The sequence below is a fragment of the Bacteroidota bacterium genome, assembly GCA_018698135.1.
In the GTDB taxonomy this organism is placed as follows: Bacteria; Bacteroidota; Bacteroidia; order CAILMK01; family JAAYUY01; genus JABINZ01.
Genome location: JABINZ010000098.1, coordinates 1 through 52,898, shown reverse-complemented (window position 1 = coordinate 52,898; position 52,898 = coordinate 1). Strand labels below are relative to the sequence as shown.

Genomic DNA, 52,898 nt, shown 5'->3' with positions numbered 1-52,898 from the left:
TGTGAATTTCCAAAGTTCAGTCTTGGACAGATCTCTTTTTTATTATACCTTTACTTAACATATATTTTTTTACACCAATGATATTAATCTTTATTTTGGTATCATTGGTGTTTTATCAACATTCGACTTTGAACAACTTCAATATTTATTAAGGTTCAATAATACTAAAATAATTTCATTTTTATACCTAAATATATCTTACGGCCAATTACTGGACCCCATGTTCGGGTGGCATCAAAATTCAAACTAAAAGGTTCGTCATAAAACTCAATAGGTTCTGCTTGCGTAAAATTGGTCGCATTTTCAACTCCCAAGTAAACTTCCCAACTCTTGAATCGTCTGGTTACTTGCCCATTCATAATAAAAAATGAAGGACTGTATTCCTGAGGCATGATTATTTCAGCAGTATCCGTAAAAATTATCTTTATGGGTAATCTACTTTTATCGTTGTATTGTAAGGTGTAATCGAATTGCCATTTTTCCCATTTAGTGGAATAAGATAAACTCAATAATGCTTTTGACTTTTTACTCATCAACTTATCTTTTAACTCTCCTAAATAAGTTGTTTTAACATCATTGAAACGATAAGCCACAAGCACATCCAATCCTTCAAGTGGTTCAAATGAAAACTCTGCCTGTGCGCTATTGGCATAGGATTTACCATCGTAAAAGTTTAACATGCCATTCAACTCATAAATATGGATCAATTCGCCACAAACATCCATATCTACTATCATTTGCCTGATAAAATTGGTACGATAGAAATCAATATTCAATAAAGCTTTACGACCAAAAACCATTAAATCTCTGGAGAGAAATAAACCATAATTCCATGCTTCCTCCATGGTTTGTTCATCCTCAAAAATAATTTGCTTATTGGTTAATAGCAAACCCGTGTTTTCAGTTAAAATACTTGGAAAACGATAGCCCTTTCCTCCAGATGCCCGAATTGTTGTATTTTCATTTAATTTATAACGAACATGCAATCTGGGTGTGAAAATATTGCCAAAATGATTATGATAATCATCTCTTATACCTGCTATTAATGCGAATTTATCATTTGGCTTAAAAGTATATTCCAGAAAAACACCCGGAATAATATCCTCGCGTTGGAAGACCTGAGGATTGAGTGTATCCTGAGTCAATTTCTGATCATAATTATCATAAACAACAGAAGCACCAAGGGTATAATTATGAACACTGCTTCCAATGTAGGATTGATACAGAAAATTGCTATACCAACTACTTTGCTTGGCATCAAAATTATTTAAACCATAATAGGAGTTTTGCTCATGCAACTGAAATGAATGAATCATTGCCAAACTGGTATTTGCTTTCTTTTTTGACACATGACCAGCTTTCCAAAAAGCACTTAGCCTACGGGTATCGATTCCAATTCCGTATGCATTTCGTGTTCCCAAATCAGTTGATTCATTAAATCCAAGCTGACCTCCACCCTTTTGTTCGCTGATGTAATTAACACCAAATTGTGTCATTAATTTTTCACTTTTGTATTTCCAGCGGTTGAACACATTATATTGTCTGGAAGTTGGAATGTCTAAGAAACCATCTCCATTAAGATCAATCTTATTTTGAAATTCATTGGCATGGACGAATACCATCGTACTCCATTTCTTATTCAGTTTCCAGGCAGAATATAAATTACCTTCTACACGTTTAAAATTATTTCCAAATAAGTTTAAATAAAAGCGTTCTGCCGTATCTGGTTTTTTATATTCATAATTAATCTGCCCAGTTATTGATTCAAAACCATTTCGAACAGATGCTGTTCCCTTGCTAATGGATATTGATGACAACCAAGGTCCAGGTACAAAAGTTAATCCATAAACTCCAGCAATACCGCGCATTTCAGGAATATTCTCAAACTGCATTTGTGTGTAAACACCCGACAAACCCAACAGTTGAATTTGCTTGGCACCGGTTACTGCATCTGAATAACTTACATCCACAGAAGCATTTGTCTCAAAACTTTCAGCCAAATTGCAGCAAGCAGCTTTGGTCAGCTCGGAACTGGTAATTATTTGAGTTGCTATTGGATTTGTATTGGCATAAAATGAACTTCCTCGTTTTTCTTTTACTTCATATTCATCCAGATTAATGATCGCTTTTAGAACAATTTCCAAATTGTTTTGTCCATTCTTAATCTTTAAAGTATCAGATTGATAGCCTATAAAACTGACAACTAATGTCGTTGTTTTATTCTCTAAAAATCGAATCGAAAATGCTCCATTGTTTGTGGTAGCAGTTCCTTTGTTTGTTCCCATCCAATAGACACTAGCGCCAACCAGAGCTTCTTTTTTCCCTTCCAATTCACCATAGACATAACCTTTCAGATATTCTTCTGATTTTGAAGGATTCTGAGCTGCTAAGTCATGGGCTATAAAGCTTATTATTATAAGTAGTAATATTTGTTTCATTAATACATAATTATCTAATGATTACAAGATTTGTTTCGATCAGTATCACATCCACAATCTGCACCTCCACAGGAATGCTTCATCTCAGCATTTTTGTCAAGAAGCAATCTTATTCCCATAGCAGCCATCACAATAGCCACCAAAACTATGGAAACAAGTATTAATTTTACTAACATTCAATTTTTTTTGTTGTGAATAAAGATCTGAATTACCTAAAGCATCTATGCTAAATAGGCAAGAAGCTTATCTTTTCAAATTAGAAATACCTGATTTATGACACATTTATCCTGCTTAACTAGTGCTAACTTGTTATTATTCTTTATAAATGAAGAATTAATGTATCCTTGATACTCTTCAAATATCAGATAATCAGGCTTATGAAGAGTAGGATTATTTATAACTTGCTTGAAATCGACAATAGTTTTAAGGAAATCATGATCAAATTTCAGGTAAAGAATAGCATCACTACAACACGCTTTCTTTTCACCACTATATGAATTAGCATTCCAATTCATAGAAACGTCTACAACTTCACCATGACAATAGTGCAGGTCGATAGTAAAACCAGTGGTGATTACGAGAATCAATAAGGCTAATGTTATGTATGCAATTTTTTTTAGAATCATGAGACTTACTTACCTCAATTATATTGCCAAACATGTAGTTTTTTTAATGTTTGTAAAACAGCCTTAATCGGTCAGTTCATTATCCACTTTTTTCATCCATTCCGGTAGTTGTCTAGCTGCCGCCATTTCTTTATAGACAACACTTACCTCACGAGCAGGATTCCCATAATAAGTTGCATTTCCTTTTAAAGATTTTGTGACCAAAGAGGAAGACAATATGGTTGATTTGGCTCCAATTCGAATGGATTTAATAATGCCAACCTGACCCCAAACAGTTACATCATCTTCAATAATTGTTTTACCGGCTATACCTGTTTTGGCTGCGAACAAACAACGCTCACCAATTTCTACACCATGAGCAATATGAATCTGATTATCAATTTTAGTATGTTTTCCGATGATCGTATCACCCGAAACGCCTTTATCTACCGTACATCCTGATCCAATATGAACATCATCATGTATAATAACCCGCCCACAGGAAGGCCACTTTTCAAATTGAACTCCATCGCCTTTATAGTAAAAAGCATCACCTCCAATAACCGTATTTGATTTGATTTCCACCCTATCGCCTAAAATACTTCCATTATGAATACTAACGAATGGATGAATTATGCAGTTTTGGCCAATTTTTACATCAGGCGCAATATAAACGCCCGGAAAAATTTTCGTTCCAGCTCCTATTTCAGCTTGCTTATGTATAAGTTCACCATTTTGTGGAACGTCTTCTTCCACCCAAAATTTATTCACCAGCTTTTTATAATCATTAAACGGATTATCACTAATCAACAAAGATTTTCCTTCCGGGCAGTCAACCTCTTTATTGATTAAAATAATGGTGGCCGCTGAAGTCAGTGATTTTGTATAGTATTTTTCAATATCAACAAAGGTTAAATCGCCTGCTTCAACTTTATGAATTTCATTAATACCATGAATCAATCGTTGGCCATCACCCACAAAAGATATGTCAAGAATATCACTTGCCTCTTGAACAGTAATAGGTTTATTCAGCTTCATTGCTCTATAAATATCATTTATTTAAAGCTCAAACCTACATGAATTTTAAGAAGATTGAAACAGAATCTGATTACAAAAATGTATTCTTTCTATTGCTTAATAAATTTGGTATAAATGGGTTTATTCAGTTCACCACTCAATTTCAAAATATAAACACCCCTTGATAATGTTTCGATATTAAGGCGATCGTTTACTTGACTATTTAAAACAATCTCACCCTGTGTATTTATAAATGCTATATTTTCATAACCATTCAATAATTCTGGCTTTAAATAAATGAAATGACTGGCAGGATTGGGATATACAAGCATAAAATCATTCTCTTCATTTTCAAAAATAGTTGCTGGCAGATCCTCTAATAAATTTGACTCTTCAGCTTGTAAAATAACTTTTGTTGCCTGATCCTGAATGAAGGAAATTGCTATCATTTCATCCTTTTCCCAGTCGGGGTGATAAGCATATTTTCTGTTAATAGTTAGCGAATCACCCATGTTCATTAATGAAATACTACCGAAGTAAAGTGAAGCTCTAAAAACATCATGATGAACACTTTCTCCATTTGGAGATGCATAATTGATTTTCTTTTCAGCCAATTGTACATATAAATCCAACATATTTGAAGGATTGGTATCAATTTTAGAAATAGTGGTTTTAACATTAATTGAATCTATGCCATCTCTTTCCTGCATCACATTGATGCGAAATGCCGAATAAAGACCCAAGTGTGCATCCAAGTCAGTTGGTTTTATTGTAGGACTTTGAATTGGGATGACACTACCATTGACAACAACTCTTGGCGTGCTTCCATAAATGCCATAAAAGTTTGTTCTTGCATCATTTTCAGCCATATTATGCATCGAAAAAATGCATCCAGGATAAGGTCTGCTCGGATGATAAGCAATGTGTATCACATCCTGATGTTGATCAAGAAGTGAATATAAGGCTGGGTTTTTACTGGCACATACACTACACCAGCTATTGGTAAAATGCTCTACAATTGATCTTTGATTTGTTTGAGCATGCAAACGCATACTCATGAGTGCAAGCAAAATTAGATATACTGTCTTTTTCATCTGTTTATAATTGTTTTTTTAAGGTCAGATGGAACTCACATGATAATCATCCCTTTATGTGAGGAATATTTCACTCATGTTCGTTTCATATCCTATTTTCCCTCTTAGACGATGGAGGATTTATAACCTTACAAATTAATTCATTATTAAAAATCCATCCATGAGAATTGCAGTGTCAATTATATAAATGAAATAGTCATAATAAATTCAAATAGACGCCATATGGTTTATGATTTCGCCCGTATATTGTATTCAATTATAAAACAGTTTAACATGAGAAATTGGATTTTCAGCGGTATTTTCACACTCTTTCTAGTCGGCTATTTGTGTATTTACATCTACACAGATAAACAAGAAGTACCCACTCCCACTGAAATTGTCGAGGAAAAAGAAGGAAATTACAAAGATCGCTTAAGCTGGTTTGATGAAATGCATCGGGCAGAAGCAGGTTTGAACTGGCAAATGCAAGATATTAATTATAGATTAAATCGAAGTAGACATTATGCATCCTCCTTTAGAAGATCATCAAATTCGATTAGTCTGGCTGATGGTTTGGTAAAAGGATCGTGGTTTGAGAAAGGCAGTAAAAATCAATCAGGACGAATTCATTTAGCTGAATACGACACTTTCACAAATGAAATTATTTCAGCTTCATCCGGGGGTAACATTTGGATAGGAAATTTGGATGGTAGTAATTGGAAAAATATCAATGATCAATTCAAAATTCCAGATATTATTTCTGTCAGGGTTTTGTATGTGAATAATAACCGTAGAATATTGGTTTCTTCCGGTAAATTTGGTATCGAAGGAGTTTATTATACCGATAATGATGGGAAAAACTGGCAAATGGCAAATGGTCTGGCAAACATTGCAAATTGGGGAAATATCCACCGCATGGTCATTCCTTCAGAAAAACCGAACCACATTTATTTACTTGCTCAGGAGTGGGATGCAACAAACTGGGAAGCAATCACATCCATTTACAAATCAACAAGCAGTGGTGATAGTTTCACCCAAATATTAAGTTTTTCATCTGCAACTTATGGAAGTGTTTCCAAATTTGATTTGTGGTGCAACTACTATAATTCCTCCAATCCATACTTGCTCATTAATAATGAAATCAATATAATTCAAGCAGATAATCAGTTATCAACTGTTGGAAGTGCAAGCTATAATGAAAATGGCAATGTTTACTTATGCGGCTATCAAGATGCATCAGCTACTGTATTATATATCGCTGTCAAACAATCAAGTGGAACCGCTATTTACAAATCCGCTGATGGAGGTTCTGTATGGACCTACCAATCAGATGTATCTGAAAGTCCATTTAGAAGAAGTAGTTTTTGTTGTTCAAGCACCAACCCGAATAATTTATATTTCGGAGGTGTAAATTGTTACCGCAGTTACAATGGAGGTGCTGGCTGGACACAAGTTAATCTGTGGTCTCAATATTATGGAGATCCTGAAAATCTTTTGCATGCCGACATTCCCGGCATTAACTCTTTCGTTATACTCGATAAAGAAAAAGTGTTTATAAGCACCGATGGCGGTTTATATGTTTCAAATGATTCGCTGAAAAGCGTTAAGAACCTTTCTTTGCTAAATCATAATGTCAGTCAATATTACTCTACCTATACATGCCGCTTTGATCCCAATGTAGTACATGCTGGAAGTCAGGATCAGGGTTATCAGCGAAGTCTGGATCCAGGTAATATACTTTCATTCAAACAAATCATCAGTGGCGATTATGGACATATTGTATCAGGAGATTTAGGATCCAGCATATGGATGGTCTACCCGGGATTTGCCATTTATTATCCCAATATTAATTTGAGCACCAGTAGTAAACGTTGGGATTTTGCCATGTCAGGCAATTTCTGGATTCCTCCACTTTTAGAAGATACCAATGATCCTACAAAAGTATATTTAGCAGGTGGTAGCTCAGGTTCAGGATCTCACATATTTCATTTGAGTTACAATGGTGTTTCTGTTAGTGCTATAGAAGGAAGCTTTAATTTTAGCCGTAACAATTCGAAAATTTCAGCAATGGAATATTCGCCCTTGAATACAGATATTCGTTATGTTGTAAGCAGTAAGGGTGATTTTTACCTGTCGACTGATGCTGGCATAAACTGGACACTTCAATCATTTACACCTGATTTTGGTGCACATTATTTTTATGGAGCAGATATCTTGGCTTCAACTAAAGATACTGCAACTGTTTATATTGCTGGAAGCGGTTATTCTAATCCTGGGGTTTATGTGTCACACGATTATGGAAAAACTTTCACAGCTCTTGATTCTAACCTTCCATCTACCTTATTTTATAAAATTGTTACGGATAAAGAAGAAAAATATCTTTTTGCAGCTACTGAAGTCGGACCTTTTGTTTTTGCCTTGGAAACGAATACATGGTATGATTTAGCTGAAGGAATAGCTCCTGATCAAAACTATTGGTCAGTCGACTATATTCCGGCTATCAATACAGTGAGATTTGGAACTTACGGACGGGGAATATGGGATTTTGTGCTTTGTGATTCGAGTGAAGCTTGGGTTACTGCATCCTTTAGTAAGCATATTAACTTCCTGGATGTGCAGTTTCAAAACACCAGTATTAATGCAGATTCTTTCTATTGGGATTTTGGAGATGGAAACTTTTCAAACAGTGAAAATCCATCACATAGTTTCCCAACAGGCGGGAATTATGAAGTAAAGTTATTTGCCATCAACTCCTGTTTTACAGATAGCATAGTAATAGATTTATCCGTTTACAGTATTGGAATAAAGGAACAAAAAACAAATGCAGCTATTCAGGTTTACCCCAATCCATCAAATGGAAAATTTAGTCTTTCCTATCATACTAAATCAGCTGAAATCAGAGATATTTCCATCCAAATAGTGGATTTAAAAGGACAGCAGATTTATACTGAGAATTGTGAGGTCAATAACTCGAACTTCTTTAAAGAGTTTAATTTCGCCAAACTTAGTAGTGGAATTTACCTGATTCGAATTGAAGATGCAGGCGTTCTAAGCTATCAAACTGTGCTTATTCAATGATAAACAATTTTGCTTGAGTAAGAGATTAGTATTGACTTATTCACATAAACACGAGTTTTATTAACTTCGACTTATTATTTCAAGCATGCTATAAACGAAAATATCTACAACAAATAATTAAAACTGATGAAAACATATAAAATATCCTTACTCTTTCTCATTTCAATTTTTATTTTGTCGAGCATTTCCTGTGAAAAAGAAAGCACACCCGGCATACTTGAAGTTTTTGTCAAAGCAGATGGACAAAGGACAGCGAATGTGACAGTAAAATTGTATCGTAGCGAAGCAGGTAGAACAGCAGATAGCTTATTTATGTCAGAGGTAACACCTTCTGCAAATTTTGAAACCATTGGAGCAAAATTTCCAAATCTGACTTCACAAACATACTATATGAAGGTTAATTTTTCTAATGGATTGAGTTCATTCGAAGGTAGCGGACAGTATTACGTACCTCTAAATGAAACGACTACCTATGAAATTGTATGTACTAAAAAGCCAACCGGCAACCTGAAGGTTTTTATACGAAAAGATCTTCCTAGCGGAGTTTATATGGGTGGAATAACTGTAGACCTCTACACAAGCAAAGCAGATCAGGATGCTGCTACAAATCCTTTGCAGTCGAGTAATACATCCAGCATTAATCCAAATATAGATGGTGCTGTTTTCGACTACTTACCTTTTGCACGCTATTACCTGCGCTCCAATTTTGTTTCGGGTAGTAACGATTATGAAGGAAAAGGCGACTTGTTGGTTCCTATCAATACAACTACTTCCTTTCACTTGGTTTGTACTCAAATATAATCGATCGTTTTAATACTACATGAGATCGATAATATTGTATTTACATTAATTGAATTACTGTCTTAAACTGAAATAAGTCTTGTGATTCTTTGAGTTTTTGTGTCTTAGTGACTATTTTTATTATGTTTTATGCCACAATGACTCTAAGACTCGATTCCTTCTTGCTACAGGCAGGAATTTACCAAGCATATCAGGAAAAAGTGGAAAAGCAGTATTTCATTTTTCGAACTCACGTTTAATTATGCTGATAAGATAAACTTCAGATGTACTTTTTGTAGATGAAATCATTGTACATAAATAGCGCTCTTTCCATCCAAAAAGCTTTGCTAAATTTGTAGCAACAAAAAAATCATTTTCATGGACCAACAAATCAATTGGAGTACAATTAAAAAGTATCAGGAAATCCTTTTCACATTTCATGAAGGTATTGCTAAAATCAGTATCAACAGACCTGAAAAACACAATGCATTTACGCCACTTACCGTTAGTGAAATGATTGATGCCATGCACATTTGCCGAACTGATCCCAAAATAGATGTAATCATTTTAACGGGTGAAGGAGGCAAAGCATTTTGTAGTGGAGGCGATCAATCAATTCGTGGACATGGAGGTTATATATCAGACGAAGGAACACCTCATTTGAATGTGCTCGATCTTCAGAAAATGATTCGTTCTATTCCAAAAGCTGTGATTGCCATGGTAGCTGGCTGGTCAATTGGAGGAGGCCATGTGTTGCATATTATGTGCGACTTAACCATTGCCGCTGAAAATGCTAAATTTGGACAAACAGGACCGAAGGTTGGAAGTTTTGATGGAGGTTTTGGCGCCTCTTATTTAGCGCGTATTGTAGGCCAGAAAAAAGCACGTGAAATTTGGTTTTTATGTGATCAATATGATGCACATGAAGCTAAAGATATGGGATTGGTCAATAAAGTTGTTCCACTAGTTTCGCTTGAAGAAACAACTGTTCAATGGTGTAAAAAGATTCAACAGAAAAGTCCTTTGGCTATTCGGGCATTAAAATCAGCTTTTAATGCAGACCTCGATGGACAAGCTGGCATACAGGAATTAGCAGGAAACGCGACTTTGCTTTACTATTTATCAGATGAAGCCAAAGAAGGGAAAAATGCTTTTCTTGAAAAAAGAGATCCTGATTTTAGTAAGTTTCCAAAGTTTCCTTAGTGTGTATTTTAGTCGTAGGCTGACTATAAGTCTTGCTACAACCGAATTTTACTAACACTTACTGTCTGAAGTCTGTTGCAAGACATTGCAGCTTAGGAACTACATACTTGATTGCAAAAATAATTTTCTTTCGTTTCTCACTCTATCTGTAGTCTGTTGTGAGGCATTGCAGCTTGGGGACTACAGACTTGAATGCATAAAAGTTTCCTTTAGTTTCATTTTCACTCAATACCTCAGCTTACTTCACTAATTTTCTTCATTTTTACATAACTTTGAGAGGACTAATGCCTCTTGATTATGCTTGAAAATATTTCAAATGAGAAGGTTTTCTTTTTAGATATTGAAACCGTGCCTCAATACAATGGATATGAAAATCTTCCTGAAAATTCTAAAAAATTTTGGGATCATAAAGCTGAATTCATCAAAACAAAAGATCTGGATCAAAGTCCGGAAGAAATATATCAACGGGCTGGAATTTATGCTGAATTTGGTAAAATTATTTGCATTTCAGTTGGATTGTTTTCTTTCAAAAATGGCAAGCTTCAATTTAGGGTTAAATCCTTTTATGGTGATGATGAAAAAGAAATTCTTCAAAGCTTTAATCAGTTAATGTCGACCTATTTTAATATCAAAAGCAACTATTTATGTGCGCACAATGGAAAAGAATTTGACTTTCCATATATTTCAAGGCGATTAATTATTAATGGCTTAACACTTCCAGAAGCATTGGATATACAGGGGAAAAAACCTTGGGAAACTGAGCATTTACTAGACACAATGCATTTGTGGCGATTTGGCGATTATAAAAGCTATACCGGGCTCAATCTGTTGTGCAATATCATGGATATTCCTACGCCCAAAGACGACATTGAAGGCAAGGATGTGTGGCAAGTATATTGGAAAGAAAAGAATATCAAAAGAATTGTAAACTATTGCGAAAAAGATGTAGTCGCTATCGCTCGTCTGTTTCAACGATTTAAAGGGATAGCCTTACTGAAAGAGGAAGATATTGAAATAATTGATTCATAGCAGGTGAATTTTAATACAATGAAGAAAGTTGTTATACTAAGTGGAGCCGGAATAAGTGCCGAAAGCGGTATTCAAACATATCGCGACAGTGATGGTTTGTGGAACCAATATGATTTCATGGAATTAGCCTCCCCACAAGGGTGGGCAAAACACCCAGAAGTAGTGCTTGATTTTTATACAGCACAAAGAAAAATAGTTCGTATAGCAAAACCAAACGATGCACACACTTATCTAAAAAAACTGGAAGAAAAATTCGATGTTACCGTAATTACTCAAAATGTAGATGATTTACACGAAAAGGCTGGTTCATCGAATATCGTGCATTTGCATGGTGAAATAATGAAGGCAAAAAGTGTACATGACGATAACTTGGTTTATGATTTAGGAGATAAAGACATAAAAATGGGCGATTTATGTGAACAAGGATACCAACTTCGTCCACATGTTGTGTGGTATGGCGAAATGGTTCCTATGATTTCCGAAGCTGCCCGAATTGCTTCTTCAGCAGACATTTTTATAATCATAGGCACTGCATTAACAGTTTACCCCGCAGCCAGTTTAATTGGCAGTGTTCCACAAGAAGCTCAAAAATATATTATCGATAAAGACATCCCAAAAATATCCTCATATCCCAATCTGCATTTTATTGAGAAACCTGCAACTGAAGGTGTGAAAGAATTAGTTTTAGAATTATTAAACGAAGTATAATGCAGCAAGCTCCCCAAAAGAGATGGATTCCAAAAGAAATTCCAAATCGGGAAATCATACAAAAATTATCTACCGACCTACATGTGAATGAAGTATTATCCACGCTGATAGCTCAAAGAGGAATCGATTCTTTTGAAGAGGCAAAGAAATATTTTAACCCAACAGTCGAAAATTTACATGATCCTTTTTTAATGAAGGACATGGATAATGCCATTGAAAGAATCCACAAAGCTATTGTTGATCAGGAAAATATAATGATCTACGGAGATTATGATGTAGACGGAACCACATCGGTGGCTTTGCTTTATCGCTATTTTTCAAATTTTTCAGATCATTTGCAATATTATGTTCCAAACCGTTTTTCTGAAGGATATGGGGTATCACACCTAGGTGTTGAAAAGGCTATTGAAACAAAAGCAAGTTTGATAATTGCTATTGACTGTGGTATTAAGGATAATAGGGAAATACAATTTGCGAAAGACAATGGCATTGATTTTATTGTTTGCGATCATCATACGCCCGGTGTTGATATTCCCAATGCATTAGCCATTTTAAATCCCAAACAAATCGATTGCAGTTATCCATACAAAGAATTGTCGGGTTGTGGAATTGGCTATAAACTTATTCAAGCCTATTCAAGCCAATCGGCCTCAAGTGTTGATCCACTTGATTTAATAGATTTAGTAGCAGTGAGCATCGCTTCAGATATCGTACCTATAGTTGATGAAAACAGAGTTCTGGCTTATTTGGGACTTCGTAAATTCAACAAAAATCCCTTGCCAGTTTTTAAAATTATGTTGGAAAATCTCGATCTAAAAAAAGAGTTAAATATTACCGATTTAGTTTTTATAATTGGCCCACGACTAAATGCATCAGGTCGTTTATCTCATGCCTCCAATACTGTGGACCTTCTTATTAAAGATGATGCTGATGAGATTAGAAAAATTGCTGGTGAAATAAATGAAATAAATTTACAAAGAAGGGAACTTGATCAGGAAATAGTTGAAAATGCGCTCAAAATAATTGACAATGATGAGGAACTCAAAAAGCGCAAAACTACTGTATTATGGGACGCTGGATGGCATAAAGGAGTCATTGGCATTGTTGCTTCCCGATTGATTGAAACCTATTACAGACCTACTATTCTGTTAACTGAATCGGAAGGTGTTTTGGTGGGTTCAGCACGATCTGTGTTTGGATTCGATCTTTATCAGGCAATTAGTCAATGTTCTGAATATTTAGACCGTTTTGGAGGACATCAATTTGCAGCAGGATTAAGCATGAAAAAAGAAAACTTTGAAGCTTTTAGCAAAAAATTCGAAGAAGTTGTTTCTTCCACCATACTGGAAGAATGCTTAACACCTTCCATCCTTTATGATATTGAAATGCCCTTGGAATTTGTTAATATGAAAATTATTAATACTATTGACCGTTTAGGTCCTTTTGGCCCTTCCAACATGAAACCTCGTTTTGTAAGCAAAGGATTGAAGTTAGCTGAAACAGCCAGAGTAGTTGGCAAAGATCATCTTAAACTAGCCATTCAATCCGATAAAAAACTAACGTTCAATGCCATTGCATTTAAGCAAGCTTATCAGCTAGAAGCACTGAATAACGGCAAAGCATTTGATATATGCTACACGCTAGAGATTAATGAATGGAATTCATATAAAAATGTTCAACTCAACATCAAGGATATTAAAGTCTCCAGTTAATTTTATTATCTTTAATTTCATTAAAAGAACCCATTATGCAGCTTCAAGCCGAAGGACTTGTTAAAATATATAGAAGACGAAAGGTTGTTAACCATGTCAATATTGAAATCAACAGAGGTGAAATTGTAGGATTACTTGGGCCGAATGGTGCCGGAAAAACAACTACTTTTTATATGATGGTCGGATTGGTTAGCCCATATGCTGGAAATGTATATCTAAACAATGAAAACATCACCAAGCTCCCTATGTATAAGCGTGGGCAAATGGGAATCAGTTATTTGGCTCAGGAAGCATCCATTTTCAGAAAATTAAGCGTTGAGGATAATATCAAAGCTGTGTTGGAAATGTCGAAAATGACAAAAAAAGAGCAGAACTATAAACTGGATAGTTTGTTGGAAGAATTTGGCTTACAAAAAGTACGTAAATCCAGAGGCGATTTGCTTTCGGGAGGTGAACGAAGAAGAACAGAAATAGCCAGAGCTCTAGCCATTGAACCAAACTTTTTTTTGCTGGATGAACCCTTTGCCGGAGTAGATCCCAAAGCGGTTGAAGATATCCAATCAATTGTAGCGCATCTTAAACATAAAAATATTGGCATTTTAATTACCGATCACAATGTACAAGAAACGCTTTCAATCATCGACCGTGCATACCTTATGTTTGAAGGAAAAATTCTTAAATCAGGAACTGCCGAAGAATTAGCCAGAGATGAACAGGTCAGAATGGTTTATCTAGGCCAAAATTTTGAACTTAAAAGGAAAGTATTTGATTGATAAAACAAGTTAAACCTAATTCAAACAATGATAAGAACAGAAAAACTAATCGCATTTTTGTTAGGAATCTTCATTCCCTTTTTACTAACGGCATATACTGGAGAGGTGCATTCAAGCTTTAAAACACCTGGTAATTTCCCAACAGGACTTACGTTTGATGGAACCAATATTTGGATTGCAGATCGTGGAACGGATCAACTCTATCAACTAAACAGAGAAACAGGACAAATTATCCGTAAAATATCAAGTCCCGGATACTGGCCTGAAGGACTCGCATGGGATGGTCAATATTTATGGAATGTTGATATCAAAGGAGGATTGCCATTGGCTGAAAATTACGATGGGAGTATTTATAAAATAAATCCAGATGATGGAATGATATTGCATACGATAAAGTCTCCAACTAATTCTCCTCGCGGACTTTGCTGGGATGGTAAGTTTTTGTGGTGTGTTGATAGTCAAAAAGATCAGATAATACAGTTTGATCCAAACGATGGAACGACTATAAAGTCATTCAAATCTCCTGCCTCTGATCCGAGAGGAATTACTTTTGATGGCAAGTATCTTTGGGTAAGCGATCGTGTTTCCAACCAACTATATATGGTAGATCCAAAAACCGGATGGGTATTAATTGTTGCCGATGCTCCGGGTGAATTCACTGTTGATTTGTGTTTCGATGGAAAATTTATATGGGCGGCAGATCATGAGAAAAAAGAAATATTTAAACTAAAAATCAATGATGGGGTAAATTTCAGTCGCACAAAACCCGTGAGAGCTAAAATTACCTACACCCATCAAACAACTAATTTTGGGCCCGGAAAAGTAAAGGAGCTAAACATTCATTTGGCTTTGCCTAAAAACAGAGACAATCAAATTATTGAGCAGGACTTTGAATATACAAGCTCACCCACCACCATAGTCACTGATAAGTGGGGACAAAACACCGCAAGGTTTTTATACATGAATTTGGCCGCAGGTCAAAACAGAACAATATCCTTGATCACTCGAGCCTCTATTTTTGATGTCAGGTATTATATTTATCCGGAAAATGTTGGTTCAATGAGCAGCATTCCAAAAGAGATAAAGAGCCTTTATTTAAAAGATGATATCAAATACCAGATTAATCATCCCCTCATTAAGTCGGCATTAAATGAGGCAATTGGAGATGAAAAAAATCCCTATTGGATTACACGTAAAATCTATCAATATTTGATGACAAAGCTATATTATGAGATGGTTGGTGGCTGGAATACAGCTCCTACTGTTCTAGAACGAGGCAATGGAAGTTGTTCCGAATATACTTTTGTTTACATTTCTATGTGCCGCGCAGCAGGAATACCTGCCCGCTATGTGGGTTCTGTTGTTATTCGAGGAGATATGAATGCCATGGATGATGTTTTTCATCGTTGGGTAGAAGTGTATTTACCAAATTATGGTTGGATACCTGTTGACCCTAGTGGCGGAGATAGTGATTCACCACAACATCAGGCAAACTATTTTGGCCATTTAAACAATCGCTATTTGGTAACCACCGAAAGTGGTGGTGGATCGGAGACTTTGGACTGGACTTATAATTCTCACCAATTTTGGTCGACTTTGCCAAAAACATTGGTTGTTTTCGAAAATTATGCAGATTGGGAAGCCATCTTAACAAAATAAATTTTTCTATTTATCCAGATCATTCAATTGCTATTCATATCAGAGTGCTGAGTATCTGATATTGCATTACCATCATTTTATTTATTATGAGAAAAATAAGTACGCATAACTTGAAATTTTTGTTGTTAATTCCATTATCAATCATCATTATGAGTTGTTCAAAGCAGGAAACAGTTACCATTAAGATTTTTGAAACCAGCGATGTTCATGGGGCAATTTTCCCTTATGACTTCAATACAGACAAAGAAGTTGATCATTCGCTAGCTCAATTAATGACCTATATAAAGCAAGAAAGAGCTAATAAAGAACAGGAAGTAATCCTGCTTGATAATGGTGATATTCTTCAAGGTCAGCCCATCGTTTATTACTCCAATTTTGTAAAAACAAAACAAGAGCATATTTGTGCTAAAGTAATGAATTACATGGGCTATGATGCGGCTACGGTTGGCAATCACGATATTGAAGCCGGACATGATGTATATGACAAACTAGTTCATGAATTTGATTTTCCATGGATGGCAGCCAATGCCATGAAAGAAGATGGGACAACTTACTTTCAGCCCTATCACATAATCAAACGCAAAGGATTTAAAATTGCCATTTTAAGTTTAATAACACCAGCTATTCCAAATTGGTTGCCCGAGCAAATATGGTCTGGGATGGAGTATTCAGATATGTTGGAATCTGCTAGCGATTGGATGGAAATACTTCAAAAAAATGAGAAACCGGATTTGATTATTGGACTGTTTCATTCAGGATTGGATTACACCAATAATAATCAAGATGAGCACACCTATAAAAATGAAAATGCAGTTGAACTGGTGGCTCAGAAAGTAGCTGGTTTTGATATCATATTTGCAGGACATGATCATCAAGCAGTAAATAAGTTTATTGAAGGACCAAATAAAAAGAGCGTTTTGATACTTGATCCAGATAATTCAGCAAAATTCATGGCAGAAGCAACTATTGTTTTCACGTATAATGAAGATTCAAAAGAATATGAAAAAGAAATATCGGGTAATTTAATTGCCAGCAATAACTTTATAGCCGACTCGGCTTTCATGGCCACATTTCAATCGGATTTCGAGGAAGTTAAATCTTTTGTTTCGACTAAAATTGGGATATTTAGCAAAAGCATTGACAGCAAAGAATCCTTTTTTGGTCCAGCTGCCTTTACCGATCTGATTCATAAAATTCAACTTGAAATAACAAATGCGGATATTTCATTTACAGCACCATTGTCTTACAATAGTGTTATTGATTCAGGAGAAATTTACATCAGAGACATGTTCAGGCTATACAAATACGAAAACTTGCTTTATACCATGTCGCTTAGTGGACAGGAAATTAAAGATGCTTTAGAATATGCTTATGGTTTGCGATTCGATGTAATGAAAAAAAGGAAAGATCATTTGATGCTTTTTGAAGATAAAGAGAATGAAAAACTACGACTGAAAAATGCATTCTACAATTTTGAAAGTGCAGCTGGAATTCAATATACTGTAGATGTAACCAAAGAAATTGGTCATCGCGTTCAAATTCTTTCACTTACAGATAAGCGAATATTTGATCCCACTGAAACCTATCAAGTAGCAATCAACTCCTACAGAGGACAAGGTGGTGGTGGGCACTTGACTATTGGATCTGGAATACAAAAAGATTCGCTGGCTGATCGAATTCTTACATCTACCGAAGTAGATTTACGCTATTTGGTCATGAAATGGATTGAAGAAAATAGTCCGGTAAATCCAGAAACCTTAAACAATTGGAAAGTTATTCCTGAAAAATATGGGGAAGCTGGAAAAAAATTAGACTGGGATATTTTATTCTAATTCTATAATGTGGAATTGGTTTTAATTCTTTTTTAAAGTTCATGCCCACAACCCTTGCAGAATTCCGCATTGTCATCATGCTTGTTTTCGTTGCAATTTTGACAAACATGCGTATTAACTTCAAGTTTCTTTTTCGTCATTTCGGCAGTTACGATACCTGTCGGAACAGCAATTATGGAATAACCCATTATCATAATAATGGAAGCAAGTGTTTGCCCCAGAACTGTAACTGGTGCAATATCTCCATAACCAACTGTTGTTAGTGTTACTATTGCCCAATAAATGCTTCTTGGAATACTGGTAAATCCACTTTCACTCCCTTCAATAATATACATCAAAGAGCCAAAAATGATAACCATTATTAATACAGCAGCCAAAAAAACAGCAATTTTATACAAACTACCTCTAAGAGAAATGATGAGGTATTTGGATGCTCCTAAAAAATGAACCAGCTTAAGTACTCTGAATATTCGCAAAAGTCTCAATACCCTGATAACGAGTAAATACTTATAACCAATTAAAAATAAGGAAATGTATGTTGGAAGAATGGCTAATAAATCAATAATTCCAAAAAAACTAAGGACATATTTAATTGGTTTTTTAACAGTTATAATACGCAGGATGTATTCGATAGTAAAAAGAATAGTCACTGCCCATTCAATAGCAGTTAGAAAAGGACCAATCTTAATTCGAATGCTGGGAACACTATCCAACATGACAATAAAAACACTAATAATGATAAGAATGAAAAGTGATATGTCAAAAAACTTTCCTGTTTTTGTATCTGCTTCAAAAATGATTGTGTGAAGTTTACACCTCCAGCTATCGTCTGCAAACTTTTGCGAGTTCTTCATGTATAATTTACCCTCTACTTATTTAAGAGCAATTTAAGCATAAAAATTAATTGTGACTCATTAATTAGCTAACAGCAAACAATCTGCTTGTGTTGATTGTTGTGGAATAATAATAAAACATGAAAATACAAATGGAGTAATTCTGCTTACTGAAGTTACATTTCTCCTATAAAAAACATAAAATTTGTTTAAAGTAAAATACAACATCTATATTCTCAGTCGGAATCGTTTCGCTTTTACATGATTTTTTTTCATTTGTCTGTAGGTAATTTCAAACGAAAAAAATTCATGTATATTTGATTTGTACAATGGAAAATCAACATAGCATTTTTGGCAAAATCTTGATTCAGGGTTTCATTATATTAATAATTACAACTATTACGATGCTGGTTGTCCGAATACAGATTGAAAAAAGTATGGTTTGGCAAATTGGCAATTTGGGTCTTTATAGTTTTGTGCTGATCAATCCTTTTCTGGCAATTAAATCGGAGAATTTGTCATCTTATATTACATATTCCGCAATTGTATTTGTAGCATTAATTATCGACTTATTCATTATTTGTTTGTTGCTTTCAGCTACTCACTTATCTGAACTCCATTCGCTTTTTCCTTTTTCAATTTTACCTCTAGTATGCTACCCTTTTGCTATGATATTAGGAGGAATAATCAGGAAAACAAGGAAAACGAAATCTTCTATTGAATAAGAACTTTTGTATTGCTACTTATTTCATTATTCTCAAACGAAACCAAATAAACACCTTGTGAAGGAATTGCAAAGGTTTGATAAGCAGAGTTTTCAATCCATTCTGTAAATAGCTGCTTACCTGAAACATCATAAATGCTTAACTGTCCATCGATTCTATTATTGCTTTTAAAAACTATTTCATGATGAGATGCGTATATCGAAACAACAGATTTTTCGGTTTCTGTAATAGATGTTGGATTATTGAAATCAACGGATTTAATGCTTCCTGCCTGAGCTAAATGAATCAGAAAACGCTTCTCATTATCACCAACTTCTGCCTGAAAACTATACTCTTTTTGCTGCTTAAAATCAACAATAGCACCTGTTTTAGTATCTTCCAAAATGATATCGTAACTAATCAATGCATCCTCAAAAGCATCAAGATCAAACTCCAATTTATGATGGCCCGATTGGCCTGGTTTGTAGTTTAATGGAATGATGGTATTGTTTTGAACATATCCAATCGTATTGATCGAATAATTAACTGCATCTAATTCTGTATATAGCTGAGGAACAATTTTATTGGAATGGAAAATTTTATAGGTATCAAAATCCCCATCAAACAATTCGCTTGCAGCCTCGTGTAACCTTAGCACTGTTGAATTCGTTAATGTGCCTTCAGTTACCTTAAAACGGATATAATTCCCTTTGTTAGCAGTTCTAAAAGGAACTGAGGTTTTATTAACTTTTACAGCATTGGACACGCCTATTGTTCCGCTTGAATAACCATTAGGAACAAAAACAAAAAATGCCTGTGTAGGGGGAATATAGCGTGTGCCTCCATTATTTCCAACACCTCCTACATATTCCATGTAATCACCAAGTCCTGAAAGTAAAGTGGCATCCCAAATATAAATACCATTATACACATTGGTTTTGGTCCAACCACTGGATGCATCCCAATCGATCGTACAAGGATACGGATTACCCACAAAATTATATCCATCATTTGATTTTGTTAATGCAATAGACTGGTTTCCTGTATTGTATGTCCCACTAAAACTAATCGTGGGAGAAGCTGTTTTGTAATAAATATCATAGCCCTTCATCACATCCAATTGTTCGTTGTTATAATGTGCTTGCCAACTATTGGTGTTTTCAACATATGAATAAACAGCAGCACCCCAAAATACATTGGTTGTGCTAGATGCTTTTGTTAGCGGTGACGACACATAGTGCCATCCTGCTGAGGGCATATATCTTTCTATTTTATAATTCCCAGAACCCAAAAGATTCGATGACGAGCCTGCATCAATTAAGGAGGCAATAGCTGATGAACTCGCTTTCAAGGTAAAATCGCCATTGTTTGTAAAATCGTTATATACTTTAACCAAATCACCCGCTGAAACATTTACAGCAGCTCCAGAATTTACACTTAAATTATAGAAATGCGATTCCATACCGCTAATTGTTTGTGTAGTACTCCCATTAAATACAACTGTACCTGTACTTGCTGTTGAATCCAGCAATTGCCCTGCTGTTGCATTATTAGTCCAGTCACCATCCAAATATATAGTTCCTGAAAGATTAATATCACCATGACTACTCCCTGAACTTTGATTCACATAATCAAAACCACTTATGACCAAAGAAGAGCCAGAAGTAAGGGTTAATACAGCACCATTGTTCTTCAATTGAGCTTGTGAATTCATGCTACTGAGCAAACTCACAAATATTAAGATGATAAATATTCTTTTCATAGTTCGAATCGTTTATTTGTAAATAATGTGTATTGACTCCATATATTTAATCTTTCTTTGAAACCATAAACTAGTCTTCAATACTAAAATTCAACTCAGTAATAGTAATATCAAATCTTGTCGATTGAGCATAAACAAAAACCTCCAAATAATCATTGGTTTCTAATTCCTCAGTTCCCTGAATTGAAAAACTATACTCAGAGCTTGTATTGGTTGGCGTTAATTGTGTCCAGTGAAGACGTTCAGTCCCATTTTTATAAACAGCAACTTTTACTTTATTACCTGATGCTGCCACTTTCAAGCTACCTGATACTGTATATGATGATTTTAAATCTTTTGTTCCAGTATATCTAAGCCTGTTGCTAACACCATTTGTATCAAACAATTCACCACTGGAAGAGTAATTTACTCCTTCTGCTTTATAATAAGTATTATGCGTTACAATACTGGTAGCCGTAGTATTTCCATGAATTTCTAATTCTCCTGAAGGCTTACTATCAGGCAATTCGGTATTTCCAAAGAAAAACCAGAAAGCATAGCTGGTAGATACGCCATTAATGTAAGTACCATCACCTACAAAAAAGTTATTTACAATTTTTGCATCTGATATAGTTGCAGAAAAAGCTGCGATATCAAGACCAATTGATGGCGAATCAATATCAAAATAATTCCCGGAAATCATGATAACATGAAAAGTACCCGAAGGAATAGTATAAAGACTGCCTGTGTTTTCTTCATGAACGTTTTGGACGTAAAAAACATGCTCTAGGTCACCTTTTAATTCTAGCCCATTTGAACAACTCACAATTAAATTTCTATCAACTACAAGCATTTCTCCTCCATCAAACACTCCTAAATCTTTACAACCACCAAAAATATTGTCAACCAATTGAACCTTGTTTGTAGAACCTGTTACATTAAACACTTTACTTCCAGCAATTGGAGCATATATAAATACAGTTCTTATTGTAAAATCCTGATTGCTCCCACTAATCATATTACTACTTCCTGTATAAACCAATTTGTCATTCGATTTATCAATACCATAAATAGTATTAGATACACCCATAATAATTCTATTACTACCAATATTTACAGTTCCATTTATTTCATATGAAATATTATCTTCTAGTATAATTTCGCCACTTACAGGGGATGGGAAATCCGCAAGTGATTTTACTAACACATGATTACTTCTTTCGCTAACAGATTTGCTGGAAATATAATCCCAATTAGGAGTTGAACTTGAACTTGTATTAAAATAAAAACCTTCACCATCTCCTGAAGCATCAGTTTGATAAACCATTAATCCTTGGGCAGCCCCTCCATATAAATTGCCAGAACCATCCAATAATCCACCTGCCTGACTGGAAAGAGTACGTTGAGCATATGTTATTCTTGGAATTAATAATCCTTTTCCTTGTCCAGTTGAGGGGCTGACGATATCTAATATTGCATTTGAATTAGGTGTTGCTCCAGTTGTACTTATTCCAATATTCTGGCTGGAGGTGATCTGGAATCCAGCTAGTAATATAGCTGCTAGTAGTATTATTCCTTTCAAATTTTTCATAACATTCACCATTATCTTTTTATTCAATCCTTTCATAGCGAAAATACTTTTTTGGGAATAGCTAATGCAAATATTTCGTACTACGCCCTGTATGACAATAACATACACTAAGCATTACTTTTGCATAAGAACATAGCTAATCCTCAATACTCATATTTAATTCCGTTAGTGTAATATTAAATGGTGTTGATTGAGCATAAACATAAACTTCCAGATAGTCGTTTGTTTCCAAAGTTCTGTTGCCATTAATGGAAAAGTTAAATTCACCAGTGGTATTTGATGGTGTTATTTGTGCCCAACCTATGCGGGTGCTTCCATTTTTATAAACAGCAATTTTTACTTTATTGCCGGAACTGGCTACTTTTATGCTTCCAGTTACAGAGTATGATGCCTTCATATCTTTTACCCCTTTATATCGCAATCGATTATGAACACCATTGGTATCGAATAATTCGCCACTAGAAGTATAATTAGCGCCAGATGCTTTATAATAGGTATTATGCGAAGCAATACTAGTAGCCGTTGTATTGCCATGAATCTCTAACGTACCAAAGGGTTCACTATCTGGTAATTCGGTATTTCCATAGAAAAACCAGGATGCATATGCAGAGGATACTCCAGTTAAATATGTTCCTGATCCTGTGAAAAAATTATGCGTAATTTTAGCATCAGCCACACTAGCAGATGCAGCGGTAATATTCAATCCGGTTAAACCAGTATTTACACTAAAATAATTATTCGTTATTTGAACAACTTCAAAAGATCCAGATGGAAATCTTATGGCTGTTCCTGCCAAATTGGATTCATACATATTGCTAACAAAAAAAACTTTGTTTAAAGTTCCTTTAAATTCAAAACCTTCACTACAGGCAATGGTCAGGTTCAGATTAATGACAAGACAATCTCCACCATTAAAATCTCCCAAATCTTTACAACCATAAAAAATATTATCCATTAATTGAATTTTATATGTTGAGCCAGTAACATCAAAAACCTGACTTCCCGTTGTTGGGGCATATAGCATTATTGTTCGAATAGTAAAGTCCTGATTCACAGAAGTTATCATACTACCTGTTCCCGTATAAACAAGTTTATCATCCGATTTATCAATTCCATGAATGACATTGGAAACGCCCATAACAAGCCGGGTGCTTCCCAAACTTACGGTTCCATTTATTTCGTATGTTACATTATCTGCTAAGGTTATAACTCCGCTAACAGCATCAGGAAAATCCGATACTGACTTAACAATTACATGATTATTCCGTTCAGTAACTGAATTATTTGAAATATAAACCCAATTGGGGGTGGACGTAGCACTTGTATTGTAATAAAATCCTTCTCCATCACCCGAACCATCCGTTTGATAAATCATTAAACCTTGTGCTGCCCCACCATGCAAATTACTGGAACCATCTAATAGTCCACCAGCCTGACCGGCCGTAGTCCTTTGTGCATAGGTGATTCTGGGAATAAGCAATCCTTTTCCTTGTCCTGTTGCAGGAGAACTTATATCTAATAAGGCATTTGAATTGGGTGTGGCAGCTGTGGTACTAATACCAACATTTTGTGCTTCAGCAGTTTGGCTGAACAGAAAAAAAAGACAAAAGAGTAGTATTAAACCATTTACAGTTTTCATTTCTTACGAGATTTAGTGGATTAATACTGAATTCTACAGCTAAAATAAGATTTGGCAAGGAGGCTTTGCAAATGTTTTTTCAGCATAATACCCTAAGCTACTGAGAGCCAATTGAATCGAATCTTTAAATATTTTCATATCATTATTTATTGATATGTAAATCCAGTGCTGGCTTCATTCTTGCCGAATTCGGGTATGCGATTTTTTGTGATGTTAGCTTTAAATACATGTATTATATACGGATGTTTTGCACAGAATAATCTGAGAAATTTCACAGCTGTACAAATAGACAAAGTTGTATACCTTCATTGGACTTTTGAAAAAGGTTTTGTTTGTACGGGAACAACTATTGAACGAAGCCATACGGATCTGAATTTTAACAAGATAGGTCAAATCGAAGGCATTTGCGGAAGTTTTAACGAACCAATTGAATTTAGTTTTACCGATAGCTTACCCCTACCCAATCAATTAAATCACTACAGATTAAAGCTTGGCAGCAGTGGTTACTCCAATACGATTACAGTTCTTTTCATTAATTTTAACGAGGATGGTTATTCAATCTCACCTCATCCTATAGGTGATGTTTCTACCATATTTATTGAAAACAAGGCTAATGAAAAACTGGTATTGATTGTTTACGATCTTAATGGCCAAAGGGTGAAAAAAATTGAAACCAATACCAACAGCATTATTATTCGAAAAGAAGATTTCAAAAGTGGTCATTACCTGTTTCAACTTTGTTTTGAAAATCAGAAATGCCTGAAAGGTCGTTTTATTGTCTTGTAAAATCTCAACCTAATTCAAATATTTCATACATTCGCTCCCTGATTCAATTCAATAAATTCTAAGTTCTATAATGACTGACCAATTAACTGTTTATTTCAATGGCGAATTCATGCCGGAGTATGAGGTGAAAATTTCTCCCAACGACAGAGGATTTGTATTTGGTGATGGTTCGTATGAAGTATTTCGCTCTTACAAAGGCAAGCTCTTTTATGCCGATGAACATATAGTTCGCTTAAAATACAGTTTGTCGCAGTTGCGGATAGAAATGAATAATGTAGAGCGAATTATTCCTACTGTTCAACAACTAATTGAAAAAAACAATTTAGGCGAAAAAGAAGCCACTATTTACCTTCAAGTTAGCCGTGGTGTTTTCAAACGCATGCATGCATTTCCGGATGAAAAAGTGGATCCAACAGTTTTTATCAGAGCTCGGGAATTTACTCCCTATTCTGAGGAATTGTTTCAAAAAGGAGTGAAAGTAATTACGATGGAGGATTTCCGCTGGACCCGCTGTGATATCAAATCCACGGCCTTACTTTCTAATATTCTTTCGGCACAGCAAGCAGCTGATTGTGATGCATTTGAATCCATATTTTTAAGAGATGGATTATTAACTGAAGGCTCACATACAAATGTATTTGCTGTAATAGATGATTGTGTATATACACACCCAAAATCAAATCATATTTTATCAGGTATTAGCCGAGAAATAGTGATTGACCTTTGTCGAACTAATGATATTACAATAATCGAAAAGGCCATTACAGAAGAGCAGTTAAACAATGTAGATGAATTATTTTTAGTAGGAACTTCTACAGAAGTTATGCCTGTTGTTCAGCTCAATGAAAAAACAATAAGAGATGGCAATAGCGGTCCTTTTAGTCGAAGAATTCAACAATTATATAAAAATTATATAAGCGACTACCTCAAATAAAAAAGCCCGATGATAATTTCATCAGGCTTAATTTTTTTTGAAGAAAGTTTAAGACATTATATCTTCAATTTCAGCAATTGTCTTCGGAATTGGTTTCCCAAGAACCCGATAAGAATCAGCTGTAACGAGTATATCATCTTCAATCCGAATTCCGCCAAAATCTTTGTAGGTTTCAACTAAATCGTAATTGATAAAATCCATGAATTTCTTTTCAGCTTTCCACTGGTCAATCAATGCAGGAATAAAATAACAACCTGGTTCAATCGTAAATACAAAACCTTTCTGTAGTCTTCTACCCATTCTTAAAAAGGCTAAACCAAATTGAGAACTACGTTCAACTTCATCATCATAGCCTACGTATTTCTCACCTAAATCTTCCATATCATGTACATCCAGTCCCATCATATGACCTAAGCCATGAGGAAAAAATAAGGCGTGTGCACCTTGTGCAACTGCTTCATCAATATTGCCTTTCATCAAGCCTATATCTTTCAGACCATTGGCCAATGTTTTAGCTGCCAGCAAATGAAGATCTTTGTTAAAAACACCTGGTTTCGCCCCTTTTATAGCTTCCATATTAGCATTCAAAACTGCCTGATATACTTCTTTTTGCCTTTGATTGAACTTTCCTCCAACCGGCACAGTCCGTGTAATATCAGAAGCATAATGCATTGTTGTTTCACAACCTGCATCACAAACCATCATGCGTCCTTCTTTCAATACATTTCCATGATAATGGTTATGTAGAGTTTGTCCATCCATGCTTAAAATAACCGGAAAAGAAACGGGACCGCCTTTAGATAGAGCAATACCTTCAACCGTACCTGCAATTTCCTGTTCAACAATACCGGGCATAGCCATTTTCATGGCGGTAGTGTGCATAAGGTAAGCTGTATCGATTGCCTTTTCAATTTCGCTTACTTCTACATCTTCCTTAATTGAACGTAAAGCAACAATGGCTTTCACCAGCTCTTCAGAAAAACTCTCTTTTATTTTAGAATGGTGAATGCCTGTTAAACTTTCAAGTGTCAGGATATTATCGTAACGATAGGCTTGTGTAAAATGAATTTTTCGTCCTTGTTTTGTTGCTTCCTTAACAAAATCGTCTAATTTATCAAATGGAGCTGTGTTTTCAATACCAACTTTAACTGCACGTTCCTTTAGAGTGGGCTGAAAACCCATCCAAATGATATCATCCATATCCACATCATTGCCAAATATGTAATCCTTCCCTGAATCAATATCTAAAACACCGGCAAAGCCATCGTGATCGAGACCAAAGAAATAGAGGAAATTTGAATCCTGCCTGTAATGATATGTGTTAGCAGGATAATTCATGGAAGCTTCGCTATTCCCTAAAATGAGAATTATACCTGAACCAACAGATTCTCTTAATTTATTTCGTCTGTTTATATAAACACTACTATCAAACATTTTGTAATTTATTTAGCTATTATAAAAAATATGAAGGAACTAAGATAGGATTAATTTTTATTCATTTCAGAATAGCATTTGACTTAGTTTTGCTTTAAAAAAATGATCAGACACATCGTTTTATGGACGCTTAAAGAAGAAAAAGATGGCCAATCAAAAGTGGAGATTGCACTCAAAATGAAGGAGAGATTGAATTTACTACAAGATCAAATCTCTGTTATTAAAAATTTTGAAATTGGCATTAATGATGAAGAAGCATCCGATTACAATTATGATATTTGTTTGAATTGCTGTTTTACAAGCATAAAGGACCTGCACATTTATCAAACTCATCCTGCACATTTAGAATTTATCGAATATGTAAAAACAATCAGAATTGAGCGAGTTGCTATTGATTATCGAATCTGAACTATTTATAATCCAGATTTACTTTTTCAATGAAATTACCCTCCTTGTCAAAAACAAAACTCACAGGTGTATTTTTGATTTGCCCATCAACTAGGTATTTAGTTCCTTCGGTATTCGTTTTTTCCTTGTATTCTGAAACCTCAAAATTCTTAATCCGCATTAAATAGTCGCAAACTTTGTCGGGCATATCTTCCAGAGTCAGTGAAGTTTTACTGCAAATCCAGTTTCCATCTTTCAGGAAAGTAGCTTTCCAATGAGTCTCATCTTGCTCAAAAACAGCCAAATAATTTCCATTTTTCACTAATTCCCAATCAACTTCGGAAGCCTCAGGGTATTTCAATTTAAATTTATTAATTATTTGATTTTGGGGATCATCAATCAACAAACCAAATTCATCAAATACCAATTCATTAATTTCATCTTCTATTTCATAATAAGCTTTGTAAACAATGCGCTCGGTCATATCAATTCGTTCGTACTTGACTTCTATTGACGGATAAAAGACATAAACATAGTTTTGCATTTTTTTCGGAACACTAGCAATATCCATGGAAAATGTAGTTAAAACCCAATTTGCTGAAGCATCAAAATCAGCAAACACATCCTGATCATTCAGCTTAAACATTACGTTGAATCCTTCAGCACCATTATTGAACCACTCTACATTTGTTGCATCAGGATATTTTTCATTAAATACTCGTTCTGCATTTTTGGAAATTTTATTTCCCTGACAGGCAAATAATAGAACCAATGGTAAGACTAGCAAATTCTGAAGTTTCATAATATATTCTTTTTTGTAGTTCTCAATTCACAGAAGAAATTTATTTGAAGAATAAATTTACAAAATCCTATGTTAGATCATCAAATTCTCAATTTCTTCCACTTCGACTGGTATATGTGCCATTAAATCAACTGGTCCTTCTTGTGTAATCAATACGTTTGTCTCAATACGAATTCCCAATCCTTCTTCAGCAATATACAAACCTGGCTCGCAGGAAAGGATCATCCCTTCTTCAAAAACAGTATCTTTATCGCCTACATCATGCACATCCAGTCCAATAAAATGAGAATTTCCATGCATAAAATACTTTGTAAATAAAGGTTTCTCTTTATCCTGTTTGGCCACATCTTCTTCTGAAAACAAGCCAAGTAAAATCATTTGTTCCTCCATTAATTTACCCACTTTCGCATTCAATTCGTTGATGGTAATACCCACCAACATCATGCTTATTGCCTTTTTATAAACAAACAAAACTGCTTCATAACATTCCTTTTGTCGTGTTGAGAATTTTCCACTAACCGGAATTGTACGACTAAGATCTGAAGCATAATTGGCATACTGAGCACCAAAGTCCAAAAGCAATAAGTCTCCATCCTTACAGCTGTCATTATTCTCCGTATAATGAAGGCAAAGTGCATTTTTGCCAGAAGCAATTATTGGGTCGTAGGCATGTCCATTAGCACCACTTATTGTAAACTCATGATCAATTTCAGCTTGAATTTCATACTCTTTAACACCTGCTTTCACAAATTTAATAATCCGCTGAAAAGCATTTTCTGTAATGGAAATTGCTTTCTTGATCAACTCAATTTCGATACTTGATTTTAGCAAACGATGCTTAGCCAAAACAGGAGCTAATCGTTCAAAAGTATGGTTTTGAAATTCCTTCTTCATCCAATCGGTGAAACGCAAATCTCTATAAGGTACTTCTGTTTGAAATTTGGCATATTCAATGGCATTTAAATAAACCTTTTCACACTCATTCATCAATTCCCGCAATAGTATCTCAAAATCATCCAGAAACAACACAGTCTGTATGGCTGAAATTTTCTTCACGTCCTCAATTGTGTATTTTGAACCATCCCAAATGCTAAGCAATTCATTCGGCTTCAAGATGAAAACAACCTCTTTATACTTAGGATTCTTTGCATCCGGATAAAGTAATAGGATGCATTGTTCCTGTTCCAACCCACTGGCCCAAAATAAATCTGAATTCTGATAAAACTTGTGCAATTGATCGCCATTACGTGGAAACTGATCATTAGCATTTAGAATAGCCATGCTATTTGCTTCCAAATCAGCTGCCAGTTTTGCCCGATTATTAATAAATAATTGGGGATCAATTGTATCGTAACGTGACATATTCCTCAGGATTTTTTAAATAATGTAAGCCTTGAACTAAGCCTTCTTTAAAGATTCCCTACCATATTTTCAGGTCTTACCCATTCATCAAACTGTTTGGCTGTTAACAAATTCAGGGCAATAGCTGCTTCTTTTAAAGTTGTGCCTTCAGCATGAGCCTTTTTGGCTATTTTAGCTGCATTATCATAACCAATATGCGTATTTAAAGCAGTTACAAGCATTAATGAATTGTCTAAATGTTGTTTAATTCTAGCATAGTTGGGTTCAATACCTATCGCGCAATTTGTATTAAATGAAACACAAGCATCACCAATTAATCGGGCAGAGTTTAATACATTAAATGCCATCATGGGTTTGAAAACATTCAACTCAAAGTGGCCCGTCATCCCCCCTACAGTCACGGCCATGTCATTACCAGCTACCTGAGCACAAACCATGGTCATCGCTTCTGCTTGCGTTGGATTTACTTTACCGGGCATGATAGAAGAACCTGGTTCATTCGAAGGGATAATTAGCTCACCAATACCTGATCGAGGTCCTGAAGCCAATAGACGTATATCACTGGCAATTTTCATCAAGCTGGTTGCCACTGTTTTTAAAGATCCTGACATTTCAACCATTGCATCGTGTGCAGCTAAGGCTTCAAATTTGTTTTCTGCGCTTACAAAGGGTAATTCTGTTAATTCTGCAATTTTACTGGCTACTAAATCGGCATAACCTTGTGGTGCATTAAGACCTGTACCCACGGCAGTACCTCCCAAAGCAAGTTCAGCTAAATGAAACAGAGAGCTTTCAATGGCCTTTATGCCATGTTCCAATTGAGATGCATAACCTGAAAATTCCTGTCCAACTGTCAAAGGAGTTGCATCCATTAAATGTGTACGGCCAATTTTAACAACTTCCTTGAATGCTTTTGATTTTTCCAGAAGCGTATTGTACAGCGCTTCAATACCGGGAAGTGTATTATCAATAATCAATTTGTAGGATGCAATATGCATAGCAGTTGGATAGGTATCATTTGATGATTGAGACTTATTGACATCATCGTTGGGATGTAAAAACTTTTTATCATCGTTTAGTGAACCTCCATTCACGACATGCCCCCTGTTGGCAATGACCTCATTCAAATTCATATTGGATTGTGTTCCAGAGCCCGTTTGCCACACCACTAAAGGAAACTGATCGTCTAATGTACCGTCTAAAATTTCATCACAAACTTTTGCAATTAATGATGCTTTATCAGCTGCAAGAACCCCTAATTCCATATTAACAAGGGCAGCCGCCTTTTTCAGCACGGCAAAAGCATAAATGATTTCAATAGGCATTTTATCGCCTATATTCCCAATTTTAAAATTTTGTAGCGAACGTTGAGTTTGAGCTCCCCAGTATTTTTCTGCAGGAACTTTAACTTCTCCAAGACTATCTTTTTCAATTCGAAAATCCATATGTGTTTTATTTATTTATCAAAGAAATATGCATCAGTGTAGTTTGAGCGAATCCCAATTAAATGAAAATTACGAAAAGCATAACTAATTAAAATAAGATGAGTTGATTTTATTAAACAAAAAAAAACCGCAGCTCAAAATGAACTACGGTTTCTAATCGTTCAGTATATTCTAGAAAAACTTATATCTCCAGTCTTTAACATCTGCTAGTTCTTTCAAACTTTCCATGGTCTCAAATTGAGCCATACCTTGGAAATTGCTTGTTTTTTCCCTTTTAATTGTGGTCAAATCTTCTGGCATTTCAACTGCAGAAAACTCTTTTAATACAAACTGAAAAACAGCATTTTTGCCAACAATAGGCTTTGAAAGCTGGTTAGGTTGGCTACCAAAAACGTTACCGATTAATAATTTTTCCTCACCTAATCCTGCAACCAGTGCATTCTCAAAACTTGCATCAGTAATTTTATCTACCTGACCACCAATAGCCTCAGCAATAGCAACCAAATCACTTCCGCCAATATCAACAAGCTTAGCTTCCAGCATTACTTTCTTCTTCTCCAATATAACCATCCTTTTCACCTGTTCAGAAACTTTTGCTAAAGGTGCTGGTCCTTTCTCATACACTTCTGTTAAAAGGGCAACAGCATATTGGTCGTCAAGTTCAAAAGCATCACTTATATCACCTAATTTTCCTTTATAGGCCCATGATACCAATGCTGATCCATTTATTAAACCAGGAACTTCCCTTTCTTCAGGGCGAATTTCATTTGCTATTTGCTTATTTAATCCATTTTCATTTACATAGGCTTCAAACTCGTCCATTGTATTGACCTTGCTTCTGAACTTATTAACTTCAGCATAAACCTTATTGGCCGTTTCTTGTGTTGGACTAACTTCTTTGGATATGATCCCTACTTTAATTAAAGTATTGTCAGGATTTTCACTTAAATAAATTAAATGTGCTCCAAATTGTGATTTTACAACAGTATAGTCTCCTTTCTTCAATCTTTTAACTGCATCCATGAAAGGCTTTACCATGGTTTTATCTTTGAACCAACCTAAGTCGCCACCCTTAATAGCTGAATTCTTATCTTCACTATTTCGCATAGCTAATAAAGTAAAATCTGCTCCACCTTTAGCTTCTGCCATTAGTTCACGTGCCTTTTTCATTGCGTCCAGTGTATCTGCATCTGTAGATCCTTTTGGAGCAATTAATATATGACTGGCTTTGTAGTAATTTACAGTATCCTGCTTGCGATCAATAAGCTTAGCAATTTTGAAAGCATTATCTTCAAAATAAGGACCGACAATGCTATCATCATTTTTCAATGTGATAAAAACATGATCGATATTTGAATTGAAATGACCAGGATTACGGTATAATGTATCGAAATGACCATCACTATGAAGCTCAACATAGGTCGAGTCCTTGGTAGTGGCAGCAAAATCAGCACGGATATTGTCTAACTTCGTAAACCAAGATAATGAGTCATCCGATGAGGGGATAATATCCCAAACTACAAAATCAAAAGAACGACTTTCGTCAATCTGATAATCTTCTTTATGTTTATTGAAATATTTCTTAATATCCTCATCTGAAACCTTGATTGTTGAATCCTGAATATCTTTATACGGTAAAGATATGTATTCAAAAGAAGCAAACTGATTACTACTTAAATGAGCTTCTTTAGCCTCAATATCTGTAATATTTAAGCCTGCTTTTATCAAGTTGAAATACTTATTTCTTTTGGTTTCTTTAGCCAATTCAGTTTCAAACTCAAGCCAGATATCCTTGTATTCGGGATAGTCATCCATATTCTTGAGAAAGCCAACCATTTGATTACGATCAAATTCCTTTGTTTCTGGATTAGCAAAAAACTGTTTAACAGCTTCATGAGGCTCGGGGCCACTCACTTTGTATGTAAGCTCTTCCGAAGAAAAAGTTATGCCTATTGCATCATACTCTTTGTCGTAAATAATTTCTTCCTGGATTTTTTCCCAAAGCTCGTTTCGAAGTTGGTCACGTGTACCTTGGTCAACATCGTCAGACTGTACTTTGTTTTTGTATCGTTCAAGTTCAATATCATAGCGATACTGAAAATCCTGATAGGAAATTAATTCCCCATCAATTTCACCAATATCCGTGCTATTATTATTAAACATGCCTGAGTTGTTCTGGAATGCATCGCTAACAATGAATGCAACAATGGAAACACCTATTAACCCCACTGCTAATCCTGAGTATTTCCTGATTGTACCTATAGCTGCCATATTCTGTTTTAATTATTTGACTGTAAATGATTGTTCACCAATTTTAACTCCTTCATTATAAACCTGCACTTTGTATGCACCTTTTTCAAATGGAGAGCCTTTGCCCCAATATATTGTATAAGGGCTAGTTGGATTATTTGAATATTCTAATGTTTCTTTTATTGTATATAGAGATTGCTCTCCCTGATAATCGAATTGACCTGAACCTCTTTCTTCAATGTAAAGTGTTTCACCTTTTGGATTCATTACTTTGACATAGAAAACACGTTCTCCTTCTTTGGCAATAGCATTTTCCTGAATATTAAAAATAACTTTCAGCGCAGTCATTCTGTTTCCTCTCTCAGTAACCTTTTGCTTGCCACCTTTAATCTGAATGCCTTCTACCAAAATAGTTGACGTACGAAGCATTTCTCCTAAACTAACCTTATTCGTTAAATTTACATTTTCATCTGTTAGTTTATCCACTTCGCGTTTAACTTCTGTGACTTCTGTTTTCAAGCCTTCATTCTCAACTGTTAACTTTTCATTCTTTTGCTGAAGCTCTTCAATTTGCTGCTGATACTTTTTAGTATAATACTTTAACTGAGCAATTTCATTTTTTGCAGCATCATATTTGGCTTGTGTAATTTTACCAGCACGAATCATGACTTGAATTTTTTCAGCCAATTCCTCAATTTCTTTTTGCTTTGCAAGAAGCAAGGTATCCTGATCGGTTAGCAAGTCTTTGTATTCGACAATTTGATTTTTGTAACTATCTAACTCCAGATCTAACTCTTCTTTCAGTTCAAGAGTTGATACCAGTTCTTTTGACACCTTATTATTCTTGCGAACTAATTTAAAAATTAAAAAAGCATTGAATAATAATAATAGGATCAGAAAAATTACTAGCAATTGTTTGCCTATACTTTTCTTTTTTGTTACTACTTCAACTTCGCTCATATACTTATGTTTTGTATGATAATTTGACTTCCAATCGCCTCAACCTCAATACTGCTCGAATAATGAAAAGAAATAAGAACCTTCCAATAAGGCATTTTCATCTGAGTCGGAACCATGAACAGCATTCTGCTCAATGTTAGTCCCAAAAATCTTTCTAATTGTACCTTCCGCTGCATCTTCAGGGTTTGTAGCACCAATTATTTTTCTAAAATCTAATACCGCATTTTCTTTCTCTAAAATTGCTACAACAACAGCTGATGAGGTAATATATTTTAACAAACCTTGAAAAAATGGTCTTTCTTTATGAATGGCATAAAACTTAGCGGCCTGATCATCACTGAATTGTGTCTTTTTTAATGCAACAATTTTGAATCCACCTTCATGGATTGCATCCAATACTTTTCCTTCGTAACCCTTCGCTACAACCTCAGGTTTAATTATCGTGAACGTTCTATTTGACATGTTAAAATTTTTGCAAATTTACCTTTTTTATATTAATTCCAGAAAGCGAATTCAAAGAGAATTAATTAGTTACAAACTTTCTGTCATTTTATGATAATAGAACGTATTCAGTTAATAAATATTTTTTCAATCCAAATGCTGATTGGTTACATTTGCTCTAATATAAAAATATTATAAATGAGTACAATTATTGGAATAATACCCAGACAAATTCTGGATTCAAGGGGAACTCCCACTGTTGAAGTTGAAGTTATTACGGAAAATGGAATTATTGGCCGTGCTGCCGTTCCTTCCGGAGCATCCACAGGAATTCATGAAGCGGTGGAGTTAAGAGATGGAAATCAGAGTTATTTCCGAGGAAAGAGTGTTTTGAAAGTTTGTGAGAAAATTATTGATATAATTGAGCCCGCACTTATGGACATGAGTGTTTTCGACCAGAAAATGATCGACAACATTATGCTCGAATTGGATGGAACTGAAAATAAAGGGAATCTTGGAGCCAATGGAATTCTTGCTGTTTCACTTGCTGTTGCACGAGCTGCAGCCGAAGAATGTGATTTGCCTTTGTATAAATATTTAGGAGGAGTTGGTGCTTACACTTTACCTATTCCAATGATGAATATTTTAAATGGAGGGAAACATGCTGATAATAAAATAGATTTTCAGGAATTCATGATCATGCCTGTTGGTGCTGAAACTTTTAGTGACGCATTGAGTATGTCGGCTGATGTTTTCTACAGCCTTAAAGATTATCTGAAAAGCAAGAATCATTCGACCAATGTGGGTGATGAAGGTGGTTTTGCTCCAAATTTAAGTTCTAATGAAGAAGCCATTGAAACGGTTCTAGCAGCTATCGAAAAAGCTGGATACAAAGCAGGGGAAGATTTCTATATAGCATTAGATCCGGCAACTTCAGAAATGTATGACAAAGAAAAACAAGTTTATCGATTTTATAAATCGTCACAAAAGGAAATCAGTTCGGACGAAATGGTTGACTATTGGGTAAACTGGTGCAAAAAATACCCCATCTTATCTATTGAAGATGGTTTAGATGAAGATGATTGGAATGGTTGGGTGTCTTTAAATAAAAAACTTGAAGGTAAAATTCAAATAGTTGGTGACGATCTTTTTGTAACAAACGCTAAACGTTTAGCTAAAGGCATTGAACTAAAAGCTGCAAATTCAATTCTGATTAAAGTAAACCAAATAGGAACGCTTTCAGAAACAATAGAAACCATTCAACTGGCAAACAAAAATAATTTTACATCTGTTATTTCACACCGATCAGGTGAAACCGAGGATACTTTCATCGCTGATTTAGCCGTTGGGATGCATGCTGGTTTGATTAAAACAGGATCTTTGTCGAGGTCTGATAGGATTGCAAAATACAATCAGCTACTTCGTATTGAGGAAGAGCTGGGAGAGGAAGCCCAATATCCAGGTAGAAATTTCAAATTTTTAAAACAATAATATTTGCTTTGAAAAGAGTTTTTAAAATAGTGCGAAACAAATTTGTTTTAACGACACTCATTTTTATTGTTTGGGTTGGGTTTATTGATCGAAACAATTTGGTTTTGACCTATAAAACACGACAGACCATTAACGAACTTGAGCAAAACCGTGCCTATTATTTAAGCGAGATTGAAGAAACCAAGCGAATTAAATACGAATTGCTTAACAACCGCAAAACCCTGGCAAAATTTGCCCGCGAAACCTATTATATGAAAAAACCGGGTGAGGAGATTTTTATTGTGGAAGAAGAGTAAAGCACAGTTCAGCTTGGGATTTATGATAAAAAACAAGAACCTTAATATAGTTCGTTTACTTACAATACTTTTTCTTTTGATCATTTTTCCATATTGTCAATGTAAAAGTGAGAAAGAAACAACTCATGCTGATGACCAGACTGAAGTTAGCAAATTCGAAAACAAGGAAGTTCATGCATTAGGTGATACATGAAACTGCAAAAAAAATTATCGCAACACCTACATTAAACAATTACCCAATTTCTACGAAAATCAAGACTTTATTATTTGCTATTTGGGTGATCTAAACCAAATTGGTGTTACTTATAACTTTCCATATGAGTTTTATATAAGGTGTTGTCCTCTAAACAAAATTGTATTCGAGACAGATTCAGGACAGAAATATCAGGTTGAATCAAAACATGATACATTGATAGTATCTGTGGTTAAACATATCCCAAACTATATTTCTCAAGGTGTTATGCTCAAGACAACACCCATTATTAATTATAAATACACATTAAATAATGAAAGTATTGGAATTGATACAGTGTTGGTATTCAAACGCACAACCTTTACAGATATTAAAATTAAAAAAATAATTAACGAATACAATCGAAGCATCCAGAACTATTTTAATAATCCTGTCGATGCCTTAAGCGTTAATGTTTTTTCAAGTCAATATTATTTGTTTTTTGCAGCAACACAAGGATCTGCTGATGCTATGAACGAGTTTATATCCTATAAAATCAAGTATCAGGAAAAGATTGACTTATTGCTTTATGGCTCCGCTAAAAAGGCTGATAATCTAAGAAAAGAGAGTATTGATACTTACCAGGAAATGCTTGATGTAATCTATATTATTAAAAACTATAGAAAATATTCATATAAATAAGTCCTGCTTATCCTATCGCATCCTTATAAGCTCATGCATCAACATGGTCTCTTGCTAAGGAACTCTGCTGATGCAAACTGCTAATCAAAAAAAATCAGTGTCCTCTATGAGTGACACTGATTGTGCTTTTAAATGAAAATGTTTACCTGAAACCTGCAACAGATTTCTATTTTATTGCATCCTTATAAGCTTCCATATAAGCAAAAATGTATTTGCCTAATACATCAAACTCGATATTTACTTTAGTGCCTGGACGAATGATTTGAAAATTTGTATGATCGTATGTAAAAGGAATAATGGCTACAGTAAACTCACCTGTTTTATTATTAACATTGAAAGCTGTTAAACTTACTCCATCAATGGTTACAGATCCTTTTTCAACTAATAATAAATTTTTACCGGTTTTATATTGAAAAGTATAATACCAACTACCATCTGCCTCTTTGAAATCTGTACAAAGGGCTGTTGTATCCACATGTCCCTGAACAATATGACCATCAAATCGGCTGTCCATTTTGAGGCTTCTCTCTAAATTCACCATGCCACCAACTTTCAGTTCTCCCAAGCTGGTTTTATTCATGGTTTCTTCAACTGCAGTAATTTGATATGAATCTTCGAGTATTTTTTCAATGGTCATGCATACGCCATTGTGAGCAATACTTTGATCCTCGTGTAACTCGCCTATAATATCGGTTTCAATTCTGATTTGGAAATTTGTGCCTTTGTATTCGAGTCTTACTACTTTTCCTAATTTCTCTACTATTCCACTAAACATATAATTACCTTATTAGATTTATCGTTCCTCTCTGACTGACTTGTTTTGGTCCTTCCAGATATATCTGATAAATATCGCAAATATAGTAATATACGCCTTCCGAGCAATCTATGTTTGACTCAAAATCTTTTCCATTCCAATTGATCATTGGATCGTGAGTTTGATATACAATTTGTCCCCAACGATTGAATATTTTCATATTAACATGATCGATGTGCATGCTTCCATCCAATGGTACTACAAAATCATTTATTCCATCTCCGTTGGGTGTGAAGATATTTGGCAAAATGTAATAAGGACAATTATCCACACAAGATTCATTTGAATAAACACTTTCATTACCAAAGGAATCAATGGCGGTAATCACATAACATCCAGCCAGTGAAAATGCCAGAGAGGCGCGATTGTCATTGTAATCTTTACTGCTAAAGCCTTCTATCCGATCAATTAACTTATAGTTGTTTTCCTGTAGCCTTGAGTAATAAATTTGATAAGCAATAACATCAGATGCACAATCTGCATTTGTATATTCCCATTCTAATTCATTACGATGCTCCGGACAAAAAGCATTGGCTTTCAATTCAGGAGGACAAGGAGGTATGGTATCGATAGGCATTTCACATACTTCCTGAGAATAATTTATTATAGGAAATACAAAGCCTGTTCCTGTTAGAAAATAGCCATAGGATTTGATCTTATAACAATATTCTTCTCCGTTGTTCAAGCCTTCATTGACAAATGAGGTATTTTTTGAATAGCCAATTGAATCAAATAACTGGCTTACTTTATTTTGACGATAAACAGCAAAATAGCTGTTATACCAGGGAACATCTACTGTCCAGGAAAGTGTATTTTTCTGATGAGAAGGAATAACATTTAAAAATACGGATGAAGCTGTTTGTGAATTTCCCAGTAAAAATGGATTACCATTATCTGCTCCATAAAACTCAATTTTATAGGTAATTTTATTTTCAATGGTATTTTCAAATGAATCAATAAAAATTGTATCTGACAAATCCAAAAACGAATTTGAATAATAGGAAAAAATAGCTTTAAAACTCCCTCCATTTTTTGACTTCAGAATTCTATTTTCGTAAGGTCCGGTAAAAATAGTTGTATCAATTTGCGTAGGTTTCGACCAATCCAAATAAACGATTCCATTGCTAGCATTTGTTTCAAGAATACTTACATGTGTAATTACTGGAAGCTCTTTTTTCTGGGTTCCACATACTTCTGTGCTTGCATAACCTTCTATTAATTCAAAATTTCCTTCACTCAAATAAATGGCTGTAATTCGATAGCAATAAGTAATTCCCGGGGTTAATCCTTTCCCATTATCATTATCAAAAAACTTGCTGCTGTCTTGTCCAATAATTTTGGCAATTCGCTTAAAACCAGCTTGAGCAGGAATACCGTTTTCACAAACCGTTGTATCCCAATAGGAAGTGTCAATTTTTCGGTAGATATTATAACCTCTTACATTATTACATACTGAAGGCTTATCCCAATCGAGCTCAATACCTTTAATTGTGTTGTTTAAGCTCAGGTTTTCTGGAGCGGGGCCCATTACACGAATAAAAAAGTGTTCTAAATCGGATAATGGCAGAATTTGATGATTATCAACAACTTTAAAAACCACTGAATAGGGCTCTTTTCGAATATGATTACAATCCGGAGTCCAATTAAAAGTAGCAGTTACATCCTTGTATCCTGTAATAACTGATGGACTAACTGTAGCAGGTGATGTGGCTAAAGTAAAGGGTCCACCGTTAGCAGTCATCGTAAGTTTTTGTCCAACATCTTTATCGTGCGCCTTGACTTTAAAATTCAATGTTATGCTTTTCCCTGCTTCAATACAGGTATCTGAAATCTCTTCAAAATATGGAGGATTATTAAGTCCAACCTCCACTATAATTTGCATATCACGAGTGATCGAACCAATATATTTCCCATTCCTATATTCTTCAATGTATATCGCAATGTTGTAGATTCCTCTTTTATCTGGATAATCCCAAACCAAATCACCTGTATAAGAATTGAGTGTGAAACCATTTAATGCATTAGGCTTGAAATAACCTTGCACATCTTTTCCTACATCCATTTTAGGAGGGATTAATGTAAAAACAAGACTGTCTCCATCAGGATCGTAAGCTCCGGGATTGTGCTTAAACACCTGATTCACTTCTGCATAATCTATTGGAGGTTGAAGTAGTATTGGCGATCTGTTCGTTCCAATAAATATATTAATTATTAATTCTGTTTCGACATAAAAAGGTGTTAACACACTGTTCGACATATTCACAATACTCTCTATTCGGTTAGGATCAAAAAAGGAAATTATATATCGACCTGGTCCAGGATAGGTATGAACAGTAGTGTACGTATTTAAACGGGTAGAGTTAGGAAGATACTCGAGGTCATTGATCTTTACAGTTTCCTTAGTATTGTCACCAAAATACAAATCAATTTCATCTCGATTAGCAGCGCTTTGTGTTTCTGTGTAATAAACAACTGTTATTTCGTACTTATATTGATTTGGAACTCCTATCTGTTTGTAAATTATTTCTCCAGCTCTGGCATGAGTAGCATACAAATGACTGCTAAACATGGCAAGCAATGCAAGAAACAAGAAATATTTTATTACAATTCTCATATAATAAGGAGCTAATGTTCAAATATACTAAAATAAGAATCCTCAACAATATAACGATTTATATCCGTTTGGGTTGCCTGGATTTTTAGCGCTATTTTATATGCAAAAACTAATCCCTTAAAATTACAAGCGAAATAAATAATTATTATGGCCTAATATGGAAAGCAAGCTAACTTTGATTTATAATTTGATAATCTTATGAAAAAGAAATTTCCTGTAGAAAATCCTTTAGTCATATCCCTTATTATAGTTGTTATTGCTACGCTAGCTCGACTGTTGTACTTTTCATTGGATAAAGCTAGTCCCTTATTTCTTCACCCAATATTGGATGAAACAGAATTTCTTAGAATAGGTAAACACATCGCAGAAAACGGACCTTTTTATCCCTATCACTTTCTTCATCCTCCACTATATTCATATTTTCTGGGAATTTTAACCGCAATCGGCCTTTCTCTGAAAGGAATTGTAATCGTTCAGTTTATGCTCGGAATTCTTGCCAGCGGAATTCTATATCTGGCACTAATTAAAATCAATAAAACGGCAGCTTTAATAACAGCCCTAATTTGGGCTATTTATCCATTAGAATTATTTGTTGAAAGCAAATTTCTTTCAGAAAACCTGTACATATTCTTATCAATTTCCTTGATATATGTTTTATTACAAGTCAAGCATAAGTGGCTTAATATAATTCTTAGTGCTGTCATTACAGGGCTGCTAATTATTACAAAAACTCAATTCCTGTTGTTTTTTATTGCCTGGTTTTTTCTACTGATTTTTCGTTTTAAAGAAAGTCGCAAGTACGTGCTCACATTTGCAGCAATTGGCCTGCTGTTTCCATTTTTTATTGTGGTGCACAATTATGCAAAAACAGATGGCAAACTCATTTCAGTTTCTAGTAATGGCCCCATGAATCTTTATATTGGCAATTCCAATGATATAGGTGAGACATTAAACATCCGACCTTCAAAATGGAGTGAAGAATTTTTTCCTTCTTTATATGATGAAGCAGGAGTTCAGTTTTTCAGGAATGAAACCGATCCCAACGAAACATATCCCTATCTCATCAATTCCTTTCTGCTTAAAAAAACATGGAACGACAATTTGAAGCTGGGTATCCCGCTTAAAAATATTTTCCTAAAAACTTTGGCTACTTTTCATGCTTCCGAAACACCACGGAATTATGACTTATATGAATACAAGAAATTCAATTCCTATTTGAATAATTCCATTTCAGGAAAATTTATATTCTTTCCGCTAATATTATTCATGTATGCTGCTTTGATTTATGTATTTGTGAAACGCAAACAAATCATTCGCGACAATTCTTTACTGGTTTTTCTTGTTTTATTGATTGCTCATTTATTACCTAGCATATTGTTTTTCAATGCATTCAGATACCGATTAACAGCTGTTCCTATAATCATTTTCTTTGCCATTCTTTTTTATCAAGAATTTGGAAAGGATTTTAAGAAACAAACAGTTCATATTGTGTTGATTTTACTTTTGGGAACAAGTATAAGCAGTGGTATGTTGGTTCAACACATTCCTAAACATGAATCTTATGACACCTTTGCGGATGGATTTTTAGAAAAAGGTAAAACAAAAACAGCCGACAAATATTATAATAAGGCGCTGGCTATCATGGAAAAAGAAGATCCTGAGGCAGCAGAACACTCCCGAACATTCGAACAAAAAGCACTTCTGGCAGAAAAGGAAGGAGACTACCAGAAAGCAATTACCTATTTGGATCAAGCGATTGAAGCTGGTCAAAACACCATGCTTAACTTCTATAATCGAGCCTCCTTAAAATACAAAAAAGGTGATTTTCAAGGAGCTTTGGCCGATTACACTCAAGCTCTTCAGTTAGAGAAATTTGATTTGAAAAAGCTCTCATCTACTTGGTATGGCATGGGCATAACACATATTAAGTTGCAGGATTACGATGCCGCCATGAATGATTTCACACAAGCAATTATAACCGATTCAAGCAATGGAAAAGCATGGGCAAATCGAGGCATTTTAAAAGGACAATTAGGTGATTTTATTAATGCATTGGCAGATTTGAATACTTCGATTGACATAGAGCCCGGTTATGATAAAGCATATTGCAACAGAGGAATTGCTTATTTAACTTTGGGTCAACCCAACCAAGCACTTCCTGATTTTAATATTGCTTTGGAAATTAATCCAAATTATGCACAAGTGTATTTTCTCAGGGCAATGACTAATCTGGATATAGGACAAAAAGAAGGGACTTGCGATGATTTGCGTAGAGCTTATCAAATGGGATTTCAAGCAGCTGGCCAGGAAATAGAAAAACATTGTGAATAATAAGACTTCAAACCACATATTGCTGATTACCAATCATAAATGATATTTTGCATCAAGATTTATCCTTGTAATCTGTAAATTTGATTTTCAATTTACTAGGTAGATTTGAACGATCGACATAAAAAAAGCCAATTTGAACAAGTCAAATTGGCTTTACAATGTTTATTCTCAGCAATTACACATTCTGCTTCTTGATTAAATTCAAAGCACTACCTGCTTTAAACCACTCAATTTGTTGAGCATTGTAAGAATGATTAACAACTATTTCATCTGAACTTCCATCAATATGAGTGAATTTCAATGTCAATTGTTTTTTGGGAGCAAAATCATGTAAGTCGAGGAAGTCAATGGTATCATCTTCCAAAATCTTGTCATAATCTGATTTATCATTGAAAGTTAGTCCAAGCATTCCTTGCTTTTTCAAATTCGTTTCATGAATTCGGGCAAACGACTTAACCAGCACAGCTCTTACACCCAAATGTCTGGGCTCCATGGCTGCATGTTCGCGAGATGAGCCTTCACCATAATTTTCATCACCCACAACAATTGTTGGAATTCCTGCTGCCTTATAAGAACGTTGTGTGGCAGGAACAGCATCTGTTTCTCCATTAATCTGGCTTTTTACAGCATTTGTTTGCCCATTGTAAGCATTTACAGCACCAATCAAACAATTGTTTGAGATATTATCTAAATGACCTCTAAAGCGCAACCAAGGACCAGCCATCGAAATATGGTCTGTTGTGCATTTTCCCTGCGCTTTTATCAATAGTTTCATTCCGGTAATATTTTCACCATTCCAAGGTGCAAAAGGCTCCAATAATTGCAATCTTTCAGAATCTATTTTAACATTGATTTCGATTCCACTACCATCTTTTTCGGGTGCCTGATAACCAGCATCCTCTACTGCAAATCCTTTAGGTGGTAATTCCCAACCTGTAGGAGGATCTATCATAACTTCTTCACCATGCTCATTAATTAACTTATCGGTTATGGGATTGAAAGTTAAATCGCCTGCAATAGCTAAAGCTGTGACAATTTCTGGAGAGGCCACAAAGGCATGGGTATTTGGATTTCCATCAGCCCGTTTGGCAAAATTTCTATTAAAGGAATGTACAATTGAATTTTTTTCTTCTTTCTCTGCACCTTCTCTCGCCCACTGCCCAATGCAAGGTCCGCAAGCATTGGCAAATACTTTTCCGCCAATTTGATTAAAGGTATCAATAAAACCATCTCTTTCAATGGTAAATCGTACCAGCTCAGAACCCGGAGTAACTGTAAAATCAGCTTTTACATGTAAGTTTTTATCAGCAGCTTGCTTGGCAATACTTGCTGCTCTCGAAATATCTTCATAAGAGGAGTTGGTGCATGAACCTATCAATCCTACATCAATTTTGGTTGGCCAGCCCTTTTCTTTTGCGACTTGTTTCATTTTCGAAATTGGCGTATCTAAATCGGGTGTAAATGGTCCATTTAAATGAGGTTCTAATTCCGAAAGATTAATTTCAATCAACTGATCAAAATACTGTTCAGGATTTTCATAAACTTCTTTGTCGCCAGTTAAATGCTCTGCAACCTCATCAGCTAAGTCAGCTACTTCTTTACGGCCAGTGGCTTCCAAATATCTTCTCATGGATTTATCAAATCCAAAAGTGGATGTAGTTGCTCCAATTTCTGCACCCATATTACAAATGGTTCCTTTTCCTGTGCATGACATGGATTCGGCACCTTCTCCAAAATATTCAACAATTGCTCCAGTGCCACCTTTAACAGTTAAAATACCAGCAACTTTCAAAATAACATCCTTAGGAGATGTCCATCCATTTAGCTTTCCTGTTAGCTTTACGCCAATTAGTTTAGGCATTTTAAGTTCCCAAGGCATTCCGGCCATCACATCAACAGCATCAGCACCACCCACACCTATGGCAACCATTCCCAGTCCACCTGCATTCACTGTATGGGAGTCAGTCCCAATCATCATACCGCCAGGAAAAGCATAATTTTCCAACACAACCTGATGAATTATACCAGCACCGGGTTTCCAAAAACCGATTCCATATTTACTGGAAACAGATGATAAGAAGTTAAAAACTTCATCATTCTTATTAATTGCATCCTGAAGATCAGCATCTGCACCAATTTTTGCCTGAATTAAATGATCGGCATGAACAGTTGATGGCACTGCTGCTTGTTTTTTACCCGCTTGCATAAACTGCAATAAAGCCATTTGTGCTGTTGCATCTTGCATAGCAACACGATCGGGAGCAAAATCAACATAATCATTTCCCCGTTGAAAACTCCTTAATTCAGTATTTGTATGAAGATGTGTATACAGAATTTTTTCTGCTAAAGTTAGCGGTGTATTCAGCTCTTTACGAGCTGCAGCAATTTTATCAGGAAGTTGGCTGTAAACTTTTTTAATTAAATCAAGATCAAAAATCATGGTTATTCTTTAAGATTTAGTGCTTAAATATTCTTTTAATGCATTGATATTAGCAATATCGTCTGATTTAACGCCTTTGGCATCTGCAATCATCAAACTAACCCAATCAAGGGTATAAATAATTTCATATAAATCCCTCAGGGTAAATCCCAAAAGATTAACATCAATGACATTGTTGTTATTTTTTTGCAACAAGCCTTTAACAAAGGCAAAACGATTGCATACTTTCTGATTTTCACAACTATCAATAAACACAAAATTTGAATTCAATTCGCCATAATATGATTCGATTACATTGTGATTTGCTTCAGGTAATTCATGCACAAATGCTTCACATTTTGCATTTTCCTGTAACTGTTGTGCAAACCGGAGACCTATTGGAAAGGCTGCAGGATCAGTATTGATCACACATTTTCCACTTTCAAAATCTAATTTAAACTTGGCGAAAAGTTTCTCTGCTCTTGTTATAAAAACATCTGTTTCTTTCAGATGCATCATCAAACTCCGAATGTTATTGTGCAAACTTTGTTTGAGCAATTCAGAGAAAATCAACACTAAAAAGGTTAAGGAGTAACCCAAAGCCATTCGTGGTTGAAAACCCTTTTCTGCTTCGAAAATCTGAATATTTGCTTCCAGTGCTAATTCTTGCAATAAGCCACCGGTTGTAATAACCAAAACAGTTGCATGCTTTTCAATTGCAGAAATATATAAGCTCAAGGTTTCTTCTGTATTTCCAGAATAAGAACTTAATATAACCAGCGATTTTTCACCTACATAAGCAGGTAAATTGTAGTCGGATACAATTTCAATTGGCACAGGACTCGTTCCGTGAAAATAACTTTTTGCAATACGACCAGCTATACCAGAGCCTCCCAGTCCACCAATTACAACATGACTAAATTGATCAATAGAAAGATTATGACGATCATAATTATTCAATGCAAATTCGATCTGATCAGGAAACTTTGCAAGAAATGCTTTTTGATATTTCATTTGTGTTCATTAAAAGACTGCAAATTTAAACTTTAATTGTCGAATTAATAGAGCAGGAAACTGTTAATCGATAAACAACTAAGCATCTGATAATACAACATATTTTAATTGTTGAATAATTAAATCTGAATCAGCATAACTATTCTGCTAATTTTTATAGTTTTGCAAACTATTTTTACACTTAAATAAATCAATAGATTCGATTATGAAGAAGTACTTCGCATTATTTTTATCGCTTTTGGCTATACCTACACTGGCTTTAGCGAGTGAAGCCGATTTGGTAATACCTCAGGCAATTCAAGATCAGGGGATTTTATATTGGGGGTTTTTAATCACGTTTGCCGGTTTTATGTTTGGTTTATACCAATTCATGAAAGTTAAAAAAATCAGAGCACACAAGTCTATGCTCGAAGTTGCACATGTTATATATGAAACGGGTAAAACCTATCTTATACAACAAGGTAAATTTCTAGCTATACTATTTCTATTTATAGGTGCAGCTGTTGCTTTCTATTTTGGATTTTTATCTAAACACGAGGTCATAGACGCTGAAACTGGAATTTCCCATCTCGAAAACTCCTTCAGTGCTGGAGGTGTTCTTATGATTTTAGGTTGGACTGTTATTGGTATACTAGGCTCCTATAGTGTGGCCTGGTTTGGTATTCGAATGAATACATTGGCCAACTCAAGAATGGCTTTTGCTTCCTTAGAAAAAAAACCTATCAAACTGTTAAACATTCCTTTGAATGCAGGTATGAGTATTGGTGTTGTTCTGATTTCTCTGGAATTAATCATGATGCTTATGATTCTATTGTTTGTTCCAGGTAAATATGCCGGAGCAAGTTTTATTGGTTTTGCTATTGGTGAATCCTTGGGTGCATCTGTTTTACGTATTGCAGGTGGTATCTTCACTAAAATTGCTGACATCGGTTCCGACCTCATGAAAGTGATCTTTAAAATTGGAGAAGACGATCCAAGAAACCCAGGTACTATTGCCGATTGTGTTGGTGATAATGCCGGGGATAGTGTTGGTCCAACAGCCGATGGATTTGAAACTTATGGAGTAACCGGAGTAGCCATTATTTCATTTATACTTCTTGCTATTACAGATAAAGTGTTGGGAGCTGTAGCTTTAAGCAATCCTGATTTTATTCTGACATTAGCTAACGCATTAAATATTGAATCCTTTTCAATATCCAGTGAAGTTGCCATGGGCAGTTTAGCTTCAGCCTTACAAGTAAAATTATTAGTTTGGATTTTTGTCATGCGTATACTGATGATTGTAACTTCAGTTGTTGCCTTTTGGATCAATGGAGCAATTACCAAAATGAAATATCAGCATGCAGAAGATCTTGATTTTGAAAAACCACTGACATCGCTGGTTTGGATTACCTCTATTCTTTCGATTGTTGTGACCTTTATTGCCAGTTATATTTTACTTGCAGCACTTCCAATTAATATTTGGATAACACTTTCAGTTATTATTAGTGCAGGTACATTGGGTGCCGCATTGATTCCTGAGTTTACCAAGCTATTTACCAGTCCTAAGTCAACTCATGTTGCCGAAGTAGTGGAAGCCTCAAAGAAAGGTGGAGCATCACTGAATATACTTTCAGGATTAGTAGCCGGTAACTTCAGTGCTTTCTGGAAAGGAATGGTTTTCTTCCTCCTTATGTTTATTGCGTATTATGCAAGTACATTCGGCTTGGAAAACTTCATGGTATACCCATCTATTTTTGCGTTTGGTTTGGTTGCTTTTGGTATGCTGGGCATGGGTCCTGTAACCATAGCTGTCGATAGTTACGGACCAGTTACTGACAATGCACAATCAATTTATGAGTTATCATTAATTGAAGAAAACAGAGAAGAAACGATTGCTGAAATTGAAAAAGATTTTGGCTTTACACCTGATTTTGAGAAATCAAAATATTTTCTTGAAGCAAACGATGGTGCTGGAAACACTTTTAAAGCAACCGCAAAACCTGTATTAATAGGAACAGCTGTTGTGGGTGCAACCACCATGATATTCTCCTTGATTTTAGTTATACAAAGCACATTAGGTGTAGAACCAGAAAGTATCCTAAATGTGTTGAATCCTTATACAATTATGGGATTCCTGCTTGGAGGAGCAGTTGTATATTGGTTTACCGGTGCATCAATACAAGCAGTTACCACAGGAGCTGCAAGAGCAGTTGAATATATCAAGTTACACATCAATCTTGATCCAAATGCGCCTAAAAAAGCAGATGTAGAACAATCACGCGAAGTAGTGAAAATTTGTACTGTCTATGCACAAAAAGGCATGTGGAATATTTTCATAGCAATCTTTAGTTTTGCTTTGGCATTTGCATTTTTGGCTGCTCCATCGAAACTTACACCTGAGATGACAGATATTGCTGAAATAACTAAATTTAGCGCTCCAGTAGCCTTATTTGTTGGGTATTTATTATCTATTGCTTTTTTTGGTTTGTACCAAGCTATTTTTATGGCCAATGCAGGTGGATCATGGGATAATGCTAAAAAGGTGATTGAAGTGGATATGCAAGAAAAAGGAACTCCTTTACACGATGCATCTGTTGTTGGTGATACCGTAGGTGATCCATTTAAGGACACATCCTCTGTTGCACTTAATCCTGTTATTAAGTTTACTACTTTGTTTGGCTTATTGGCAATGGAAATTGCTATTTCCGTACAATTCAGAAGCATTGCTCCATATATTGGAGCAGCATTTTTAGCAGTTGCTCTTTATTTTGTTTGGAGATCATTCTACAAAATGAGAATTAATTCATAGCATTTTATTTAGTATACATACTAAGGTTGGTTTCGAAAGAGGCCAACCTTTTTTTTAGGACTTTTAGTAAGCATTTCTAAATTGATTTTGATCCAGATTAGCATCTGTTGTATGAGAACATATAGAAGTGTATAGCTAAAATATTTTCATTAAGTTTACGCCAATTCCAAACTATTCAAATGAAAAAACTAATTCAATTTTTAATCGATCACATTAAATCCGATTTCAAACTGAATATCTATTTGTATGTAGTGTTTTTCATTGCAACAATCACTTTCATTGCCTATCGTTATGATGTAAACAGGATTTTTATAGGTCATCATTTTGGATCATTTAAAGGCATATTGGCCTACTTAAGCATTAATTTGATTGCCTATTATGGGGTTGCTATTCCCTTATTATTGCTCCGAAAAAAGCACAATATCCTAGCATCTTCAGCTTTTTGGATATTAAGTATGTCCTTTCTGATTCTGATTGCTTTTGAACGTGGCATTTATCAGCACAAGCACTTTGTATCAGCATTTAATTCATATGAAGAAGGACTCTTCTTTTACAAAACATTAGGCAACCTCAAAGGTGTTATTGTTTATTTTATTCCACTATACATCCTAAAACTCATTTACGATAAAAACGCAAAAGGACTCTTCGGACTTCGAAGAAAGAATGCTTTTATGAAACCTTTTGTGTTAATGATTCTTATCATATTGCCTATGGTTATTTGGGCCTCTTTTCAATCCGATTTCCAATATACATACCCCATATTTAAACCCTGGCAATTTGGAGAACTTTTCAACCTGAACAACTGGCAATCGTTAATACTTTTTGAAGCAGCATATACTATTGACTTCATTACGGTTGAGCTTATTTATAGAGGTGCTTTGGTTGTCGGAATGAGCATAATATTAGGCAAGGATGCCATCTTGCCCATGGTGTCATTATATGTAGCCATTCATTTTGGAAAACCATTAGCAGAAACAATTTCCTCTGCTTTTGGGGGATATATTTTGGGTGTATTTGCATTGAATTTACGTAACATCTGGGGTGGTGCTTTTATCCATATTGGACTGGCCTTAATGATGGAGGCTGCTGCATTGATGCAACATTATCTTAGATCATAGACTTGGATAGATCATCTCCTCCAAACCTTAAAGAATTACAAATATTAACCTGTTTTGCGTTTGAAAAAGAAATGTAGAAACATGTATTAGATGAATAAAACTCAATTAGCGATAATAGGGGGGTTTATAAAACTTCATGCAAAAATTTCTGACACGAAGATGCACAAAGAATACACAAAGACTCACGAAGAAGAATCATTAAGAAACATACATATAACACCAATTAGATTTGACTTATAAAATCTTAACCGCTAAACGGGTAAATATTAATAAGCATGTAGTCTAATACAATATTTATGGCTCAAGTGAATACGTTTTTAAGCTCAAATTCATTGAAGTTTTGAGCTCTATTTGCACCTCATCTGAGCTACAAATAAAGATCATTGGTCATTATTCTCAATCACCATCATCCGCTTCTTCCCCATCATATCCTGTAAAAAATCAACATTGAAAAAACCAGAATCGATGTATAACGATTTTGTTTCATTGGCTAAACCCTCATTAATTTCGAGATAGATTTTCCCTTTTGGGACTAAATATCTCTTACTGAATTCAGCAATAGATTTGTAAAATAATAGTGGATTTTCTTCGGGAACAAAAAGAGCTAATTCCGGCTCATATTCCAGAACATTTTTTTGCATCTGGAGCTTATCAGATTGGGTTACATAAGGAGGATTGCTGATAATCACATCAAACTTTTGATTGCTAAACTTTTGCCATTCTCTCTCATTCAGAATATCAATTTGCGTGAATTCAACATCCACTCCATTGACTTTTGCATTTTCTTTTGCCAAATTCAAGGCTTTTTCTGAAACATCAATTGCCTGAACATTTGCTTTGGGTAGCTTGTTTTTAATACTAATAGCAATGCATCCGCTACCTGTTCCAATGTCCAAAATCCGTATTGACGCATCTTTAAAATCATTCAAAACCAATTGAATCAATTCCTCTGTTTCTGGACGGGGAATTAATACATCTTTATTCACCTTAATTTTCAAATCCATGAAATAAGCAAAACCAACTATATGTTGAATGGGTATTTGTTGAAGCAAATCTGCTTCAGCATATTTTAATTTTATCAAATCACTTTTGGAAAGGACATCAGAATTTTTTGTAAATATATCTGTTTTACGAATTCCAAGAAGATCTTCAAACAAAAGGTAGACAATTGCCTGTGCCTCTAGCTCTCCATACAGACTGCTAAGTTTAGCTACAATATGATTAAATTCGTGAATCAATTTATTTGTCTAATATAAATTTGTAGGCGTCATTGCGAGCGAAGCAAAGCAATCTGTTTTTGACTGCTAGGTTTCAATTCAGGAGATAGCTTCAGTCGTTCCTCCCTGCCTTGTCGGCAGACAGGCTTCGCTTTGACGGTACTAATTTAATAGTTCAAAAGTAATTAGAATCAATTTAGCATAATATGCCGCATCAAATCTACATGCAAAGATGTTTACAACTAGCAGCAAATGGTTTTCCAGCTGTAATGCCTAACCCAATGGTTGGCTGCGTAATTGTGCATGAAGATGAAATTATTGGAGAAGGATACCATATTGCCTATGGTCGGCCACACGCTGAGGTTAATGCAATCAACAGTGTTAAGAACAAGGATCTTCTAAAAGAATCAACTTTATATGTGAACCTTGAGCCATGCTCTCATCATGGAAAAACACCTCCTTGTGCTGATTTAATTATTGAAAAGAAAATACAGCATGTGGTTATTGGCGCTTGTGATCCAAATCCCCAAGTGGCAGGCAATGGGATTAAAAAGCTGAATGATGCAGGTGTTCAAGTAACATCCGGTATTTTGCGAGAAGAGGCTCAAGAGCTGAATAAAAGGTTTTATATGTTTCACAAAAAAAAGAGACCTTTTATCATTCTCAAATATGCTAAAAGCAAGGATGGTTTTATGGCCCCTGC

At 35.0% G+C, this 52,898-nt stretch carries 42 protein-coding genes; 21 read left to right on the top strand and 21 right to left on the bottom strand.

Annotation, left to right across the window (positions count from 1 at the left end; all coding sequences use genetic code 11):
* Positions 1-164: 164 nt before the first annotated feature.
* The 5 genes from HOG71_06265 to HOG71_06245 all read right to left on the bottom strand — a co-directional run bounded on the left by HOG71_06265 (position 165) and on the right by HOG71_06245 (position 5,154).
* Positions 165-2,438 (bottom strand): TonB-dependent receptor, encoded by a 2,274-nt coding sequence (locus tag HOG71_06265; GenBank protein ID MBT5990440.1) that lies wholly within the window; start codon positions 2,436-2,438, stop codon positions 165-167.
* Between the two features lie 14 nt (positions 2,439-2,452).
* A complete protein-coding gene (locus tag HOG71_06260; protein ID MBT5990439.1) occupies positions 2,453-2,614 on the bottom strand; it encodes a hypothetical protein in 162 nt (53 codons plus the stop codon).
* 75 nt (positions 2,615-2,689) lie between these two features.
* Entirely contained in the window at positions 2,690-3,064 is a 375-nt protein-coding gene (locus HOG71_06255) for a hypothetical protein (GenBank protein ID MBT5990438.1), read from the bottom strand.
* Positions 3,065-3,127: 63 nt separating this feature from the next.
* A complete protein-coding gene (locus tag HOG71_06250; GenBank protein ID MBT5990437.1) occupies positions 3,128-4,081 on the bottom strand; it encodes a UDP-3-O-(3-hydroxymyristoyl)glucosamine N-acyltransferase in 954 nt (317 codons plus the stop codon).
* A gap of 89 nt (positions 4,082-4,170) precedes the next feature.
* The gene (locus HOG71_06245) at positions 4,171-5,154 is read right to left on the bottom strand and encodes a T9SS type A sorting domain-containing protein (protein ID MBT5990436.1); all 984 of its coding nucleotides are present in this window, start codon (positions 5,152-5,154) and stop codon (positions 4,171-4,173) included.
* Between the two features lie 273 nt (positions 5,155-5,427).
* Between HOG71_06245 and HOG71_06240 the strand changes: the two genes are divergently transcribed.
* The 9 genes from HOG71_06240 to HOG71_06200 all read left to right on the top strand — a co-directional run bounded on the left by HOG71_06240 (position 5,428) and on the right by HOG71_06200 (position 17,907).
* Positions 5,428-8,211: a T9SS type A sorting domain-containing protein gene (locus HOG71_06240; GenBank protein MBT5990435.1), complete on the top strand. Its 2,784-nt coding sequence runs from the start codon at positions 5,428-5,430 to the stop codon at positions 8,209-8,211.
* A gap of 126 nt (positions 8,212-8,337) precedes the next feature.
* On the top strand, positions 8,338-9,012 hold the full coding sequence (locus HOG71_06235) for a hypothetical protein (GenBank protein ID MBT5990434.1): 675 nt from the start codon (positions 8,338-8,340) through the stop codon (positions 9,010-9,012).
* Between the two features lie 357 nt (positions 9,013-9,369).
* On the top strand, positions 9,370-10,194 hold the full coding sequence (gene menB / locus HOG71_06230) for a 1,4-dihydroxy-2-naphthoyl-CoA synthase (protein MBT5990433.1): 825 nt from the start codon (positions 9,370-9,372) through the stop codon (positions 10,192-10,194).
* Positions 10,195-10,491: 297 nt separating this feature from the next.
* Positions 10,492-11,223: a 3'-5' exonuclease gene (locus tag HOG71_06225; GenBank protein ID MBT5990432.1), complete on the top strand. Its 732-nt coding sequence runs from the start codon at positions 10,492-10,494 to the stop codon at positions 11,221-11,223.
* Positions 11,224-11,241: 18 nt separating this feature from the next.
* A complete protein-coding gene (locus HOG71_06220; protein MBT5990431.1) occupies positions 11,242-11,931 on the top strand; it encodes an NAD-dependent deacylase in 690 nt (229 codons plus the stop codon).
* Positions 11,931-13,643 carry a single-stranded-DNA-specific exonuclease RecJ gene (gene recJ / locus HOG71_06215; GenBank protein MBT5990430.1) on the top strand — a complete coding sequence of 571 codons (1,713 nt, stop codon included), beginning with the start codon at positions 11,931-11,933 and terminating at the stop codon, positions 13,641-13,643. Before HOG71_06220 ends, recJ begins: the two co-directional genes overlap by 1 nt.
* 35 nt (positions 13,644-13,678) lie before the next feature.
* Positions 13,679-14,416, top strand: coding sequence for an LPS export ABC transporter ATP-binding protein (gene lptB / locus HOG71_06210; protein ID MBT5990429.1), 738 nt, complete (start codon positions 13,679-13,681; stop codon positions 14,414-14,416).
* A gap of 27 nt (positions 14,417-14,443) precedes the next feature.
* On the top strand, positions 14,444-16,075 hold the full coding sequence (locus HOG71_06205; protein ID MBT5990428.1) for a transglutaminase: 1,632 nt from the start codon (positions 14,444-14,446) through the stop codon (positions 16,073-16,075).
* Positions 16,076-16,161: 86 nt separating this feature from the next.
* A complete protein-coding gene (locus HOG71_06200) occupies positions 16,162-17,907 on the top strand; it encodes a bifunctional metallophosphatase/5'-nucleotidase (GenBank protein MBT5990427.1) in 1,746 nt (581 codons plus the stop codon).
* A gap of 32 nt (positions 17,908-17,939) precedes the next feature.
* Here the strand turns inward: HOG71_06200 and HOG71_06195 are convergent, their stop codons facing one another.
* Positions 17,940-18,761, bottom strand: a complete 822-nt coding sequence (locus HOG71_06195; GenBank protein MBT5990426.1) for an ion transporter — start codon at positions 18,759-18,761, stop codon at positions 17,940-17,942.
* A 308-nt stretch (positions 18,762-19,069) separates the two neighbouring features.
* On the opposite strand from HOG71_06195, the gene HOG71_06190 reads away from it, so the two are divergent.
* Complete coding sequence (locus HOG71_06190) at positions 19,070-19,465, top strand: hypothetical protein (GenBank protein ID MBT5990425.1); 396 nt, start codon at positions 19,070-19,072, stop codon at positions 19,463-19,465.
* On the opposite strand, the gene HOG71_06185 is transcribed toward HOG71_06190, so the two are convergent.
* The 3 genes from HOG71_06185 to HOG71_06175 form a co-directional block, all read right to left on the bottom strand.
* On the bottom strand, positions 19,455-21,206 hold the full coding sequence (locus HOG71_06185; protein ID MBT5990424.1) for a T9SS type A sorting domain-containing protein: 1,752 nt from the start codon (positions 21,204-21,206) through the stop codon (positions 19,455-19,457). The genes HOG71_06190 and HOG71_06185 overlap by 11 nt on opposite strands.
* 70 nt (positions 21,207-21,276) lie before the next feature.
* Entirely contained in the window at positions 21,277-22,776 is a 1,500-nt protein-coding gene (locus HOG71_06180; protein ID MBT5990423.1) for a hypothetical protein, read from the bottom strand.
* A 136-nt stretch (positions 22,777-22,912) separates the two neighbouring features.
* A complete protein-coding gene (locus HOG71_06175) occupies positions 22,913-24,415 on the bottom strand; it encodes a hypothetical protein (protein MBT5990422.1) in 1,503 nt (500 codons plus the stop codon).
* A gap of 165 nt (positions 24,416-24,580) precedes the next feature.
* Between HOG71_06175 and HOG71_06170 the strand changes: the two genes are divergently transcribed.
* Entirely contained in the window at positions 24,581-25,201 is a 621-nt protein-coding gene (locus tag HOG71_06170) for a T9SS type A sorting domain-containing protein (protein ID MBT5990421.1), read from the top strand.
* Positions 25,202-25,271: 70 nt separating this feature from the next.
* Positions 25,272-26,135 carry a D-amino-acid transaminase gene (gene dat, locus HOG71_06165; protein MBT5990420.1) on the top strand — a complete coding sequence of 288 codons (864 nt, stop codon included), beginning with the start codon at positions 25,272-25,274 and terminating at the stop codon, positions 26,133-26,135.
* 48 nt (positions 26,136-26,183) lie between these two features.
* Here dat and HOG71_06160 read toward each other — a convergent pair whose 3' ends face one another.
* The gene (locus tag HOG71_06160) at positions 26,184-27,569 is read right to left on the bottom strand and encodes an aminopeptidase P family protein (protein ID MBT5990419.1); all 1,386 of its coding nucleotides are present in this window, start codon (positions 27,567-27,569) and stop codon (positions 26,184-26,186) included.
* A 102-nt stretch (positions 27,570-27,671) separates the two neighbouring features.
* Here HOG71_06160 and HOG71_06155 point away from each other — a divergent pair, with 102 nt between their 5' ends.
* Positions 27,672-27,977 (top strand): Dabb family protein, encoded by a 306-nt coding sequence (locus tag HOG71_06155; GenBank protein MBT5990418.1) that lies wholly within the window; start codon positions 27,672-27,674, stop codon positions 27,975-27,977.
* Between the two features lies 1 nt (position 27,978).
* Here HOG71_06155 and HOG71_06150 read toward each other — a convergent pair whose 3' ends face one another.
* The 6 genes from HOG71_06150 to ndk all read right to left on the bottom strand — a co-directional run bounded on the left by HOG71_06150 (position 27,979) and on the right by ndk (position 35,237).
* Positions 27,979-28,758, bottom strand: a complete 780-nt coding sequence (locus HOG71_06150; protein ID MBT5990417.1) for a hypothetical protein — start codon at positions 28,756-28,758, stop codon at positions 27,979-27,981.
* Positions 28,759-28,830: 72 nt separating this feature from the next.
* Positions 28,831-30,120 carry a M24 family metallopeptidase gene (locus HOG71_06145; protein MBT5990416.1) on the bottom strand — a complete coding sequence of 430 codons (1,290 nt, stop codon included), beginning with the start codon at positions 30,118-30,120 and terminating at the stop codon, positions 28,831-28,833.
* A gap of 47 nt (positions 30,121-30,167) precedes the next feature.
* Positions 30,168-31,565, bottom strand: a complete 1,398-nt coding sequence (gene fumC / locus HOG71_06140) for a class II fumarate hydratase (protein ID MBT5990415.1) — start codon at positions 31,563-31,565, stop codon at positions 30,168-30,170.
* Positions 31,566-31,736: 171 nt separating this feature from the next.
* Entirely contained in the window at positions 31,737-33,836 is a 2,100-nt protein-coding gene (locus tag HOG71_06135; protein ID MBT5990414.1) for a hypothetical protein, read from the bottom strand.
* A gap of 12 nt (positions 33,837-33,848) precedes the next feature.
* Positions 33,849-34,775 carry a hypothetical protein gene (locus HOG71_06130; protein ID MBT5990413.1) on the bottom strand — a complete coding sequence of 309 codons (927 nt, stop codon included), beginning with the start codon at positions 34,773-34,775 and terminating at the stop codon, positions 33,849-33,851.
* Positions 34,776-34,820: 45 nt separating this feature from the next.
* Positions 34,821-35,237: a nucleoside-diphosphate kinase gene (ndk, locus tag HOG71_06125; protein MBT5990412.1), complete on the bottom strand. Its 417-nt coding sequence runs from the start codon at positions 35,235-35,237 to the stop codon at positions 34,821-34,823.
* A gap of 177 nt (positions 35,238-35,414) precedes the next feature.
* Between ndk and eno the strand changes: the two genes are divergently transcribed.
* From eno to HOG71_06105, 4 genes are all read left to right on the top strand, one after another.
* A complete protein-coding gene (gene eno, locus HOG71_06120) occupies positions 35,415-36,707 on the top strand; it encodes a phosphopyruvate hydratase (protein ID MBT5990411.1) in 1,293 nt (430 codons plus the stop codon).
* An 8-nt stretch (positions 36,708-36,715) separates the two neighbouring features.
* A complete protein-coding gene (locus HOG71_06115; protein ID MBT5990410.1) occupies positions 36,716-37,003 on the top strand; it encodes a septum formation initiator family protein in 288 nt (95 codons plus the stop codon).
* 22 nt (positions 37,004-37,025) lie between these two features.
* Positions 37,026-37,196, top strand: coding sequence for a hypothetical protein (locus HOG71_06110; protein MBT5990409.1), 171 nt, complete (start codon positions 37,026-37,028; stop codon positions 37,194-37,196).
* An 81-nt stretch (positions 37,197-37,277) separates the two neighbouring features.
* A complete protein-coding gene (locus HOG71_06105; GenBank protein ID MBT5990408.1) occupies positions 37,278-37,877 on the top strand; it encodes a hypothetical protein in 600 nt (199 codons plus the stop codon).
* 166 nt (positions 37,878-38,043) lie between these two features.
* Here the strand turns inward: HOG71_06105 and HOG71_06100 are convergent, their stop codons facing one another.
* Both HOG71_06100 and HOG71_06095 read right to left on the bottom strand, forming a co-directional pair.
* Positions 38,044-38,652 carry a riboflavin synthase gene (locus HOG71_06100; protein ID MBT5990407.1) on the bottom strand — a complete coding sequence of 203 codons (609 nt, stop codon included), beginning with the start codon at positions 38,650-38,652 and terminating at the stop codon, positions 38,044-38,046.
* A 4-nt stretch (positions 38,653-38,656) separates the two neighbouring features.
* A complete protein-coding gene (locus HOG71_06095; GenBank protein MBT5990406.1) occupies positions 38,657-41,305 on the bottom strand; it encodes a T9SS type B sorting domain-containing protein in 2,649 nt (882 codons plus the stop codon).
* A 198-nt stretch (positions 41,306-41,503) separates the two neighbouring features.
* Here HOG71_06095 and HOG71_06090 point away from each other — a divergent pair, with 198 nt between their 5' ends.
* Positions 41,504-43,636 (top strand): tetratricopeptide repeat protein, encoded by a 2,133-nt coding sequence (locus tag HOG71_06090; GenBank protein MBT5990405.1) that lies wholly within the window; start codon positions 41,504-41,506, stop codon positions 43,634-43,636.
* Positions 43,637-43,811: 175 nt separating this feature from the next.
* On the opposite strand, the gene HOG71_06085 is transcribed toward HOG71_06090, so the two are convergent.
* Both HOG71_06085 and HOG71_06080 read right to left on the bottom strand, forming a co-directional pair.
* Positions 43,812-46,076 carry an aconitate hydratase gene (locus tag HOG71_06085; GenBank protein MBT5990404.1) on the bottom strand — a complete coding sequence of 755 codons (2,265 nt, stop codon included), beginning with the start codon at positions 46,074-46,076 and terminating at the stop codon, positions 43,812-43,814.
* Between the two features lie 9 nt (positions 46,077-46,085).
* Positions 46,086-47,069 carry an SIS domain-containing protein gene (locus tag HOG71_06080; GenBank protein ID MBT5990403.1) on the bottom strand — a complete coding sequence of 328 codons (984 nt, stop codon included), beginning with the start codon at positions 47,067-47,069 and terminating at the stop codon, positions 46,086-46,088.
* Between the two features lie 205 nt (positions 47,070-47,274).
* On the opposite strand from HOG71_06080, the gene HOG71_06075 reads away from it, so the two are divergent.
* The gene (locus tag HOG71_06075) at positions 47,275-49,860 is read left to right on the top strand and encodes a sodium-translocating pyrophosphatase (protein ID MBT5990402.1); all 2,586 of its coding nucleotides are present in this window, start codon (positions 47,275-47,277) and stop codon (positions 49,858-49,860) included.
* A 179-nt stretch (positions 49,861-50,039) separates the two neighbouring features.
* Complete coding sequence (locus tag HOG71_06070; GenBank protein ID MBT5990401.1) at positions 50,040-50,978, top strand: hypothetical protein; 939 nt, start codon at positions 50,040-50,042, stop codon at positions 50,976-50,978.
* A 380-nt stretch (positions 50,979-51,358) separates the two neighbouring features.
* On the opposite strand, the gene prmC is transcribed toward HOG71_06070, so the two are convergent.
* The gene (gene prmC, locus HOG71_06065) at positions 51,359-52,216 is read right to left on the bottom strand and encodes a peptide chain release factor N(5)-glutamine methyltransferase (protein MBT5990400.1); all 858 of its coding nucleotides are present in this window, start codon (positions 52,214-52,216) and stop codon (positions 51,359-51,361) included.
* Positions 52,217-52,401: 185 nt separating this feature from the next.
* Between prmC and ribD the strand changes: the two genes are divergently transcribed.
* Positions 52,402-52,898, top strand: a 497-nt coding sequence (gene ribD / locus HOG71_06060) for a bifunctional diaminohydroxyphosphoribosylaminopyrimidine deaminase/5-amino-6-(5-phosphoribosylamino)uracil reductase RibD (protein MBT5990399.1), incomplete at its 3' end; no start/stop codon positions are given.

What these genes read in the sequence shown, in the direction of transcription:
- HOG71_06265 (MBT5990440.1), bottom strand. Translation starts at nt 2,438, where the DNA reads ATGAAACAAATATTACTACTTATAATAATAAGCTTTATAGCCCATGAC.
- HOG71_06260 (MBT5990439.1), bottom strand. Translation starts at nt 2,614, where the DNA reads ATGTTAGTAAAATTAATACTTGTTTCCATAGTTTTGGTGGCTATTGTG.
- HOG71_06255 (MBT5990438.1), bottom strand. Translation starts at nt 3,064, where the DNA reads ATGATTCTAAAAAAAATTGCATACATAACATTAGCCTTATTGATTCTC.
- HOG71_06250 (MBT5990437.1), bottom strand. Translation starts at nt 4,081, where the DNA reads ATGAAGCTGAATAAACCTATTACTGTTCAAGAGGCAAGTGATATTCTT.
- HOG71_06245 (MBT5990436.1), bottom strand. Translation starts at nt 5,154, where the DNA reads ATGAAAAAGACAGTATATCTAATTTTGCTTGCACTCATGAGTATGCGT.
- HOG71_06240 (MBT5990435.1), top strand. Translation starts at nt 5,428, where the DNA reads ATGAGAAATTGGATTTTCAGCGGTATTTTCACACTCTTTCTAGTCGGC.
- HOG71_06235 (MBT5990434.1), top strand. Translation starts at nt 8,338, where the DNA reads ATGAAAACATATAAAATATCCTTACTCTTTCTCATTTCAATTTTTATT.
- menB (MBT5990433.1), top strand. Translation starts at nt 9,370, where the DNA reads ATGGACCAACAAATCAATTGGAGTACAATTAAAAAGTATCAGGAAATC.
- HOG71_06225 (MBT5990432.1), top strand. Translation starts at nt 10,492, where the DNA reads ATGCTTGAAAATATTTCAAATGAGAAGGTTTTCTTTTTAGATATTGAA.
- HOG71_06220 (MBT5990431.1), top strand. Translation starts at nt 11,242, where the DNA reads ATGAAGAAAGTTGTTATACTAAGTGGAGCCGGAATAAGTGCCGAAAGC.
- recJ (MBT5990430.1), top strand. Translation starts at nt 11,931, where the DNA reads ATGCAGCAAGCTCCCCAAAAGAGATGGATTCCAAAAGAAATTCCAAAT.
- lptB (MBT5990429.1), top strand. Translation starts at nt 13,679, where the DNA reads ATGCAGCTTCAAGCCGAAGGACTTGTTAAAATATATAGAAGACGAAAG.
- HOG71_06205 (MBT5990428.1), top strand. Translation starts at nt 14,444, where the DNA reads ATGATAAGAACAGAAAAACTAATCGCATTTTTGTTAGGAATCTTCATT.
- HOG71_06200 (MBT5990427.1), top strand. Translation starts at nt 16,162, where the DNA reads ATGAGAAAAATAAGTACGCATAACTTGAAATTTTTGTTGTTAATTCCA.
- HOG71_06195 (MBT5990426.1), bottom strand. Translation starts at nt 18,761, where the DNA reads ATGAAGAACTCGCAAAAGTTTGCAGACGATAGCTGGAGGTGTAAACTT.
- HOG71_06190 (MBT5990425.1), top strand. Translation starts at nt 19,070, where the DNA reads ATGGAAAATCAACATAGCATTTTTGGCAAAATCTTGATTCAGGGTTTC.
- HOG71_06185 (MBT5990424.1), bottom strand. Translation starts at nt 21,206, where the DNA reads ATGAAAAGAATATTTATCATCTTAATATTTGTGAGTTTGCTCAGTAGC.
- HOG71_06180 (MBT5990423.1), bottom strand. Translation starts at nt 22,776, where the DNA reads ATGAAAAATTTGAAAGGAATAATACTACTAGCAGCTATATTACTAGCT.
- HOG71_06175 (MBT5990422.1), bottom strand. Translation starts at nt 24,415, where the DNA reads ATGAAAACTGTAAATGGTTTAATACTACTCTTTTGTCTTTTTTTTCTG.
- dat (MBT5990420.1), top strand. Translation starts at nt 25,272, where the DNA reads ATGACTGACCAATTAACTGTTTATTTCAATGGCGAATTCATGCCGGAG.
- HOG71_06160 (MBT5990419.1), bottom strand. Translation starts at nt 27,569, where the DNA reads ATGTTTGATAGTAGTGTTTATATAAACAGACGAAATAAATTAAGAGAA.
- HOG71_06155 (MBT5990418.1), top strand. Translation starts at nt 27,672, where the DNA reads ATGATCAGACACATCGTTTTATGGACGCTTAAAGAAGAAAAAGATGGC.
- HOG71_06150 (MBT5990417.1), bottom strand. Translation starts at nt 28,758, where the DNA reads ATGAAACTTCAGAATTTGCTAGTCTTACCATTGGTTCTATTATTTGCC.
- HOG71_06145 (MBT5990416.1), bottom strand. Translation starts at nt 30,120, where the DNA reads ATGTCACGTTACGATACAATTGATCCCCAATTATTTATTAATAATCGG.
- fumC (MBT5990415.1), bottom strand. Translation starts at nt 31,565, where the DNA reads ATGGATTTTCGAATTGAAAAAGATAGTCTTGGAGAAGTTAAAGTTCCT.
- HOG71_06135 (MBT5990414.1), bottom strand. Translation starts at nt 33,836, where the DNA reads ATGGCAGCTATAGGTACAATCAGGAAATACTCAGGATTAGCAGTGGGG.
- HOG71_06130 (MBT5990413.1), bottom strand. Translation starts at nt 34,775, where the DNA reads ATGAGCGAAGTTGAAGTAGTAACAAAAAAGAAAAGTATAGGCAAACAA.
- ndk (MBT5990412.1), bottom strand. Translation starts at nt 35,237, where the DNA reads ATGTCAAATAGAACGTTCACGATAATTAAACCTGAGGTTGTAGCGAAG.
- eno (MBT5990411.1), top strand. Translation starts at nt 35,415, where the DNA reads ATGAGTACAATTATTGGAATAATACCCAGACAAATTCTGGATTCAAGG.
- HOG71_06110 (MBT5990409.1), top strand. Translation starts at nt 37,026, where the DNA reads ATGATAAAAAACAAGAACCTTAATATAGTTCGTTTACTTACAATACTT.
- HOG71_06100 (MBT5990407.1), bottom strand. Translation starts at nt 38,652, where the DNA reads ATGTTTAGTGGAATAGTAGAGAAATTAGGAAAAGTAGTAAGACTCGAA.
- HOG71_06095 (MBT5990406.1), bottom strand. Translation starts at nt 41,305, where the DNA reads ATGAGAATTGTAATAAAATATTTCTTGTTTCTTGCATTGCTTGCCATG.
- HOG71_06090 (MBT5990405.1), top strand. Translation starts at nt 41,504, where the DNA reads ATGAAAAAGAAATTTCCTGTAGAAAATCCTTTAGTCATATCCCTTATT.
- HOG71_06085 (MBT5990404.1), bottom strand. Translation starts at nt 46,076, where the DNA reads ATGATTTTTGATCTTGATTTAATTAAAAAAGTTTACAGCCAACTTCCT.
- HOG71_06080 (MBT5990403.1), bottom strand. Translation starts at nt 47,069, where the DNA reads ATGAAATATCAAAAAGCATTTCTTGCAAAGTTTCCTGATCAGATCGAA.
- HOG71_06075 (MBT5990402.1), top strand. Translation starts at nt 47,275, where the DNA reads ATGAAGAAGTACTTCGCATTATTTTTATCGCTTTTGGCTATACCTACA.
- HOG71_06070 (MBT5990401.1), top strand. Translation starts at nt 50,040, where the DNA reads ATGAAAAAACTAATTCAATTTTTAATCGATCACATTAAATCCGATTTC.